The following is a 54169-nucleotide window of genomic DNA, read 5'->3' as shown; positions in this document are numbered from 1 at the left end:
AGACGGCATGGGTACCGGCCAGCCCGAAGTCGCTGGACGGTTTCAAGCCGGTGTTCCCGAACGACTCCGTCGTCGTCGCCCGCCAGCGCCCGCTGCTGCTGGCCAAGGCGGAGGTGCCGGCCAGCGYCTCCAAGCGCTGAGCTTCTAGACGCGGTTGAGCGAGATGCCCGACGTCGCGCGCAGGCGCTCCAGTACCTTGGTCGCGATCTGGTTCAGCGGCAGCACCTCGTCCGCCGCGCCGGCCGCGATGGCCTCGCGCGGCATGCCGAAGACGACGCAGCTCGCCTCGTCCTGGCAGTAGTTGTAGGCGCCGGCGTCCTTCATGACCTTCATGGCCTTGGCGCCGTCGGCGCCCATGCCGGTCAGCATGATGCCGATGGCGTTCGGGCCGACGGTCTTGGCCGCCGACAGGAACAGCGCCTCGACTGAAGGCTTGTGGCGGTTGATGGGCTCGCCGTCCTGCACGCGCGCGATGTAGTTGGCGCCGCTGCGTTCCACGCTGAGATGCATGCCGCCCGGCGCGATATAGCCGTGGCCGGGCAGGATGCGCTCGCCGTCCTGGGCTTCCTTGACGCGGATCTTGCACAGGCCGTCCAGGCGCGCCGCATAGCTCTTGGTGAAACCGGGCGGCATGTGCTGGGTGATGACGACGGCCGGGCTGTCGGCCGGCAGGTTGATCAGCACGTCCTTGGTGGCCTCGGTGCCGCCGGTGGAGGCGCCGATGAAGATGATCTTCTCGGTCGAGGCCTTGCCCAGGCTGGCCATCGTCACGGCCTTGACCGGCGCTGGCGCCGCCGTGCCGGGTGCTGGCGGCGGCGGGGCGCGGCGGATGTGCGCCTTGGAGGCGATGCGGATCTTGTCGGTGATGTCCTGGGCCAGCAGCTTGATGCCGTCGGCGACGCCGATCTTGGGCTTGGCGACGAAGTCGATGGCGCCCAGCTCCAGCGCCTTCAACGTGACCTCGGCGCCGCGCTCGGTCAGCGTGGACACCATCACCACCGGCATGGGCCGCAGCCGCATCAGGCGCGACAGGAAATCCAGCCCGTCCATGCGCGGCATCTCGACGTCCAGCGTGATGACGTCGGGGTTGAGGTTGCGGATCATCTCGCGCGCGACCAGGGGGTCGGCGGCCGCGCCTATGCATTCCATGTCGGACTGCCGGTTGATGATCTCGGTGAGGATGGAGCGCACCAGCGCCGAGTCGTCCACCACCACGACTTTGGTCTTGGCCATCGTTGGCCTCCTAGAACAGATCGATGGAGCCGCCGCTGCTGGCGACCGGCTGCACCTTTTGGATTGCTGCCCTGTCCTGCTGGACCAGCGCGTCGGTATTCGTCGGTGCCAGGCGCTTGACCATGGCCTTGCCGCTGGCGGGCAGGAAACAGACCTTGCGGGGGTACACGTCCATCACGTCCTTGGACACGATGGGGATGCGCTCCAGCTTCAGGAAGTCGATGACGAAATTGGTGTTGCGCTCGCCGACATTGAGCGAATTCATGCCCGAGATGACGGCGCCGCCGCCGAAGATCTTGGCTTCCATGCGGGCCTTGCTGGCGCCGCGCTTCATCATCTCGTTGATCAGCAGTTCCATCGCGTAGGAACCGTAGCGGCCCGAGTCGCCATTGCCCTCGGGCAGCATGAAGTGGTTCATGCCGCCGACCTTGGCGACGCGGTCCCACAGGCAGGCAGCGATGCAGGAGCCCAGCGTCGTCATGACGAGCAGGTCTTCCTGGTCGACGAAGTACTCGCCCGGCAGGATCTTGACGGCCGCGTTCTTGAAGTGGGCGTCGTAGAAGAAGAACGAGGCCTCGCCCTGCTTGCGAGGCTGGGCCTTGAGGTGGTTGACCTTGGCCACCCCGGCCGGGTTGCCGAAGCCGATGGTGGGTGYGGAGGCGAGGGGAGTGCTCATGCTCAGACCCGTTCGTAGATGGTTTTTCCGCGCAGTTTGAACAGGTCGCGGGCCTCGGTGAAGTTCTCCGAGTGCCCGACGAACAGCAGCCCTCCCGGCCGCATGACGCGGTGGATGCGCTCCAGCACCTTGCGCTGGGTGGGCGCATCGAAATAGATCATGACGTTGCGGCAGAACACCATGTGGAAGGGGTCGCCCAACTGCCACTGCGCGTCCATCAGGTTCAGCGCGCGGAACTCGACCCAGCGCTGCAACTCGGGTTTGACGCGGATCTTGCCGGAGTTGGCGCCGGTGCCGCGCATGAAGAAGTTCTTCAGCCGCGTCGCGTCCAGGCCGCGCGCATCGGCGTTGTAGACGCCACGCTTGGCCGCGGCCAGCACATTGGTGTCGATGTCGCTGGAGACGAGCTGCACCGAGGCGCTGGCGCCCAGGGCCTCGCTGCAGGTCATCAGGATGGAATAGGGCTCTTCGCCGGTGGAGGCGGCGCAGCACCAGATGCGCACCGGCTTGCCGACGTAGGGCTTGAGGTCGTCCTTCAAGGCGTGGAAATGGTGTTCCTCGCGGAAGAACGACGTCAGATTGGTCGTCAGGCAGTTGACGAACTCCTGCCATTCGACGGCGCCCGATGCGCCGCTGGAGGATTCCAGCCACTGCAGATAGCTCGCAAAGCTCTTGTGCCCGGTCTCGCGCAGGCGCCGCGACAGCCGGCTGTAGACCATCGCATGCTTGCCGTCATGCAGGCTGATGCCGGCATGCTTGTAGATCAGCTCGCGCACACGGTCGAAGTCGGCCTTGCTGAAACTGAACTCGTGATCGAGGGCGTCGTTGCCGGTGGCGAGGTCGGGTGCGGGCATGTCTAAAAATCAGATTTGTTGGTGCTCGCAGCAGTTCTGGCGTGGCGCGCCGATTCTGCACCGCAGGGCGTTTGTACGGTCCTGGTCCGGTCCAGCATAGTGCAAACAGGCCTCAGGAACGTGCCTGTTTCACGACCTGGACACACAGGGGCCGCTGCTAGACTGCCCCGAAACCACAATCCAGTCTTCCGTCCCAACCTTTGGAACACCGCTTGCCCGCCCCCCACCTGATCGACGCCGAAGTGCTCGTTCTGGACCAGGCCCTGCAGTTGCTGCAGCAGGCCGGGGCGTTGCTTCCGGACGAAGAACCGATGAGCGCCGCCTGGTTGCAGGCCGTGCTCGATGCGCTGTGTGATCTCTCCAGCCGCGACGCGCTGACGGGCCTCGTCAACCGCCGCAGCTTCGAGATGGCCCTGGCCCGCGAGGTCGACCGCGTCGCCCGCTCCGGTGAGGGCGCGCTGCTGCTGATGCTGGACATCGACCATTTCAAGGCGGTCAACGACACCCACGGCCATGGTGCCGGTGACCAGGTCATCCGCGCCGTGGCCCGCGCCGTCGAGCAAACGGTGCGGCCCATGGACCTCGTCGCCCGCGTGGGTGGCGAGGAGTTCGCCATCATCCTGCCCAACTGCGCCTCGCATGTGGGCCTGGCCGTGGCCGAGCGGGTGCGCGAGCGCGTGTCCGAACTCGCCATCGAGGTCGGCCCGGGCCAGATGCTCAGTGTCACCGTCAGCCTGGGCGGCGCCTTCGCGCCGCAATGGGTGCGCTCGTCGCCACTGCTGTGGACGGAGCGGTCCGACCGCCAGCTCTACCGCGCCAAGGCCGAAGGCCGCAACCGCGCCTGCCTCGAACCCCAGATCGACTCCCTGGTCAGCGCCGAAGAAAAGGGCATGTTGTTCGCCTCCCTGAATCTCGAAACGCAACAGGACACGATATGAGCCCTGCACGGCCGCCCGAAAGGGCTCGCACCGCAGTGCGCAGCACGAAGGTTTTCATATGACTACGACCTCCGATCCTGCTGCCCCCACGCCGCCGCCGGCACGCCCGGCGCGCTCCGGCGCCCGTACCCTCGCCGTGACCAGCGGCAAGGGCGGCGTCGGCAAGACCTTCGTCACCGCCAACCTCGCCGCGGCCCTGGCCGCGCGCGGCCAGAAGGTGCTGGTGCTGGACGCCGACCTGGGCCTCGCCAACCTCGATGTGGTGCTGAACCTGCACCCCAAGCTGACGCTGCACGACGTCTTCACCGAGAAGGCCACGCTGGAGCAGGCCATCCTGCCCGCGCCGGGCGGCTTCTCCGTGCTGCTGGCCGGTTCGGGCATGGTCGAGTATTCGCGGCTGACGCCCGAGGTGCGCGACAAGCTGCTGCACATCATCGACCTCGTCAAGCCGCGTTTCGACTGGGTGCTGCTGGACACGGGTGCCGGCATCTCCGACGTCGTGCTGTTCGCGATCTCGCTGGCCACCGACGTCCTCGTCGTCGCCACGCCCGAGCCCACGTCGCTCACCGATGCCTACGCCACCATCAAGGTGCTGGCCACGCAGCAGGACCGCCGCCATGTGGGCCTGCTCGTCAACCAGGCCAACCGCGTCGGCGAGGGCAAGTTGATCTGCGGCCAGTTGCAGCAGGTGCTGCAGCGCTTCGTCGGCCCGACGCCGGGCCAGAGCTTCCGGCTCGAGCTCTACGGTGAGGTCAAGGCCGATGTCGCCGTCAAGCAGGCCGTGCTCAAGCGCCAGCTGATGCTGGAGCACTACCCCGGCTGCGACGCAGCCCAGGCCATCAAGGCGCTCGCCTCCAAACTCCTTGGCTGAATCGACTCCCACCACTGCCTTCGAATGGGCAGGCGGCGAGGCGCGGGTGCGCGAACTCGTCGACCGCTTCTACGACCTGATGGACCTGGAGCCCGCCTACGCGCGGCTGCGCGCGGCGCATGGCGACACGCTGGACAGCGCGCGCGACAAGCTGTTCTGGTTCTTGTGCGGCTGGCTCGGCGGGCCCGACCACTACATCAGCCGCTTCGGCCACCCGCGCTTGAAGGCGCGGCATATGCCGTTTCGCATCGGCATCGCCGAGCGCGACGAGTGGCTGGCCTGCATGGGCCAGGCCATGCAGGAAACCGGGGTGGACCCGGCCCTGCAGGCCCGTCTGGCCGAGTCCTTCGCAGGCACGGCCGACTGGATGCGCAACGTCTAGGGCAGCCGCCCTCAGTCGATGCGGAAGGCGAACTCCTGCTGGAAGGTCGCGTCGCCCTGGCACTGGTAGCCGGCGAGGGCCGATTCCACCGAGCGCTGCAGCGAGCGCTTGGTCTTGCCATCCAGCGCGCCCTGGGCCACGCGGAAGTCCGTACCGACGACGCGGCCACCGCGCACCGTGGCAATCACCTGCAGCACGGCTTCGCCGGCCCAGTTGACGACAGGCACCTCGGGCTTGGGCATCATGGAGCAGACGGCGCCGGGCGCCTTGATGCTGGTGTCGGGCTTGGTCGTCGGTGGGACGACCGTCGGAACCGTGCCAGCCGTCGGCCCATCGGTGATGGGACCCGGTTCGCGGACCACGGTGCCGCGGATGACGGGATCTTGCGGTGCGACCACGGGCTCCGTGGGTTCCGGAATCGGAATGTGCACATCGCGGAAGATCGGGCGAGGCGGAAGCGCCGGCTCCTGGGGCGGCGGAATTTCCCGGACCTCGGGCGGCAGCGGCTTGATCGGTGTGCTCTCGTGCCGTGGCGGGGGTGTCTTCATCAGCCCTGCACTCAGCGCATAGATCGCGGCCAGATGCAGCGCGACGACGAAACCGATACCCACATAGCTCTTGGGCTGGGGCGCACGATCGGAAAAGGTAAGGGACATGGGCTCTCCTCGTTGGGGCTGGGAAACCGGATGTCGCGCTGATGGCGGCTCGAGCCCAGACTACTCCGGGCTAACCGGACTGGTCAATGGCGTTGCACCGCGTGTCTGCCGCGCGACGCGACAGCCCGGTGTCATTCGCCGTCAGCGGCGCGTCAGGCCGTTCCGCTGGGCAACGCGCGCGCTCGGCCAGCGGCAGCACGCGTGCTAACGTGCCCGTCCTGCGCGCCGCGCGCTTCGCCATCTTGAAGGGACGCTCTCCATGCACCGGAAACTGTTCTTCTGCGTCGCCCTCGCCGCCAGCGCACTGGCCCATGCCCAGCCGGCGGCGGATGCCTGGACCAACGTGTCTCCGGCGCCGGATGACCGCTACACCAACCCGAAGAGCAAGCTCTACGCCGGTCCCAACGGCTGGTTCAACTACGGCGAGTTGCGCGCCAGCGCCGGTGCCAAGCAGTACGCCTTTAAGGCCGGCTTGCTGTATCTCGCCACGTCCGAGGCCTTCGTGCTGGCGCCCAGCGACAAGCTGCAAGTGGCCTCGCTGAACTTCGGCAGTGCCACGCCGGCGCCGGGCGTCTACCAGGTCGCCGCCCAGCCCAATCTCGCGGCCCGCAAGGTGAAGGTGAACTTCGCCGACGTGTCCAACAAGAAGATCGTCGAATGGAACTCCGGCGGTGCAGCCAAGGGCAGCGTCACCGTCAGCCAGGTCAACGGCTTTCTGTACTTCAAGGCGCGCGATCTGCAACTCACGCCCTCGGGCCTGCACAACGCCGGTGACCTGAAGCGCCCGCTGGTGCTGGGGATCGAAGGCGCCAGCAAGATCGAATAGGCGCGCGCGGCGTCGCTTCGTCAGGGCGTTCCAGCCAGCAGCACGACGAGGGCGCCCGCGCCGCCGTCGCTGGCGCGCGCCTGCACGAAGGCCAGCACCTCGTTCTTCTGCACCAGCCAGCGCCGCACGCGGCCCTTGAGCACCGGCTCGCGGCCCGGCGAGCCGTGGCCCTTGCCGTGCACCACGCGCACGCAGCGCAGGCCGCGCCGCGCGCTGTCATGGATGAAGAGGCCCAGGGCCTCTCGGGCCGCGTCGCGGCGCAGCCCATGCAGGTCAAGTTGGGCCTGCAGCGACCAGTGGCCGCGGCGCAGTTTGCGCACCACCTCCAGGCTGATGCCTTCGCGGCGAAAGCTCAGCGTCTCGTCGGTGTCCAGCAGCGTGTCGACGTCGATCTCGTCGGACAGGGCCTGCAGCAGCACGGCGCGCTCGTCGGCTTCGCGCTGGCGCGGCTCGGGCGCCGGCTGTTCGAGTTCGTGGATGAAGCGGTCCATGCTGCGCAGCGGCGTCACCGGGCCGACGGTCAGCTCGAAGACCCGCCTTTCCTGCTCGGCCWGGCGCACGGCGGCGGCGACGCGCTCGCGCTCGATCTCGGCCGCCAGCCTGGCCGCGGCCAGTTCGCGCGCCAGCGGCTTCAGGTCGGCGAGGCTGCGCACGGTCCTGGCGCTCACAGCAGCCCCCGCTCGGCGAAGGACACCACCTCGCCCGCGCCGACGACGAAATGGTCGACGACGCGCACGTCCACCAGGGCCAGGGCCTGGCTCAGGTGCTGGGTCAGCAGTTCATCGGCCCGCGACGGCTCGGCCACGCCGCTGGGGTGGTTGTGGGCCAGGATGGCGGCGCCTGCGCCCAGGGCCAAGGCCCGCTTGACGACCTCGCGCGGGTGCACGGTCGTCTGCGTCAGGCTGCCCTGGAACAGCGTCTCCATCGCAATGAGGCGCAGCTGAGCGTCCAGGAACAGCACCGCGAAGACCTCGTGACCCAGGCCGCCCAGGTGCAGACGCAGATAGGTCTTGACCGTGTCGACGTCGTTCATGGCCGGCTTTTCGGCCAGTTGCTGGTTCAGCGAGCGCCGCGCGATCTCCAGCACGGCGGCGATCTCGGCGCGCTTGGCGGGCCCGAGGCCCTTGACCTTGGCCAGGTCCTGAACACTCGCCGCCAGCAGCCCCGCCCAGCCGCCAAAGCGGTCCAGCAGGCTCTGCGCCAACTGCAGCACGGGCAGGCCCGGGAGGCCGGTGCGCAGCAGCAGGGCCAGCAGTTCGGCGTCCGCCAGTGCCTGCGGACCGCGGGAGAGCAGCTTCTCGCGCGGACGGGCTTCCGGGGGCAGATGGGTCAACGACATAAAATCGCGCCCAGTCTAGCCAAGCGTTTCTCTTCCTCGCATGAACCCTATCCAGGCCGGGTCCTTCCTGACCCTGCACTACCGGCTCTCGGGCCCGGACGGCGCCGACATCGTCAACACCTTTGACGACAAGCCCGCCACCCTGTCCCTGGGCGCCGGCCAGCTGTCGCCGGCCATCGAGGCGCGCCTCATCGGCCTGCCCGAGGGCGCGCACGAGCGCTTCACGCTGGCGCCGGGCGAGGCCTTTGGCGAGCGCAACCCCGAGCTGCTGCAGCGCGTGAAGCTCAGCCTGCTGCGCCAGCTGGGCGACCCGGACGAGGTCTACAACGTCGGCGACGTGGTGCAGTTCCCCGGACCGGACGGGCAGGGCGGCTACGCCGGCGTCGTGCGCGAGCTGGGCGACGAGGCCCTGCTGTTTGATTTCAACCATCCCCTCGCTGGCCAGCCGGTCAGCTTTGAGGTGCAAGTGATCGGGGTGCTGTGATGAACGCCGTCATCCTTCCCCAGGAAGTCGTGCTGGCCGAGCCACGCGGTTTTTGCGCGGGCGTGGACCGGGCCATCGAGATCGTCGAGCGGGCCCTCGTGAAGTTCGGTTCGCCCATCTATGTGCGCCACGAGATCGTCCACAACACCTATGTCGTCAACGACCTGAAGTCGCGCGGCGCCATCTTCATCGAGGACCTGGCCGAGGTGCCGCCCGGCGCGACGCTGGTGTTCAGCGCCCATGGCGTCAGCCAGGAGGTGCGCCGCGAGGCCGCCGCACGCGGCTTCACGGTGTTCGACGCCACCTGCCCGCTGGTGACCAAGGTCCACGTCGAGGTGGCCAAGCTGCACCGCGAGGGCTATGAATTCATCATGATCGGCCACAAGGGCCATCCCGAGGTCGAGGGCACGATGGGCCAGCTGTCCGAGGGCATCTTCCTTGTGGAGGACGTCGAGGACGTGGCCAAGGTGCGGGTCAAGGACCAGGCCAGGCTGGCCGTCGTCACGCAGACGACGCTGAGCGTGGACGACGCCGCCGACATCCTGGCCGAGGTGAAGCGCGTCTTCCCGCAGGTGCGCGAGCCCAAGCAGCAGGACATCTGCTACGCCACCCAGAACCGCCAGGACGCCGTCAAGGTGCTGGCGCCGCAGGTCGACGTCGTCATCGTCGTCGGCAGCCCCACCAGCTCCAACAGCAACCGCCTGCGCGAGCTGGCCGAGCGCCTGGGCACGCCGGGCTATATGGTCGATGCCGCCGAAGACCTGCGGGCCGAGTGGCTGGAAGGCCGCGCCCGCGTGGGCCTGACGGCCGGCGCCTCGGCGCCCGATGTGCTGGTGCAGGCCGTCATCGACCGCCTGCGCGCCCTCGGCGCCACGACGGTGCGCAGCCTGCCGGGCGTCGAAGAGCATGTGCGCTTCCCGCTGCCCATGGGCCTGGGCGACAAGTCCATGGCCGAGGTGAGTTCGTCCCGATCCTGATGCCGGTGCTTCCAGCTCCCGGCGGCGCCTGACATCGGCGCCGCTTGTCTATTCGATTCCCAAGGTTTTATCCCATGCTCGACATCACCCAGCTGCGCAAGGACCTCGATGCCGTCATCGAGCGCCTGAACGCGCGCAAGAACCCCCAGACCTTCCTCGACGTGGAGCGCTTCAAGTCGCTCGAAGGCGAGCGCCGCGCGGTGCAGGTGCGCACCGAGGAGCTGCAGGCGCGCCGCAACGCGCTGTCCAAGCAGATCGGCATGGCCAAGGGCAAGGGCGAAGACGCCTCGGCGCTGATGAGCGAAGTCGGTGGCATTGCCGACGAACTGAAGGCCGGCGCCGAACGCCTGGACGCCATCCAGGTCGAGCTGAACACGCTGCTGATGAGCGTGCCCAACCTGCCGGACGCCAGCGTGCCGGCGGGTGTGGATGAAAACGGCAATGTCGAAGTGCGCCGCTGGGGCACGCCCAAGTCCTTCGACTTCCCGGTCAAGGACCATGTCGACCTCGGCGCGCCGCTGGGCCTGGACTTCGAGATGGGCGCCAAGCTCTCGGGCTCGCGCTTCGCCTTCCTGAAGGGCCCGGCCGCACGCCTGCACCGTGCGCTTGCCCAGTTCATGCTCGACGTGCAGACCACCGAGCACGGCTACACCGAGTGCTACACGCCCTATATCGTCAACCGCGAGATCCTCGAGGGCACGGGCCAGCTGCCCAAGTTCAAGGAAGACATGTTCTGGGTGCTGCGCGGCGGCGACGAGGAGCAGGTCGAGCAGTACCTGATCTCCACCTCGGAAATCTCGCTGACCAACACCGTGCGCGAGAGCGTGCTCAAGCCCGAGGACCTGCCCGTCAAGCTGACGGCGCACAGCCCCTGCTTCCGTTCGGAAGCCGGCTCTGCTGGCCGTGACACGCGTGGCCTGATCCGCCAGCACCAGTTCGACAAGGTCGAGATGGTGCGCATCGAGCTGCCCGAGAACAGCATGGCCGCGCTGGAAGAGATGACCGGCCACGCCGAAGCTGTGCTTCAAAAGCTCGGCCTGCCTTACCGCACGGTGCTGCTGTGCAGCGGCGACATGGGCTTTGGCTCGACCAAGACCTATGACCTCGAAGTCTGGCTGCCGGCGCAGGACACCTTCCGCGAGATCAGCTCCTGCTCGAACATGGGCGCCTTCCAGGCCCGCCGCATGCAGGCGCGCTTCAAGAACGCCCAGGGCAAGAACGAGTTCGTGCACACGCTGAACGGCTCCGGCCTGGCCGTCGGCCGGACCTTGGTTGCCGTGCTCGAGAACTACCAGAACGCGGACGGCAGCATCACGGTGCCCGAGGCGCTGCGCCCCTATCTGGGTGGTGTCGACACCTTGCGCGGCTGAACCGAAAAATCCTGGCTATAATGCTGGGCTCAGCTCGCACCAGATTCGGAGAGGTGGCAGAGTGGTTGAATGTACCTGACTCGAAATCAGGCGGACGGTAACGTCTCGGGGGTTCGAATCCCCCCCTCTCCTCCAGACCAAGCCCGCCGGCAACCCCGGCGGGCTTTTTCTTTGTGCGCTCAGCGCGGCAGCTGTTGCAGCTCGACGCCGACCTTCACGGCTTGCGCGCCCTTGTTCGCCCACATCCAGCAATGCGCCGGCTCGGCGTCGAAGGTCTGCAGGCCCTGGGCGCGTTCGGCGCGCTCCAACCGGGCCACGTAGACGACCTCCTTGCCCTGGTGGACGTGGATGTTGAAGGGCAGGGCGGCCGTGGCCTCGAAAGACCACTGGACACGGCTGACCTTGGGCAGCTTGCCGCAGACCTCCAGCACCTCCTTGGGCGCCAGCGTCGTCGCGTGGGCGAAGCGGCCTTCGCTCGTCCAGTCGATGTCGACAACCTGCGCAGCAGCGAGGGCGGGGCCGCTCGCGGCGAGGCAGAGCAGGGTGATGGCAGTCTTCATTTCGCCACCTCGATGTGCGTGACGATGAACTGGCTGCCCTCGTGTGCGGCCTTGAAGCGCACCTTGTCGCCGACCTTGAGGCCGTCGAGCAGGCGCTTGTCGCGGGCCTGGAAGACCATGGTCATGGCCGGCATGTCCAGGGACTTGATCTCAGCATGGCGCAGCGTCAGCTTGGCCGCGGCAAGATCGATCTTGCGGATCTCGGCATCGGTCATCGCATCGGCAGCAGCCGACGCTGCGGCAGCAGGCGCTTCGGCGGCCAGGGGCAGGGCGGGTGCCGCCAGCAGCGCGGCGCAGAGAAGCAGTTTTTTCATGGATGGGATTCCTCGATTCAACGCGCGCGGACGATGAACTTGCCGCGCATGCCAGCCTGGAAATGGCCAGCGATGAGGCAGGCGAAGTCGAACTCGCCCGCACGGTTGAAGGTCCAGACGATTTCACCGGTCTGGCCCGGCTTCACATGGGCCATATAGGGCTCGTCATGCTCCATGTCCGGGAACCTCAGCATCAATGCCGCGTGTTCCTCCAGTTCCCGCTGTGTGCCGATGACAAGCTCGTGCAGTACGGCACCGCGGTTGAGCATGACGAGACGGACGGTCTCGCCCTGGCGGACTTCGACGCGCGACGGCATGAAGCGCATGTCGTCGCTCATCCTGATCTCGATGGTGCGTTTGGCGGCGCGGCGCTCGCCGGCGATGCCCCAGGGTTTCTGTTCCTTCCTGGCCGCGCCAGGCGCGCTTGCGGCATGGTCTCCGTGGGCATGGGCAGCGACAGCCGCGAAGGCCAGCGCAAACGTGATGATGAGGGTCTTCATCGTGATCTCAGTGGCCATGATGGCCGTTGGGTTTGCGGACCTGTACTTCGACGTCTGTGGGTTTGGACGCTGCGGTGTCCGGAGCCTTGGGCGCCGGCGGCGCGTCGCCCACTTCTCGCGCCAGCGTGCCGTGCGGGTGCTGGAACCAGCCAGGGTCGGCGTAGTCGCCGCGCTTGAGGCCGCGCCTGACCTTGAGCATGCTGAACATGCCACCCATCGCGACCGGGCCGAAGGGGCCCTCGCCCGCCATCATGGGCGCCGTGTTGTCGGGCAGGGGCATGCTCATCTCGGTCATGTCGTGCATGCCACGCTCGCCCATGACCATGTAGTCCGGCACCAGCTTGCGAATCTTGGCCGTCAGGCCGCTGTGGTCGACGCCGATCATGGTCGGCACCGCATGGCCCATCGCATTCATCGTGTGGTGGGCCTTGTGGCAGTGGAAGGCCCAGTCGCCTTCCTCGTCGGCGACGAACTCGACCTGGCGCATCTGGCCCACCGCCACATCCGTCGTCACCTCCGGCCAGCGCGCTGTCCTGGGCACCGGGCCGCCGTCCGTGCCCGTGACCATGAACTCATGGCCGTGGATGTGGATGGGGTGGTTGGTCATCGTCAGGTTGCCGATGCGGATGCGCACCCGGTCGCCCTGGCGCGCCACCAGCGGCGCGATGCCGGGGAAGACGCGGCTGTTCCAGCTCCACAGATTGAAGTCCAGCATGGTCATGACCTTGGGCGTCGCGCTGCCGGGCTCGATGTCGTAGGCGTTGAGCAGGAAGGCGTAGTCGCGATCGACCTCGTCGATCTGCGGGTGCTTCGCTTTCGGGTGCGTGATCCACAGGCCCATCATGCCCATGGCCATCTGCACCATCTCGTCGGCATGGGGGTGGTACATGAAGGTGCCGGGGCGGCGTGCGACGAATTCGTAGACCCAGGTCTTGCCCGGCGGGATGGGTGGCTGCGTCAGGCCGGTCACGCCGTCCATGCCATTGGGCAGGCGCTGGCCATGCCAATGCATGCTGGTGACCTCGGGCAGGCGGTTGGTCACGTAGATGCGCACCCGGTCGCCCTCGACGACCTCGATGGTGGGCCCCGGGCTCTGGCCGTTGTAGCCCCACAGATGGGCCTTGAAGCCGGGCGCCATCTCGCGCACGACGGGCTCGGCGACGAGGTGGAATTCCTTGACGCCGGCGTTCATGCGCCAGGGCGCCGTCCAGCCGTTCAGCGTGACGACGGGGTTGTAGGGCCGGCCATTGGGCGGCACGAGGGGGGCTTGCGTGTCGGGCGAGGTCTGGATGACGGGCTCGGGCAGGGTCGCGAGGGCCGCCTTGGAGACCGCGGCCAGTGACGCCAGCGTCGAGCCCGCGAGCAGGGAACGTCGGTTGAACATGGAGATGTCCTCGGGGTTCAGTGGGGCGCCGCGCCAGCCGTGGCGGGGGCTGCGCCGGCCTCGGGCAGGGCGGGGGTGGTGCGGCCCAGCAGGGCCTGGTCCAGATCGGCCTGTGCCAGCCAGAAGTCGCGCAGCGCGTCCTGCGTGGCGCTGACGGCGGCGACCTGGGCGCGGGCGTCGGCCAGCAGTTCGAAGACGCCGATCAGCATGCCGTTGTAGCGCAGCAGCTGCTCATCGGAGATGCGCCGGGCCAGGGGCAGCATCTCGTCGCGGTGGTGGCGCGCGATGTCGAAGGCGCTGCGGTAGAGGCCATAGGCCTCGCGCACCTCGGAGCGCGCGCGGATGGCCGTGTCGGCGGCCTCGTGCGCAGCCAGGTTGGCGAGGGCGTCGGCGCGCGGCAGCGGGCCTGGGCCGAACAGCGGCAGCTCCAGCGCGATCTCCCAGCCGCGCTGCGTCGGCGCCTGGTTGGACGAGTTGTGCACCGTGCCCAGTTCCAGCATGCTGACCCAGCGCGTCGTGCGCGCCAGGTCCAGCTGGCGACCGGCCTGCTCCAGCGTCAGGCGGGCGGCCTGCACATCCAGGCGCTGCGCCAGGGCCAGGGCTTCGACATCGGGTTGCTCGCGCGCGGCGGCGGGCAGTTCGGGCAAGCGCTCGGGCAGGCGCAGCGTTGCGGCGTCCTGGCCCCAGAGTCCCAGCAGGCGCAGCAGGCGCTCGCGCGTCGCCAGCCGCTGGGCCTCGGCGCGCGCCAGGGCCAGGCGCGCTTCAGCCGCAAAGCCCTGCTCGCGCGCCCGTGCCAGCGCATTGAAGTTGCCGACGGCCTGCATGCGACGGGCCAGCTCGGCGCCGGCCTCGGCGGCCTCGACGACCTGCTGGCGATAGGCCAGCGTCTCCTCGGCCGCGACGGCGCGCACCCAGGCGCGGCGTGCATCGGCGGCCAGGGCCAGCACGTCGCCGGCGGCCTGGCGCTGCTCGGCCTGCAGGCGGCGCTGCTCGGCCTGGCGCAGCAGCGGCAGGGTCAGCAGGCGGGCCAGGTCGACATGCCAGCCGCGCTCCAGTTCGATCTCGTCGCCGCGCGTGAGGCGGCTGAAGCGAAAACCCGGGTTGGGCAGGCGCCCGGCTTCGGCGACCTCGGCGGCCGTCACGCCCAGGCGCGCCAGCCGGGCTTGCAGGCCCCGGCTGTTCTTCAGCGCGAGCTGCACGGCGGCGTCGGCCGACAGCGGCTCGCGCAGGGCGTCGGCAAGCTGCTGGGCCGTCAACGCCTCCAGCGCCAGGGGCTGGCCGGTATGGGCCTGGGTCAGGCGGTTGACCTCGGCAAGGTTGGCGCCCGGATCCACGCTGGCGCAGCCGCCCAGCGCGAGGGCGGCGCCCAGCACGACAAGGCTTCTCATCGCGTCGCCTCCGGCGGCAAGGCCTCGCGCGCATAGCTGCGCCAGCCACCGACGCGGGCGACGCGCTCGTTGGCGGCGCGCCAGTCGGCGGGCGGCGGGTCGTCTGCGGGCCTGGGTTGGGCGACGCTGCGGTGAATGATGGGCGGCACGGAGGCGCGCGCGTCGCTGGGGTCGGGACGGGGCTGGGCGGTGGCGCTCAGCGCCAGCGTGGCGCCGGACAGCAGCGCCAACAGGGCAGGGGTGCAAGACATGCAAGCCTCTCGGGCAGGACGACAACCAGGCCCGCCGGCCCTCAAGGCATCGAGAGCGGCGGGAACTGCGGGGCAGAGAGGCTCAGGCCCGGGGAGGCGGGTCGGGCAGGGGCGGCACGATGCTGGCCCAGGCTTCGGCCGGCGCCTGCGCGACGCGGGCCGCCGGCGTCGCAGCTGCGGTGTCCAGCGTCAGCACCGGGGGCGGTGCGGCGGCGAGGCAACAGGGGGCGCAGAGCTTGCAAGGCTTGGCGTGGTCGTGCGACTCGCCGTGGCCTGCATGGTGCTCGTGGCCCATGTGCTGCTGCTGCTGAGTCACCGGCGGAGGCTCGCAGCCCAACTGGCCGGCCGCGAGCAGGCTGCGCAAGGGCAGCAGCACGAGCAGCAGGCAGAGGACGAGGAAGCGGCCGGGGCGACGCATGGGCGGCACTTTAACCGGCCTGCTGCAGCCAGGCCCGCGGCGACAGGCCGGCGTGACGCTGCGCGAACAGGCGGCTCAGCGCCGAGGCGTTGGCATAGCCCAGCTCCGCCGCCAGCGCCTTCAAGGGCTTGCCGGCACGCAGTTCGGCGCGGGCGATGGCCAGCCGCCAATCGGCCAGGTAGTCCGCCGGCGTCTGCCCCAGCGCATCGCGAAAGGCCTCGGCGAAGCGGCTGCGCGACATGCCCGCCGCCTGCGCCATGCTCGCCAGGCTCCAGGCCTCGCCGGGGCGTGCATGCAGGGCGGTGAGCGCGCGGGCCAGGCGTGGGTCGGCCAGGCCGCGCATCAGGCCCAGCGGCAGCGGTGCGCCGCGCTGGTCCAGCATCCAGCGCAGCAGTTGCAGCAGCAGCACCTCGAAGAGCCGGTCCGCCAGCAGGCGCTGGCCGCAGCGCACGCGCTCGGCCTCGCCGAACAGCAGTGTCAGCGTCGCGGTGATGCCCTCCACGCCGGCCAGCGGCAGCACCACCAGCGGCGGCAGCGCCTGCACGAGGGGATGGCCGGCCTCGAAGTCCAGCGTCGCGCAGACGAAGTCCGAGCCTTCGGCCGGCGCGTTGTGGAAGTCGTGCGCCAGCGGCCGCGGGTAGAAGACCAGGCTGGGCTCGCGGACCCACAGATGCTCGACGAGACCGGTCGCGGCGGCATGCCTGACCTCCATCTCGCCGTTGCGCATCACATGCAGGAAGCCGCGGCCGGGGCGGGCGTCGAAATGCGTCACGCCGCACAGCGGGCCGGCATGGAAGAGGCTGGCCCGCACGCGAAAGCGCTCGAACAGCGGGCTGAGCCGGTCCAGCGGTGGGGCCTCGGTCATCGGGACGATTGGGTTGATATATCGGACTGGATGATACCTATCGTCTTTTGAAAGGCGAGACAGTGGAGGCCTTCATCCACTGCAACTGAAAGCTGACCTTCATGAACTCCCGCCTTCCCCTCGTCTCCGCCACCGACACCCCTGCGGCCAGCCGCGCGACGCTCGACGCCGTCCATGGCGCTTTCGGCGCGACGCCGAACATGTTCCGCGCCGTCGCCAACTCGCCGGCCGCGCTGCAGGCCCTGTGGGGCTTTTTCGGCGCGCTGGGCGGTGGCAGCATTCCCGCCAAGCTCGGCGAGCAGATCGCCGTTGCCGTGGCTGATCGCAATGCCTGCGAATACTGCCTGGCCGCCCACACGGCCCTGGGCCGCAAGGCCGGTGCGACGCCCGCCGAGATGAGCGCGGCGCAGGCCGGTGAATCGGCAGACCCGGCGACGGCCGCGGCGTTGCGCTTTGCGCTCCAACTCGTCGAGCGGCGCGGCCAGGTGGATGACGCCGACGTCGCGGCGCTGCGAGCGGCAGGCTTCAACGACGGCCAGATCGTCGAGATCCTGGCGCACGTCGCGCTGAATCTGTTCACCAACTATGTGAACGTCGCGTTCGCCGTGCCGGTGGATTTCCCCGGCGTGAAGCTGCGCTCGGCAATGTGACCGGGAGGCGATGATGGCGCCGATGAAAACCGCTCTCGCCCTGCGCCATCTCGCCTTCGAAGATCTCGGCCTCATCGAGCCCGTGCTGAAGGCGCGGGGATTCGAGGTCCGCTATCACGAGGTCGGCGTCGACGACGTCGGCGCCATCGACCTCGATGCGGTCGACCTGCTCGTCGTGCTCGGCGGGCCGATCAGCGTCGAGGACGAGGAGCGCTTTCCGTGGCTGATCGACGAGGTCGCCCTGATCCGCCAACGGCTGGACGCCGAACGGCCGCTGCTCGGTATCTGCCTCGGCGCGCAGCTGATGGCGCGGGCGCTGGGTGCACGGGTGAAACCGATGGGCGTCAAGGAGATCGGCTTTGCGCCGCTGATATTGACGGCGGCAGGGCAGGGCACGGCACTGGCCGAGCTGGGCGGCCAGCCCCTGCTGCATTGGCATGGCGACCAGTTCGAATTGCCGGCCGGCATGACGTCACTGGCCGCGACGGCCACCTGCCCTCACCAGGCGTTCGCGCCGCATGACAAGGCGCTGGGGCTGCAGTTCCACCCGGAGGTGGCACCCGAGCGCTTCGAGCAATGGCTGATCGGCCACATCGACGAGCTGGAGCGCGCCGGCATTGATCCGGTTGAGCTGCGCGCCGCGATGGCATGTGAGGCCGAAGGCCTGAAAGTCGTGCTGACGCGGCTGATGACGCGCTGGTTGGACCAGACCCTGACCCCTGGCTGAGTCAGAGCCGCTCAAACACCGCTGCCGCCTCCCAAGCCGTAGTCGCAGTCGCCCAGCAGGATGGCCTGCGCGGTCTCGCGGAACGTGCCGCCCCCAGCACCACCACATCGCGCTGGCTCATGACTTCCCCTGCTTGGCAGCACGCTGCGTGATGTGGGACAAGGCCTCGGTCTGGGCCTGCCGCGCCATGTCGGCGAGCTCCTTCATGTCGGCCAGCGTCTTCTCGAAGGCCTGGCGCATGACCTCTCCCTGCTTGGCCGGGTCGGGAAGCCCGCCGCTGAGCATGCCCTGGGCGGCGGCCTGCATGCCTTGCATCGCCTCGGTCATCATGGCCGTCTGCTTGGCCGCCAGGGCCTGCATCGACGCCAGGACGGCCTGGTTGGCTTCGGTCAGTGCCTCGATGTCCTTGCGGCGCGCCTCGACGATGGCGGACATGTCGACGCCGGGCATCTTGAATTGCTCCATCATCTTGGTCACGTCACCAAAGGGATTGGTCTGATTCGCCATGATCTGTCTCCAGGTTGATAGGTTCAGCTCGTGGGCCCGGTCAGGAAGCCTGACCCAACTGCTCAAGGATGGCCGGGTTCTGTGATCACCCACATCGCTGCGCGATATGAGTGACCCCCAACCCGGCTCCGCCRCTGACGCGGCGCAAGCCCTCTTCGCTGGCTTGCCTTGAGCCGCCGGGTCAGGAAGCCTGACCCAACTGCTCAAGGATGGCCGGGTTCTCCAGCGTCGAGGTGTCCTGGGTGATCGTCTCGCCCTTGGCGAGGGAACGCAACAGGCGGCGCATGATCTTGCCGCTGCGGGTCTTCGGCAGGTTGTCACCGAAGCGGATTTCCTTGGGCTTGGCGATCGGCCCGATCTCCTTGGCGACCCAATTGCGCAGTTCGGTGGCGATCTTCAGCGCTTCGGCGCCGGTTGGCCGCGCCCCTTTCAGCACGACGAAGGCGCAGATGGATTCGCCCGTGGTGTCGTCGGGCCGGCCCACCACGGCGGCCTCGGCCACCAGATGGGTGCATGACACCAGCGCCGACTCGATCTCCATCGTGCCCATGCGGTGACCGCTGACATTGAGCACGTCGTCGATGCGACCGCCGATGGTGAAGTAGCCGGTCTGAGCGTCGCGCGTGGCGCCATCGCCAGCCAGGTAGTAGCCGCGCAACTCGGCTGGGAAATAGCTGGAGTGGTAGCGCGCTTCGTCGCCCCAGATCGTACGGATCATGGCCGGCCAGGGTTTCTTGATGACGAGCAGCCCGCTCTCGCCGTTGGGCAGGTCGCCGCCGGTTTCATCGACGATCGCGGCCATGATGCCCGGGAAGGGCAGGGTGCAGGACCCCGGCACCAGCGCGGTGGCACCGGGCAGCGGCGTGATCATCTGGGCACCGGTCTCCGTCTGCCACCAGGTGTCGACGATCGGGCAACGCCCGCCGCCGATGTGCTGGTGGTACCAGGCCCAGGCCGCCGGGTTGATGGGCTCGCCCACCGAGCCGAGGATGCGCAGGCTCTTCAGGTCGAAGCGATCCGGATGCACGGCGGCGTTGCTTTCCGCGGCCTTGATCAGCGAGCGGATGGCGGTGGGCGCGGTGTAGAAGACCGAGACCTTGTGGTCCTGGATCATCTTCCAGAAGCGGCCGGCGTCGGGGTAGGTCGGCACGCCCTCGAACATCACCTGGGTCGCGCCGACGGCCAGCGGGCCGTAGGCGATATAGGTGTGGCCGGTGACCCAGCCGATGTCGGCCGTGCACCAGAAGACATCGGCGTCGTGCAGGTCGAAGGTCCACTTCGTCGTGACCGCCGCCTGCACCAGATAGCCGCCGGAGCAATGCTGCACGCCCTTGGGCTTGCCGGTGGACCCCGACGTGTAGAGCAGGAAGAGCGGGTGCTCGGCGGCTACCCATTCGGGCTCGCAGCTGTCGGCCTGGGCGGCGGTGAGCTCGTGCATCCAGTGGTCGCGTGTCGTCCACTCGATCGCGCCGCCGGTGCGCCGGTAGACGATCACGTGGCGCACGGCTTCGCAGCCGTCCAGCGCCAGCGCCTCATCGACGATGGCCTTCAGCGGCAGTGCCTTGCCACCGCGCAGTTGCTGGTCGGCGGTGATGACGGCGACCGCGCGGGTGTCGGCGATGCGATCGCGCAGCGAAGCGGCCGAGAAGCCACCGAACACCACCGTGTGGACCGCGCCGAGCCGCGCACAGGCCTGCATGGCCACCACGCCTTCGACCGACATCGCCATGTAGATGACGACCCGGTCGCCCTTCTTCACGCCCAGCGACTTCAGGGCGTTGGCCATGCGACAGGTCTGCGCCAGCAGCTCGGCGTAGGTGGTGCGCGTGACCAGGCCGTTGTCGGCTTCAAAGATGATTGCCGTCTTGTCCCCCAGGCCGACTGAGACCTGGGCGTCCAGGCAGTTGTGCGAGACGTTCAGCGTGCCGTCCTCGAACCACTTGAAGTGCGGCGCCTCGGCACTGTTCAGCACCTTCGTGAAAGGCTGCTTCCACCGGACGAACTCGCGCGCGAGCCGGGCCCAGTAGCCCTCGTAGTCGGCGTTGGCTTCGGCCGCCAGCAGGTCGTAGGACGCGCGGCCGGCCACATGCGCCATGGAGGCCAGGGCCAACGGAGGCGCGTACAGCGTCAGGTCTTCGGCGTTGCTGGTCTCGCTCATGGGGTTTCCTTGGTCATCAATGCCCGGACGCTCCCGAGGCGCCGATGCCGGTTTCGGAGCGAACCTGCTGAGCCTCGAAACCTGCGCGGTCCTGGGCCGCCCGCGGGCTGCGGTCGAGGATGGAGAACAGCCAGATGCCGACGAAACCGATCGTCATCGAGAACAGCGCCGGCGACGCGTAGGGGAACAGGGCCGATCCCTTGGGGTTGCCGAGCGTCACCTCCCACACGGCTGGCGACACCAGCGTCAACAGCACGGAGGACACCAGGCCCAGGAAGCCGCCGATCACCGCGCCCCGGGTCGTGCAGTCCTTCCACAGCACCGACATCAGCAGCACCGGGAAATTGGCTGACGCGGCGATCGCGAACGCGAGACTCACCATGAAGGCGATGTTCTGCTTCTCGAACACGATGCCCAACAGCACCGCGACGATGCCGAGGGCGACCGTCGTGATCTTCGAGACGCGCAGCTCCGACGCGCTGTCGGCATTGCCGTGCTTCCACACCGTGGCGTACAGGTCGTGCGACACGGCGGATGCGCCCGACAGCGTCAGCCCGGCCACCACCGCCAGGATGGTCGCGAAGGCCACCGCCGAGATGAAGCCGAGGAAGACATTGCCGCCCACCGCGTTGGCCAGGTGGATGGCCGCCATGTTGCCGCCACCGAGCAGGCCACCCTTGGCGTCGAGGAATTCCGGGTTCGTCAGCACGAAGCTGATCGCGCCGAACCCGATGATGAAGGTGAGGATGTAGAAGTAGCCGATCCAGGTCGTGGCCCACAGCACCGACTTGCGCGCCTCCTTCGCATTGGGCACGGTGAAGAAGCGCATCAGGATGTGCGGCAGGCCGGCCGTGCCGAACATCAGGGCCATGCCGAAGCTGATGGCCGAGATCGGATCCTTGATGAAGCCGCCCGGGCCCATGATCGAGAAGCCCTGCGCAGCCGCATCGCCCGGCGATTTGCCGGCGGCTGCCGCGATGCCGGTCTTGATCTCGACCGACTTGGCAAACATCGCCTCGGGACTGAAGCCGAAGCCGTAGAGCACCATGAAGGCCATGAAGCTGGCGCCTGCCAGCAGCAGGCCGGCCTTGATGATCTGGACCCAGGTGGTGGCCGTCATGCCGCCGAACAGCACATAGACCATCATCAGCGCGCCGACGATGACGACGGCGATCCAGTACTCCAGCCCGAACAGCAGCTTGATCAACTGCCCCGCGCCGACCATCTGCGCGATCAGGTAGAAGGCCACGACCACCAGCGTGCCGGAGGCCGCAAAGACGCGCACCGGCGTCTGAGCAAAGCGGAACGCGGCCACGTCGGCGAAGGTGAATTTGCCGAGGTTGCGCAGCCGCTCGGCCAGCAGGAAGGTCACGACCGGCCAGCCGACAAGGAAGCCGATCGAATAGATCAGGCCATCAAAGCCGCCCACCATCACCGCGGCGGAGATGCCGAGGAAGGACGCGGCCGACATGTAGTCGCCCGCGATGGCCAGGCCGTTCTGGAAGCCGGTGATGCCGCCGCCGGCGGTGTAGAAGTCGGCTGCCGACTTGGTCTTGGCCGCCGCCCATTTGGTGATGAACAGCGTGCCGACGACAAAGATCGCGAACATGCTGATCGCGGTCCAGTTGGTGGGCTGCTTCTCGGCCTGGCCGAGGTCGGCACCCGCCGCCAGGACCGCGCTACTCCCGACGACCAGCGCCAGCGTTGCCAGCAGGCGCGGCGCGTTCATGCCAGGGCTCCCTTGGCGATCTGCGCGGTCAACGCATCGAACTCGCTGTTGGCGCGCCTCACGTAGATCGCGGTGATGGCCACCGTGAAGAGGATGATGCCCAGGCCGATCGGCATGCCGATGGTCGTGACGCCTGCACCCAGCCGGGTCGCGAGGAAGGGTTTGTCGAAGGCCACCAGCAGGATGAAGCCGTAGTACACGACCATCATCGCCAGCGTGAGCCACCAGCCAAAACGCGAGCGACTGGACTTCAGCAGTTGGTACCGTGGATCACGCGCAATGCGCGTCGTCAGGTCAGCTGGCATGACGAATGCAATCGTGTTGGCTCATGCCGGAGAGCCTGCGACATTCGTCCGTCGCTGTCCGTGCGCTTGCGAACAGTGTGTGCTGCCRTCAAACAAAAGGCCCCGGACTTGCCGGGGCCTTGAGGGGCACGAGTCGCTGGTTAGACCAGGCCCTGCTTTGAAGCCAGCACCGCCGCTTCGGCGCGGCTGGAGACGTTGAGCTTCTTGTAGATGGACTTGATGTGGTCGTTGACGGTGAACCACTTGATGCCCATCAGGTTCGCGATCTCCTTGATCGTGAAGCCCTTGCTCAGATAGGTCAGCACTTCGCTCTCGCGGGGCGTCAGGCGCTCCCACTCGGGCGGTGGGTCCAGGGCCACGCCGCGGCTGTTGGCGAAGGGAGCGTGCGCGGTCGACAGCGTGCCGAAGCCCGAGTTCAGCGGCATGGTGCCGCTGTCGCTGGCGCCGGGGCGGAAATGCGACAGCAGGCGGCGCGCGATGGCCGGCGACAGTGGCGGCTGGCCGCGCACGATGCGCTGCAACTCCTCCACCAGCACCTCGAAGCGGTCTTCCTTCAGCAGATAGCCGTCAGCGCCGCACTGCAGGGCCGGGAAGAGGTGGTCGTCGTCCGAGTACAGCGTCGTGACGATCTTGATCGCCGACGAACCCGCCAGCTCGGTGAGGAACTCCATGCCGTTGCCGTCGGGCAGCTCCAGGTCGACGAGGATGAGCTTGAAGCCGATCTCCGGATTGCCGCCCGACAGCTTGGCCACCTGGCGGCGGGCGTTCTCGAGGTCACCCACTTCCGTGAGCTCCATCGCGTCGCTGAAGCTCTCTCGCACCACGCGGCAAAGAAAGCTGCGTGCAACGGGGTTGTCTTCGATGATGAGAACTTTGACGGTCATGGCGCGTGGGGACGGCTGTCGAATTCGACCGATGGGAATGTAGCGCACCGCCCCCTAGAAGCTTGGGTAGATCGTCCTTGCCCAAGCCCCCGGTTCAGGCTTCACGAATTGGTAAGAACTAACTTGCCGACGACTTCGCGGGCCGCCATGCGCGCGAAGGCAGCGGGCAATTCCTCCATGGGCAGCACGCGATCCAGCACCGGTTTGATCTTGCCGGCGGCATACCAGGCGGCCAGCTCGCCGAGCATGCGGGCGTTGTTTCCAGGCTCGCGCTTGGCGAATTCGCCCCAGAACACGCCGACCAGGGACGCCCCCTTCAGCAGGGCCAGGTTCAGCGGCAGCGCCGGGATCTGGCCTTGCGCGAAGCCGATGACGAGATAGCGGCCACGCCAGGCGATGGAACGGAAGGCGGCTTCGGCCAGATCGCCGCCGACCGGGTCGTAGATGATGTCGGGGCCCTTGCCCCCGGTCAGGGCCTTCAGCTCATCGCGCAGGTTCTGTGTCGCGTAGTTGATCGCGGCGTCGGCGCCCAGGCCCTTGCAGGCTTCACATTTGGCATCGCTGCCGGCGGCGGCGATGACGCGCGCGCCGGCGGCCTTGGCGATCTGGATGGCCGCCGTGCCCACGCCGCCGGCCGCGCCGAGGATGAGCACGGTCTCACCGGCTTTCAGCGCCGCGCGGTCCATCAGCGCGTGGTGGCTGGTGGCATAGGTGCAGATGAAGGCGGCCGCGTCCTCGAAGCTGAAGCCATCGGGTAGCGGCATGGCCAGCATGGCCGGGATGCAGACCTCGGTGGCGAAACCGCCCAGGCCGCCGAAGGCCGCGACGCGCTGGCCGACGGCGAAGCCCTTGACCCCTTCGCCCACCTCGGTGACGACGCCCGAGAACTCCGTGCCCGGCACAAAGGGCAGGGGCGGCTTCATCTGGTATTTGTTCTGCACGATGAGCAGGTCGGGAAAATTCAGGCTGGCGGCCTTGATCTGAACCCGGATCTGGCCCGCTGGCAGCGCAGTGGCTGGCAGTTCGCGCCATTGCAGCGCCTCGACGCCCACCGGGTTCTCGCAGAGCCATGCCTTCATCGTCGTCTCCTGATTTCGTGAATTCACGATGATAGGAATCAAGGTGGTTACACCCGGTCTCGCAGGTGACGCCCTCCCTACAATTGGCCCCCATGCGCATCCTGATTTCCAACGACGACGGTTACCTCGCGCCCGGCCTGGCGGCCCTGGTGAAAGCCTGTGAAGGCCTGGGCGAGATCGAGGTCATCGCCCCCGAGCAGAACGCCAGCGGCACTTCCAACTCGCTGACGCTGAACCGCCCCCTCAACGTCTACCGCGCCGCCAACGGCTTCCGCTACGTCAGCGGCACGCCGTCCGACGGTGTCCACCTCGCCCTGACCGGCCTGCTGGGCTATCGGCCCGACCTGGTGCTGTCGGGCATCAACAACGGCGCCAACATGGGCGACGACACGCTGTACTCCGGCACCGTCGCCGCGGCCACCGAGGGTTATCTGTTCGGCATCCCGTCCATCGCCTTCTCGCAGTCCGAGAAGGGCTGGGTCGAGCTGGAGGCGGCGGCGCGCACGGCGCGCAGCGTCGTCGAGCAGGTGATCAAGGGCGGCCTGGGCCAGGGCTTTCTGCTGAACGTCAACATCCCCAACCGGGCCGACGCCGACCAACTGCCGCGCAAGATCACCCGGCTGGGCCGGCGCCATTCCAGCGAAGGCATCATCGAGCAGGTCAACCCGCGCGGCGAAACCATCTACTGGATTGGCCCGGCCGGTGACGCCCGCGATGCCGGCGAGGGCACGGATTTCCACGCCACCGCCAACGGCCAGGTGTCGATCACGCCGCTGCAGGTCGACCTCACCGAACATTCGGCTCTCGGCGCCTGGGCGCAGCGCCTGGGCCTGTGACGGCATGTCCACTCCCAAGCGCTTCCCTGCCAGCCTGAAGTCGGCCACGTCACCGCAGCGTGAGCTGCTGATGCCGCAGCGCCATCTGCACCAGGCCACGCGGGACGCAGCCCGGCTGGCGCGCCCCAGCGGTACGGGGCTGGACAGCGGCGCCGTGCGCCAGCGCATGGTCGACAGGCTGCGGGCCGAGGGCAAGTTCGACGAGCATGTGCTCGCTGCGATGGCCACCGTGCCGCGCCACGAGTTCGTCGACAGCGCGCTGGCCGCCCAGGCCTATGAGGACACGGCCCTGCCCATCGGCCATGGCCAGACCATCTCCAAGCCTTCGGTCGTTGCCCACATGCTGGGCCTGCTGATGGCCGGCGCCGGAGCGCGCCAACGCGGGTCGCTGGGCCGGGTGCTGGAAATCGGCACGGGCTGCGGCTACCAGGCCGCCGTCATCGCGTTGCTGGCGCGGCAGCTGACGTCCATCGAGCGCCTGCAGGGCCTGCATGACAAGGCCAAGCTCAATCTGCAGCGCGTCGGCCTGCCGCGCGTGCCGCGCCTCATCTGGGGCGACGGCCGCCTCGGCCACGCGGCCAGCGGCCCCTTCGACTGCATCATCGCGGCGGCCGGCGGCGAGGACATTCCCGCCGCCTGGACCGAGCAACTGGCACCCGGCGGGCGCCTCATCGCCCCGACGGCGGCCAGCGGCCGGGGCCAGGTGCTGGTCGTGCTGGATCACCTCGTCGAAGCGGGCGTCAGCCGCTGGGCGCGCAGCGAGCATGAGGCCGTGCTCTTCGTCCCCCTAAAATCCGGCGTCCTCTGACTGGGCCGTCGGCGCACCGCGCCACACAATCGGGTCGGCCTTCCAACGTGCTCTAGCCACACGATGCCCTCAAGCCTGCGCCTTTTATTCACTGCCATCACCACCTCGCTGCTGCTGAGCGCCTGCGGCGTCACGCCGCGTCACCCCGCGCCGGTCGAGGACCGCAATCCCCAGCCGGCCACGGCCGCCGTGGCGCCGGCCGCACCCGCATCGGCAGCGTCCGCACCCGAGGTCAAGCCGCCGCTGCCGGGCGCCGAGAACGCGGGCAAGGCTGGCTACTACACCGTCAAGCCGGGTGATGCGCTGATCCGCATCGCGCTGGACAACGGCCAGAGCTGGCGCGATGTGGCCAAGTGGAACAACCTTGAGAACCCCAACCGCATCGAGGTCGGGCAGGTGCTGCGCGTCGTGCCGCCGGGCGTCGACGCCAATGCCGTGACGTCCAAGCCCATTGCGGGTGCGGGCAAGGTCGAATCTCGCCCGCTGGACGCCAAGCCGCCCGTCGCCGCCGCGAGCGCGCCACCGGCCACGCCGACGACTTCGCCCACGCCGGCCGCATCGGAAGACGACAGCATGGCCTGGGGCTGGCCGGTCAGCCAATCCATCAGCGCCGGTTTCGACGAGCAGCGCAACAAGGGCCTGGACTTTGCAGGCAAACCGGGTGACCCGGTGCTGGCTGTCGCCGATGGTCGCGTTGTTTACGCTGGTTCGGGGTTGCGCGGCTACGGCAACTTGGTCATCATCAAGCACAACAGCACCTACCTGACGGCGTATGCCCACAACCGGGCGATGCTGGTCGAGCAGGACCAAGTCGTACGCAAAGGTCAGAGGATTGCCGAGATGGGTTCCACCGAGAGTGATACCGTCAAGTTGCACTTTGAAGTGCGCAAGCTCGGCAAGCCTGTCGATCCGGCCAAGTTGCTGCCGGCGCGCTGAGAAGCGCCGGCTAGCGAACGCCGATGCACCGGGCCAGCGACCACGTCATGAAACGCGCTGCGCCCAAACTCAACGGTCACGGCAGCAATGGCGGCGAGCCCGCCATCATGTTGTCGGCGATGAACGGCGGCGGCGATGCCGAGCCGGCCGCCGAGAGTGGTGCCGAAGAGGGCCAGGCGCCGCGCAACGGGGGTGAAGAGGTTGAACTCGGCAACGCGCTGCAGGCCTATCTGCGCGACATCCGCCGCACGCCGCTGCTGACGCCTCAGCAGGAGTTCGACACGGCCCAGGCGGCGCGGGCGGGTGATTTCGATGCCCGCCAGGCCATGATCGAGCACAACCTGCGCCTGGTCGTCAGCATCGCCAAGAACTACCTCGGCCGCGGCCTGCCGATGAGCGATCTCATCGAAGAAGGCAACCTCGGCCTGATGCATGCCATCAGCAAGTTCGAGCCCGAACGGGGCTTCCGCTTCTCGACCTATTCGAGCTGGTGGATACGCCAGAGCATCGAGCGCGCGCTGATGCACCAAGCCCGCCTCGTGCGCTTGCCGGTGCACATCGTGCGCGAGCTCAACCAGGTGCTGAAGGCTCGCCGTGCGCTCGAGGCGCTGCAGAGTGCCAACGGCTCCGAAGGCCGCGTGCGTGCCGAGGACGTCGCCCAGGCGCTGGGCCGCCCGGTCGACGAGGTGGCCGAGCTGCTGGCCTATGCCGAACTGCCGAGCTCGCTGGATTCGCCGGTGGACCGCAATGGCGAGGGCGGCGAGTCCATGCTCGACCTCGTCGCCGACGATCAGGCCATCGACCCGATGGGCCTGCGCCTGTCGCATGAGGTCGAGGAACTGCTGCAGCACGGCTTGGCCAGCCTCAACGACCGCGAGCGCGAAGTGCTGTCGGGCCGCTACGGCCTGTCGGACCGCGAGCCCGAGACGCTCGACGTGCTGGCGATCCGTCTGAAGCTCACGCGCGAGCGCATCCGCCAGATCCAGATCGAGGCGCTGGCCAAGTTGAAGCGCAACATGATGCGTCACGGGGTAGATCGGGACTCGATCTTCTGACCATTGGTGYGAGCCTCGGATAATCCGGGGATGACTCAAACAACAACGGATTGGCTCAAGGTCGAGAGCATCGAACTTGAGGCGCAGGGCGTGGCGCACAACGCCGAGGGCAAGGTGGTCTTCATCGACGGCGCCTTGCCGGGCGAGATCGTGAAGGCGCAGATCTCGCGCCGCAAGAACAACTGGGAGCAGGGCCAGCTCACCGAGATCAAGAAGGAAAGCCCGCTGCGCGTGACGCCGGGCTGCCCCCATTTCGGCCTGCATGCGGGCGCCTGCGGTGGTTGCAAGATGCAACATCTGCAGGCCGGTGCCCAGGTCGCCGTCAAGCAGCGCGTGGTGGAAGACCAGCTCTGGCATCTCGGCAAGGTCAAGCCCGAAGTGCTGCTGCGGCCCATCGAAGGCCCGACCTGGGGCTACCGTTACCGCGCCCGCTTCTCGGTGCGCTATGTACAGAAGAAGGGCGTCGTGCTGATCGGCTTCCACGAGCGCAAGAGCCGCTATGTGGCCGACATGCAGGTCTGCAAGGTCGTGCCCAAGGTGGTCAGCGACCTGCTGATGCCGATGCGCGAGCTGATCATGGCCATGGCCGAGCGCGACCGCCTGCCGCAGATCGAGCTGGCCATGGGCGACGAGGTCATCGCGCTGGTGCTGCGCCACCTGAACCCGCTGCCGGACGGCGACATCGCGCTGCTGCGCGAGTTCGCCGCCAAACACTGCGTGCAGTGGTGGCTGCAGCCCAAGGGGCCGGACACGGTCAAGCTGCTCGACGAAGGCGGCCCGCAGCTGGCCTACCGTCTGCCCGAGTTCGGCGTGACCATGCCTTTCAAGCCGACGGATTTCACCCAGGTCAATCCGCACATCAACGCGACGCTGGTCGGCCGCGCGCTGCGCCTGCTGGCCGTGCAGCCGGACGAGCGCGTCATCGACTGGTTCTGCGGCCTGGGCAATTTCACGCTGCCGCTGGCGACGAAAGCGCGTGAGGTGCTGGGCATCGAGGGCAGCGAGACCCTGGTGCAGCGCTCGCGCGAGAACGCGGCCGCGAATGGCCTGGCGCACAAGACGAGTTTCGTCGCGCGCAATCTGTTCGAGATGACGCCCGAGCTGCTGGCCCTGGACGGCGTTGCCGACCGCTGGCTCATCGACCCACCGCGCGAAGGCGCCTTTGCGCTGGCCAAGGCGGTGGCCGACATCGCCCAGGACCCGTCGCTGGCACCCGGCTGGACGCCGCCCAAGCGCATGGTCTACGTCAGCTGCAACCCGGCAACGCTGGCGCGGGATGCCGGCCTGCTCGTCAATGTGGCGGGCTATCGCTGCACGGCGGCCAGCGCCGTCAACATGTTCCCGCACACGGCGCACGTCGAAAGCATCGCGGTCTTTGACCGCTGAAGCACTGTCAGGTCGGCCTGTGGCGGCTCCGGCTCGCCACGGTTGAGTTGCGCCTGTCTCCGCGTAAGTCCGGGGTGTCGATTCCGGGTTGCTGGACAAAATAGATAAACATTGCTGTTTAGTGGTGTTTATCTATCCACAAGAATTCCGGAGACAAGAGGCTGGCCATGTTCATCCAATTCAAGTTCGCTCGACTCCTGGGTCTGGCCTGGCTGGCGCTAGGCCTGTCGGGGGCCGCCCAGGCGCAAGGGGATGGCGCCGCGATGCCGGCGGCGCTCAAGCGCGGCATCAACATCGTTGGCTACGACCCGATCTGGACCGAACCGGCCAAGGCGCGATTCCAGCCGCGGCATATGCAGGTCATCCGCGACGGCGGCTTCGACCACGTGCGCTTCAACCTGCACGCCTTCGCTCATATGGACGCGGAGAACCGCTTGTCAGCGGCGTGGTTCAAGCAGCTGGACGAGTTGGTGGACGCCGGCCTCAAGGCGGGCCTGCAGGTCATCCTGGATGAGCACAACTTCAACGAGTGCGCCAAGGCGACCGACATCGACCCTTGCCGAGCCCGGCTCAAGGCCTTCTGGCGTCAGGTCGCGGCGCGCTACAAGGGCTCGCCGGATGCGGTGATCTTCGAGATCCTGAACGAGCCCAACGGCGCGGCCGACGCGGTCTGGAACGACATGCTGGCCGAGAACCTGGCCATCATCCGCGAGTCCAACCCGACCCGGCGCGTCATCGTCGGCCCCAAGGGCTGGAACTCGATGGAGCATCTGGACAGCTTGCGCCTGCCCGAGTCCGACCGGCGCCTCATCGTCACCTTCCACTACTACACGCCGATGGAGTTCACGCACCAAGGTGCGAGCTGGACACCGCAGTTCCAGAAGCTGTCTGGCGTGACCTGGGGCACCACGGCTGACCGGGAGAAGCTGCAGAAGGACCTGGACTTCGTCAAGACCTGGGCAGACAAGACCGGCCGGCCCATCCTGATGGGCGAGTTCGGTGCGCTGGAGAGCGCTGGCATGGCGCAGCGTGTGGGCTGGACGGCTGCCGTGACCCGCGCGGCCGAGGCGCGCGGCTTTGCGTGGTCTTACTGGCAGTTCGACTCCGATTTCGTGCTGTGGGACATGAAGGCCGACGGCTGGGTCAAGCCCATCCATGGCGCCCTGGTGCCGGAGAAGGCTGGCGTGGCGGCACCTGCGGCCCGGGCGACGGACCCGGCGCTGGACTACCTGATCAATACCCCGCGCGTCACGGCCTGGTCGGTCTATGGCGACGGCCAGTCCACTGAGCAGGTGCCTTGCGCCGCGACCGGCAAGGTCTGCCTGCGTGTGGCTTTGGCCTCAAGCAAGCCCAACCCCTGGGACATTGGTGCCGTCGTGCCATTGCAAGGCAGCATCGCCAAGGGCGACAAGCTGCAAGTCATCGCCTGGGCTCGGCTGGACACCGAGGACGCCAAGGCCAAGGTCGTCGTACCCATGCTGCTGCAGGTCGGCGCGCCGCCCTACACGGCCGTGATCTCGGGCTCCGTGACGCTGACCAGCAAGCTGGAGCCCATCGCCATCGGCGGCGTGGCGGCCGACAGCTTTGCCGGCGGCACGGTCAACCTCGCGCTGCAGCTGGGCCAGATTGGCCAGCCCATCGTGCTCAGCGCGCCCTTTGTGCTGAAGAATTACAAGCCCTAGTAGACCGTGACGCCCCAAGAGAAAAGGCGGCCGAGGCCGCCTTTTCATTGGGCTGGAAAACGCTCAGTCGCGCTCGCCGCCGAAGATGCCCAGCAGGGACAGCAGGCTCTGGAACACGTTGTAGATGTCCAGGTAGATGGCCAGCGTGGCGCTGATGTAGTTGGTCTCGCCGCCATCGATGACGCGCTTGATGTCGTACAGCATGAAGGCCGAGAAAACGCCCAGCATCAGCACCAGGATGGTCAGCATCAGCGCCGACGACTGCAGGAAGATGTTGGCGATGCAGGCCACGAACAGCACGACGGCGCCGACCGCCAGGAACTTGCCCATGGACGACAGGTCGCGCTTGATGACGGTGGCCAGCGTGGCCATCGTGAAGAAGACCGCTGCCGTGCCGCCGAAGGCCGTCATGACCAGGCTGGCGCCGTTGCGGTAACCCAGCACCTGGGCGATCAGTCGCGACAGCATCAAGCCCATGAAGAAGGTGAAGCCCAGCAGGGCCACGACGCCCGCGCTGCTGTTCTTGGTCTTCTCGATGACGAACATCAGGCCGAAGGCGCCGATGAAGAAGACCGCGGTGCTGATGCCGAAGCCCATCTTGGCCATGAAGCCGGTGGACACGCCGATCCAGGCGCCCAGCACCGTCGGCACCAGCGACAGGGCCAACAGCCAGTAGGTGTTGCGCAGCACGCGCTGGCGGTCGACGGCCAGGCCGCCGGCGTAGCCATAGGAATTTTGCAGACTCTCGTTCATGACGATGCTCCGGGGACAAGTTAACCGCGGGAATTCTAGGCTCCCGCCAGGCCGCTACATTGGGGCCTATCCCTTGGAAAGCAAGACCATGAAACAGCAATCTCAACTCGAACTCGCCGACGTCAAACGCATCGCCGCCGCCGCGGAAGCCCATGCCCTCAGCAAGGGCTGGGCGGTATCCATCGCCATCGTCGACGCCGGCGGCCATCTGCTGTGGCTGCAGCGCCTGGATGGCGCCTCGCCCAGCTCCGCCATGTTTGCACCCGCCAAGGCGCACACCTCGGCATTGGGCCGGCGTGAATCCAAGATCTACGAGGACATGATCAACGGCGGCCGTCAGTCCTTCCTCAGCGTGCCGGGCATGCACGGCCTGCTGGAGGGCGGCGTGCCCATCCTCGTCGACGGCCAGTGCGTGGGCGCGGTCGGCGTCAGTGGCGTCAAGTCCAGCGAAGACGCCGAAATCGCCAAGGCGGGCATCGCAGCGCTTTGAGGCGGTACTTTGCGGCGTCACGAAGCCGTCGCGAGGTGGTCACGAAGCCTCCGTACTAACCCCAGTCGGCTATACTCGATGGGTTTACCTGAACCCATCTGCTGCCCGGCGAAAACCTCCTCGGTTTCCTCAAATTGATCCGCTCTCGGGCGGGTTGATGCTGGGCACGCGCCCCACTTGCGGAGACTTTCTCGTGCTGGCTGACCTGCTCCATCCCCCTCAAGCAATCCTGGCTCTGGCGGATGGGACGGTGTTCCGAGGTCAGTCCATCGGCGCCGTGGGCCAGACCGTCGGCGAAGTGGTGTTCAACACCGCGCTGTCGGGCTACCAGGAAATCCTGACCGACCCCAGCTACTGCAAGCAGATCGTCACGCTGACGTATCCGCACATCGGCAGTTATGGTGTCAGCGACGAGGACGTCGAGGCCTCCAAGGTCTTCGCCGCCGGCCTCGTCATCAAGGACCTGCCGCTGCGCGCGTCCAATTTCCGCTCGGGCCGTACCCTTGACCAGTACCTGCGTGACGAGGGCACCGTGGCCATCGCCGGCCTCGACACGCGCCGCCTGACCCGCGTGCTGCGCACCAAAGGCGCCCAGAACGGCTGCATCCTGGCGCTGGCCGCCGGCGAAGCGCTGACGCAAGCCCATATCGACGCGGCAGTCGCCGCGGCCAAGGCTGCACCGTCGATGTCCGGCCTGGACCTGGCCAAGGTCGTCAGCCGCACCGAGAACGAAACCTGGACGCAGACCGAGTGGAAGCTCGGCAGCGGCTACGGCACGCAAACCAGCCCGAAGTTCCACGTCGTCGCCTACGACTTCGGCGTCAAGCTCAACATCCTGCGCATGCTGGCCGAGCGCGGCTGCAAGGTCACCGTCGTGCCGGCCCAGACGCCCGCCAGCGCCGTGTTCGACCTGGAGCCGGACGGCGTCTTCCTGTCCAACGGCCCCGGCGACCCGGAACCCTGCGACTACGCCATCAAGGCCACGGCCCAGTTGATCGAGTCCGGCATTCCCGTCTTCGGCATCTGCCTGGGCCACCAGATCCTGGCGCTGGCCAGCGGTGCCAAGACCTTCAAGATGAAGTTCGGCCACCACGGCGCCAACCACCCGGTCAAGGACCTGGACAGCGGCCGCGTCGGCATCACCAGCCAGAACCACGGCTTCGCGGTCGACCCCGACACGCTGCCGGCCAATCTGCGCGCCACGCACGTGAGCCTGTTCGATGGCACGCTGCAGGGCATCGCCCGCACCGACAAGCCGGCCTTCAGCTTCCAGGGCCACCCGGAAGCCAGCCCCGGCCCGCATGACATTGCCTATCTGTTCGACCGTTTCCTGTCCCTGATGAACAAGTCCTGAAGGAGGGCCTGCACATGTTCGGCATCACCGATCTCGGCACCTTCCTCGCGGYGGCGATCTTCATCATCCTGCTGCCGGGCCCCAACTCGCTCTACGTGCTGTCCGTCGCGGCGCAGCGTGGCGTGCGCACCGGCTACACGGCGGCCTGCGGCGTGTTCGTCGGCGACACGCTGCTGATGAYGGCCGCTGCCGCCGGCGGCGCGTCGCTGCTGATGGCCAGCCCGCAGATCTTCTTCGTCGTGAAGATGGTCGGCGCGGTCTACCTCGGCTGGATCGGCATCCAGCTGCTGCGCGGCGCGCTGAGCACCTGGCGCGGTGATGCGAAGGCCGATGAGGCGCCGCGCGTCGTCGACGCCAGCCAGCCCTTCCGCAAGGCCCTGGTCGTCAGCCTGCTCAACCCCAAGGCCATCGCCTTCCTGCTGTCCTTCTTCATCCAGTTCGTCGACCCGGCCTATCCGCACCCGGCGCTGACCTTCCTGATCCTGGGTTCCATCATCCAGGTGTTGAGCTTCATCTATCTCTCGACGCTGATCTTCGCCGGCGCCCGCCTTGCAGCGGCCTTCCGTGCCCGCCGTCGTCTCTCTGGCGTCGCCAATGCCGGCGTCGGTGCACTTTTCGTTGGGTTCGGGGCCAAGCTGGCCACGGCCACGCTCTAAGAAGACTCGCAAGCCATGCCAAAACGTACAGACCTCAAGACCATCCTCATCATCGGCGCGGGCCCGATCATCATTGGCCAGGCCTGCGAGTTCGATTACTCCGGCGCCCAGGCCTGCAAGGCCCTGCGCGAGGAGGGCTACAAGGTCGTGCTGGTCAACAGCAACCCCGCGACCATCATGACGGACCCGGACACGGCGGACGTCACCTACATCGAGCCCATCACCTGGCAGGTGGTCGAGAAGATCATCGCCAAGGAGCGCCCGGATGCGGTGCTGCCGACCATGGGCGGCCAGACGGCGCTGAACTGCGCCCTGGACCTGCACAAACATGGCGTGCTGGCCAAGTACAACGTCGAGATGATTGGTGCCAACGAGCATGCCATCGAGAAGGCCGAGGACCGCCTCAAGTTCAAGGACGCGATGACCAAGATCGGCCTGGGCTCGGCCCGGTCCGGCATCGCGCATTCGCTGGAAGAGGCCTGGAGCGTGCAGAAGCGCATCCACGCCGAGATCGGCGGCGCGGGCTTCCCGATGGTCATCCGCCCCAGCTTCACGCTTGGCGGTTCGGGTGGCGGCATCGCCTACAACCCGGAAGAGTTCGAGACCATCTGCAAGCGCGGCCTGGACCTGTCGCCCACCAACGAGCTGCTCATCGAAGAGAGCCTGATCGGCTGGAAGGAGTACGAGATGGAAGTCGTCCGCGACAAGGCGGACAACTGCATCATCGTCTGCTCCATCGAGAACCTCGACCCGATGGGCATCCACACCGGTGACTCCATCACCGTGGCGCCGTCGCAGACGCTGTCGGACAAGGAATACCAGCTGCTGCGCAACGCCAGCATCGCCATCCTGCGCGAAATTGGCGTCGACACCGGCGGCTCCAACGTGCAGTTCTCCATCAATCCGAAGGACGGCCGCATGGTCGTCATCGAGATGAACCCGCGCGTGTCGCGCTCCTCGGCGCTGGCCTCCAAGGCCACCGGCTTCCCCATCGCCAAGATCGCAGCCAAGCTGGCCGTGGGCTACACGCTGGACGAGCTGAAGAACGACATCACCGGCGGCATCACGCCGGCGTCCTTCGAGCCCAGCATCGACTACGTCGTCACCAAGATCCCGCGCTTCGCCTTCGAAAAGTTCCCGATGGCCGATTCGCGCCTGACGACGCAGATGAAGTCGGTGGGCGAGGTGATGGCCATGGGCCGCACCTTCCAGGAATCCTTCCAGAAGGCCCTGCGCGGCCTGGAGACCGGCATCGACGGCCTGACCGAGCGTTCGACCGACCGCGAAGACATCGTGCAGGAGATCGGCGAAGCCGGCCCCGAGCGCATCCTCTACCTGGCCGATGCTTTCCGCATCGGCATGTCGCTGGACGAGATCTACGAGGAGACCGCGGTGGACCCGTGGTTCCTCGCCCAGATCGAGCAGCTGGTGCAGATCGAAGGCGAGCTGAAGGGCCGCGCCATCGAGTCCATCACCGAAGCCGAGCTGCGCCTGCTGAAGAGCAAGGGCTTCTCGGACAAGCGCCTGGCCAAGCTGCTGGGCACCCACCAGCACGCCGTGCGTGAGCGCCGCCATGCGCTGAAGGTGCGCCCCGTCTACAAGCGCGTGGACACCTGCGCGGCCGAGTTCGCCACGCAGACGGCCTATATGTACTCCACGTACGAAGGTGCGGACGCCGAGTGCGAGGCCAACCCGACCGACAAGAAGAAGATCATGGTGCTGGGCGGTGGCCCGAACCGCATCGGCCAGGGCATCGAGTTCGACTATTGCTGCGTGCACGCCGCCCTCGCGATGCGCGAGGACGGCTACGAGACGATCATGGTTAACTGCAATCCCGAGACCGTGTCGACCGACTACGACACCTCGGACCGCCTCTATTTCGAATCGGTCACGCTGGAAGACGTGCTCGAGATCGTCGACAAGGAAAAGCCGGTTGGCGTCATCGTGCAGTACGGCGGCCAGACGCCGCTGAAGCTGGCGCTGGACCTGGAGCGCGCCGGCGTGCCCATCATCGGCACCACGCCTGATTCCATCGACATCGCCGAGGACCGCGAGCGCTTCCAGAAGCTGCTGCACGAGCTGGGCCTGCGCCAGCCGCCCAATCGCACCGCGCGCACCGAAGAGCAAGCCGTCGCGCTGGCCAACGAGATCGGCTACCCGCTGGTCGTGCGCCCGAGCTATGTGCTGGGCGGCCGCGCGATGGAGATCGTGCACGGCGACAAGGACCTGGAGCGCTATATGCGCGAAGCCGTGCGCGTGTCGGAGAAGTCGCCGGTGCTGCTGGACCGCTTCCTGGAGGATGCCGTCGAGGTCGACGTCGACTGCATCGCCGACGCCTCCGGCGACGTGATGATCGGCGGCATCATGGAGCACATCGAGGCGGCCGGCATCCACAGCGGCGACTCGGCCTGCTCGCTGCCGCCCTATACGCTGGCGGCCGACCTGCAGGACGAATTGCGCCGCCAGACGGCCGCGATGGCCAAGGCGCTGAAGGTCGTCGGCCTGATGAATGTGCAGTTCGCCATCCAGGGCGACGTGACGGCGGGCCTCGCGGCCTGCACCGTCTATGTGCTGGAAGTGAATCCGCGCGCCTCGCGCACGGTGCCCTATGTGTCCAAGGCCACCGGGCAGCAACTCGCCAAGATCGCCGCGCGCTGCATGGCCGGCCAGAAGCTGGTCGACCAGCGCGACCGCAAGGGCCGCGTGCCGGCCGAAGTGATCCCGCCTTACTTCAGCGTCAAGGAAGCCGTCTTCCCGTTCAACAAGTTCCCGGGTGTGGACCCCATCCTCAGCCCCGAAATGCGTTCGACGGGCGAGGTGATGGGCTCAGCCCGGACCTTCGGCGAGGCAATGCTGAAGAGCCAGATCGGCGCGGGCTCGCGACTGCCGCGCCAAGGCAATGTCTTGATCACGATCAAGAACAGCGACAAGACCCGCGCGGTCGCCATCGCCAAGGACCTGCATGCGCTGGGCTTCGGCATCGTGGCGACCAAGGGCACGGCCGCCGCCATCACGGAAGCCGGCGTGCCGGTCAAGCTGATCAACAAGATCAAGGACGGCCGCCCGCACATCGTCGATGCGCTCAAGGGCGGCGACATCCAGCTCGTCTTCACGACGGTGGACGAGACGCGCACCGCCATCGCCGACAGCCGCTACATCCGCCAGGCGGCACTGGCCAGCCGCGTGACCTATTACACGACGATGGCGGGCTGCGAAGCCGCGGTCGAGGGCATGAAACACCGTGACGGCCTGACCGTGCAATCCCTGCAGGAACTGCACGCCGAGCTGGCTTAAACTACAGCTCATCGATTCCGCCGCAGCAGCCCGACCGGGCCGCAGCGGCGGAACTCTTTTTGCCCATCGAGTTTTGAAATGACGACCATTCCCCTGACCAAGCGCGGCGCCGAGGCGCTCAAGGCCGAGCTGCATCGCCTCAAGACCGTCGAGCGCCACGCCGTCGTCCAGGCGATCGCCGAGGCGCGCGCCCAGGGTGACCTGAGCGAAAACGCCGAATACGACGCGGCCAAGGACAAGCAGGGCTTCATCGAAGGCCGCATCCTCGAGATCGAAGGCAAGCTCGCGGCGGCGCAGATCATCGATCCCTCGTCGCTGGACGCCGGCGGCCGCGTCGTCTTCGGCGCGACGGTGGACCTGGAAGAGGAAGCCAGCGGCACCGAAGTGACCTACCAGATCACCGGCGATGACGAGGCCGACATCAAGCTGGGCCGCATCTCGGTGGGCTCGCCTATTGCGCGCGCGCTGATCGGCAAGGAAGCCGGCGACGTGGCCGAAGTGCAGGCTCCCGGCGGCATCAAGCGCTACGAAATCGTCGAAGTCCGCTACGTCTGATGTGGGTGCGGCTTCAAGCGCTGCTGGCCGCCCTTTGGGGCGGCTTTTTGCTTTGTGTGGCCTTCGCTGCAGCGCCCAGCGCCTTCGCGGTGCTGGAGCGGGCTCAGGCCGGCCTGGTCGTCGGTCGGCTGTTCAGCCTCGAGGCCCAGGTCAGCCTGGCAGCGGCATTGATCCTGATGCTGCTGGAGCGCCGCCTGGCGCGTGATGCGGTCGAGGCGGGTGCAGCGAGCAACGTCTTTTCGGTGGCGCTGTTGCTGCCGGCCGTGGCGCTGTTCTGCACCATCGCCGGCTATTACGGCCTGCAGCCCCTGATGGCGGATGCGCGTGCCGGTACCGGTGTCGCGTCCTTCGCAGCGCTGCATGGCGCCTCGCTGGCCTTCTTCGCGGTCAAGGGCCTGGCCGTGCTGGCCCTGGCCTGGAGACTCAGTCCGAGACGTTCTTCTTGACGCTGGTCATGCGGCGCTTGGCGCGCTTGAGCTCACCGCCCTGGGCGACGCGTTGATTGCCCAGCACCTTGAGCTTGGTGACCTGGGGTCGGCCGTTGCCGCTCTTGGAGAACTTGACGATCTTGACCACGCGCGGGCCGGGCCGGGCATCGGTGCGCTCGGCGGCTGCCTTCTCGGGGATGGGTCGCCACAGCACCAGCAGCTTGCCGATGTGCTGGATGGGTGCCGCGTTCAGCTCGTCGCAGAGCTTGGCGAACATTTCCTCGCGGGCCGCGCGGTCATCGCCGAGCACCCGCACCTTGATCAGGCCGTGGGCCTTCAGCGCGGCGTCGGTTTCCTTGACGACGGCCGGTGTGAGGCCGTCGCCGCCGATCATCACGACGGGGTCGAGATGGTGGGCGTCGGAGCGCTTGTCCTTGCGCTGGGCAGGGGTCAGGATGATTTGAGGCATCCCCGTATTATCCCGTAGGCATGAAAACTCAAACCAAAAGCAAAAAGCTCAACAAGGCGTGGTTGAACAACCATGTCTCGGATCCCTATGTGCAGCAGGCGCAGAAGGACGGTTATCGCTCCCGCGCGGCCTACAAGCTCAAGGAGATCGACGAGGAGCTGAAGCTGATCCGCCCCGGCCAGGTGGTCGTCGATCTGGGTTGCACGCCAGGTGCCTGGAGCCAGTACCTGCGCCGGCGTTTCGCGCCCACGGAGGCGGGGCGGGGAGGGGCGGCGGTGGGCCAGCTCAACGGCACCATCATCGCGCTGGACGTGCTGGAGTTCGAGCCCATCGAGGGCGTGCAGTTCATCCAGGGCGATTTCCAGGAAGACGCCGTCCTGGCCGAACTGGAAGCCGCGCTGGCCGGCCGGCCGGTGGACGTCGTCGTGTCGGACATGGCGCCCAATATGTCGGGTATTGCGTCCACCGATGCTGCCCGCATCTCCGGCCTGGTCGAGCTGGCCGTGGATTTCGCCAGCAGCCACCTCAAGCCCGACGGCGCGCTGGTGGCCAAGGTCTTCCACGGCAGTGGTTACGACGAGCTCGTGACCCTCTTCAAGGCGCATTTCAAGATCTTCAAGGTCGTGAAGCCCAAGGCCTCCCGCATCCGCTCTTCCGAGACATTCTTGGTGGGCATGGGGCTGAAAAACCGCTGATTACAGGGGCTACCCCCTTGCCGCCCCTAAAATCGCCCCCACTGTCCTGAAACCCGCGCTGGGCCATCAGGGCCAAGGAGTCGTAGTGAACAATCAATGGTTTTCGAAGTTTGCCGTCTGGATCGTGATCGCCCTGGTGCTGTTCACGGTCGTGAAGCAGTTCGGCGGCACGACCGCCCCCGGCAAGCAAGTGACCTATTCCGAATTCCTTGACCTGGTGCAGGCCCGCCGCATCAAGTCGGTCGTCCTGCCGGATGGTTTCGCCGGCGATGTGGTCGCCGAAGACACCGACGGCAACAAGCTGCGCACCCTGGCCACCGCCAAGGACCAGGGCCTGGTGGGCGACCTGCGCAACAACGGCGTCAAGTTCGACGTCAAGCCGCGCGAGGAGCAGAGCTTCCTGGTCAGCATGCTGATCAACTGGACACCGATGCTGCTGCTGATCGGCGTCTGGGTCTACTTCATGCGCCAGATGCAGGGCGGCGGGAAGGGCGGCGCGTTCAGCTTCGGCAAGAGCAAGGCCCGCATGCTGGATGAAGCCAGCAACTCCATCACCTTCGCTGACGTCGCCGGTTGCGACGAGGCCAAGGAAGAGGTGAAGGAGCTGGTCGACTTCCTGAAGGACCCGCAGAAATTCCAGAAGCTCGGCGGCCGCATTCCCCGCGGTGTGCTGCTCGTCGGCCCTCCCGGCACCGGCAAGACGCTGCTGGCCAAGTCCATTGCCGGCGAGGCCAAGGTTCCCTTCTTCACGATTTCGGGCTCCGATTTCGTCGAGATGTTCGTCGGCGTCGGCGCGGCCCGCGTGCGCGACATGTTCGAGCAGGCCAAGAAGAGCGCGCCCTGCATCATCTTCATCGACGAAATCGACGCCGTCGGCCGCCATCGTGGCGCGGGCCTCGGTGGTGGCAATGACGAGCGCGAGCAGACGCTGAACCAGATGCTGGTCGAGATGGACGGCTTCGAGACCAATCTCGGCGTCATCGTCGTGGCGGCCACCAACCGACCCGACATCCTCGACCCGGCCCTGCTGCGCCCCGGCCGCTTCGACCGCCAGGTTTATGTGACGCTGCCGGACATCCGTGGCCGTGAGCAGATCCTGAACGTGCACATGCGCAAGGTGCCCATCGGCCAGGACGTCAACGCGTCCATCCTCGCCCGCGGCACGCCCGGCATGAGCGGCGCCGACCTGGCCAACCTCGTCAACGAGGCTGCCTTGTTCGCGGCGCGCCGCAACGGCCGCCTGGTGGAAATGATCGACTTCGAGCGCGCCAAGGACAAGCTCTACATGGGCCCCGAGCGCAAGAGCATGGTCATGACCGAGGACGAGAAGCGCGCGACCGCGTATCACGAGTCCGGCCATGCCGTCGTCGCCGAACTGCTGCCCGGCACCGACCCGGTCCACAAGGTCACCGTCATGCCGCGCGGCCGTGCGCTGGGCGTGACCTGGCAGCTGCCCGAGCGTGACCAGCACAGCCTGTACTTCAAGCAGATGCTCAACAGCATCAGCATCATGTTCGGTGGCCGCATTGCCGAGGACCTGTTCGTCCACGACATCTCCACCGGCGCGTCCAATGACTACGAGCGTGCCACCCGCATGGCCCGCGACATGGTCACGCGCTACGGCATGAGCGAGGCCCTCGGCCCGATGGTGTATGCCGAGAACGAAGGCGAAGTCTTCCTCGGCCGCAGCATGACCAAGACGACCAACATCAGCGAGACCACGCAGCAGAAGGTCGACAGCGAAATCCGTCGCATCCTCGACCAGCAATACGCCGTGGCCCAGAAGATCCTCGAGGACAACAAGGACAAGGTCGAGGTCATGACCGAGGCGCTGATGAAGTGGGAAACCATCGACCGCGACCAGATCCTGGACATCATGGCCGGTCGCCCGCCGCGCGCGCCTGACGACAAGCCGACCGCAAGCGGCCCGACCGGCGGCGGCACGCCCCCGGTCAGCACCGACGGCGCCCCCGCCGCGGCCTGATCCACACCCCAACGACGGGCCCGGCTTACACCGGGCCCGTTTTCAATTCCGAGCCCACATGCATTGGCAGACCCGCCGCTTCCGCATCGATCTGAGTCGCCCCCGTGTGATGGGCATCGTCAATGTGACGCCGGATTCGTTTTCAGATGGCGGCCGGCATGACGACACGCGCACGGCGATCGCGCACTGCGAGCGCCTCGTCGCCGAGGGCGTCGACATCCTCGACATCGGTGGCGAATCGACCCGCCCCGGCGCATCGCGCGTCGATGCCGACAGCGAATGGGCGCGTATTGCCGAGGTGCTGTCCGCGGCCGTGACGCTGGGCGTGCCGGTCTCTGTCGACACCTGCAAGCCCGAGGTCATGCGGCGTGCGCTGGATGGCGGCGTGGACATCGTCAACGACGTGCTGGCCTTGCAGGCGCCCGGCGCGCTGGCGGCCGTGGCGGGCAGCGGTGCGGGCGTCTGCCTGATGCATATGCGCGGCGAGCCGGCGTCGATGATGGACCTGGCCGTCTATGGCGACGTCGTGGCCGAAGTGGGCGGCTTCCTGGCCCAGCGCGCCCAGGCCGCACTGGGCTCGGGCATCCCGGCCGACTGCATTGCGCTGGACCCCGGCTACGGCTTTGCGAAGACCGCCGAACACAACCTCCAGCTGCTGGCCGGCCAGCGGCGCCTGACCGAACTGGGCTACCCGCTGCTGGTGGGCTGGTCACGCAAGCGCACGCTGGGCGACATCACCGGCCGGCCGGTGGACCAGCGCCTGGCTGCCAGCCTGGCCGCGGCGCTGCGGGCCGTCAGCGCGGGCGCGAACGTGATTCGTGTGCACGATGTCCCGGCCACGGTGGACGCCCTCAAGGTCTGGGCCGCAGTCGATGCGGCGACAATCCCGGCCATTGAATAGAAGGATGAGCTCGATGGCCCGCAAGTATTTTGGAACCGACGGCATTCGAGGCACGGTGGGCCAGGGCCCGATCACGCCGGACTTCATGCTGCGCCTGGGTCATGCGGTGGGTCGCGTGCTGCGCAACACGTCCAAGCGCCCGACGGTGCTGATCGGCAAGGACACGCGCATCTCCGGCTACATGCTCGAATCCGCCCTGGAGGCCGGCTTCGCCTCCGCGGGCGTCAACGTGCTGCTGACCGGCCCGCTGCCGACGCCGGGCGTCGCCTACCTGACGCGGGCCCTGCGCCTGGACCTGGGCGTCGTCATCAGCGCCTCGCACAATCCCTTCGCCGACAACGGCATCAAGTTCTTCTCCGCCAAAGGCGAGAAATTGCCCGATGCCTGGGAGCTGGCCGTCGAAGCCGCGCTGGAAGAGGCACCGCAGTGGGTGGACTCGGCCAGCCTCGGCCGCGCCAAGCGCCTGGAAGACGCCCGCGGCCGCTACATCGAGTTCTGCAAGAACAGCTTCGGCTCCGACCTGACGCTCAAGGGGCTGAAGATCGTCGTCGACGCGGCCCATGGCGCGGCCTATCACGTCGCCCCCGACGTCTTCCACGAACTGGGCGCCGAGGTCATCTCCATCGGCTGCAAGCCTGACGGCTTCAACATCAATGCCGGCTTCGGCGCGACGGCGCCCGGTGCCCTGGTCGAGGCCGTCAAGGCCAATGGCGCGGACTACGGCGTGGCGCTGGACGGCGATGCCGACCGCCTGCAGCTGGTGGATGCCAACGGCCGCCTCTACAACGGCGACGAACTGCTCTATGTGATGGTGGCCGACCGTCTGGCCCAGGGCCTGCGCGTGCCGGGTGCCGTCGGCACGCTGATGACCAATATGGCCGTCGAGCTGGCACTGCGCGCGCGCGACGTCGATTTCGTGCGTGCCAAGGTCGGCGACCGCTATGTGCTGGAAGAGCTGGCCGCGCGCGGCTGGCAGCTGGGCGGCGAGGGCTCGGGCCATCTGCTGGCGCTGGACAAGCACACGACCGGCGATGGCATCGTCAGCGCGCTGCTGGTGCTGCAGGCCGTCTGCCGCAGCGGGCGCAGCCTGTCGGAGCAATTGCAGGGCGTGGAGCTGTTCCCGCAGACGCTGATCAATGTGCGCCTGCAGGCCGGCCAGGACTGGAAGAGCAGCACCCGCCTCGCCGACGAGCAATCGGCGGTCACGGCCGAGCTCGGCAACAAGGGCCGCATCCTGATCCGTGCTTCCGGCACCGAGCCACTGCTGCGCGTCATGGTCGAGGCCTCTGATGCCGCGGTGGCCCAACGCTGCGCCCAGCGCCTGGTGGACGCGATCTCGGCCTGAAGTGAAACTGCCCCTCGCCCAACCTCGCATCGCTGAACGCGAGCGAGTCTGGTCGGTCCCCCGCGGGGACGGCGATGCTCTCGGCATCGAGCCGCGAGCACATCGCCAAAGCGGGCCGGCTCGGGAGCGGCCCAGCGCTCGGCCCGAAATGCTATGAGAAAGGCCGCCATCTGAACTGCACCCCAGAAGTTGGACACCCGTCCAACCACTGGGGTGTTTTTCATGGCGAAACATGAAGAGAGTCTGAAGCTCGAAGTCGTACAGCGATATCTGTCGGGGTCGGCGGGCGCAAAGGCGCTTGCCAAGCAATACGGGACGGAGCATTCCGTCATCAGGTCCTGGATAGCTCGCTACGTGGCGCATGGCGAGAAGGGGTTGCGCAAGAAGTTCAGTAGCTACAGCGCAGAGTTCAAGCTATCGGTGCTGCAACGCGTGAAGCAGCAAATGCTGTCGCATCGACAGGCGGCCGTGACATTCGATTTGCGCGGTGGAGGCAGCGTGGTGAGGAAGTGGCAGCGCCAGTACGATGAGGGTGGACTGCAGGCGCTCCAACCCCAGCCACGAGGGCGCCAGAAGMTGATGCCCAAGCCCCCTGAATCCCCGCCACCGCCGCAAGACGACGCACGCACCTTGGAAGAGCTGCGCGAGGAAAACGAAGCCCTGCGCGCGGAGGTGGCCTACCTAAAAAAATTGGAGGCCTTGGTTCGAGCCAATCGGCAAGCTGCGCAGAAAGAGCGCAAGCCGTACTCGAGCTGAGGCCAGACTACCCATTGCGCAGGTTGCTGACAGCCGCCGGCTTGTCGCGCAGCACGTTCTACTACCAAGCCAAGGTTGCGCAGGGCGGGGACAAGCGCGCGGGCTTGAAGTCAAGCATCAGGGCGGTGTACGAACGCCACAAGGGTCGCTACGGCTACCGGCGCGTCACCGCGCATCTTCGCCAAGAGGGCCAAGCGGTGAACCACAAGACGGTGCAACGACTGATGAACGAGCTGGGCCTGAAGTCCTTGGTGCGCCCGAAGAGATATCGCTCCTATCGAGGCGAGTACGCCTCATCGCCCAACGTGCTCGACCGTCAGTTCGACGCGGCGCGGCCGAACGAGAAATGGGTGACGGACGTGACCGAGTTCAATGTCCGCGGAGCCAAGCTCTACCTGTCGCCGGTGATGGATCTCTACAACGGTGAAATCGTGGCCTACGAGATGCAGGAGCGCCCGGTGTATGCGCTCGTGGGGAACATGCTCAAGAAGGCGTTGAGCAAGCTCGCRGGCCGCGGCGACACGCCGTTGATCCATTCCGACCAGGGCTGGCAATATCAGATGGCCGCCTACCGTCAGGCGCTCATCACCGGCGGCCTGAAGCAAAGCATGTCACGCAAGGGGAACTGCCTGGACAACGCGGCGATGGAGAGCTTCTTCGGCACGTTGAAATCCGAGTTCTTCTACTTGAACCGATTCGCTGACGTGGCAGAACTGCGTAGCGGCTTGCGTCGCTACATCCACTACTACAACCACCACCGCATCAAACTCAAGCTGAAAGGCCTGAGCCCGGTGCAGTACCGAACTCAGGCCTTGGGCCACTAGATCAACTGTCCAACTTCTTGGGGTCAGTTCAATCCGGCGGGCTTTTTGCTGGGGCCGCGAGGCTCAGGCCGTCACGGTCTTGGCGGTGTCCGCGTACTCTTCGATCTGGTCGAAGTTCAGGTACTTGTAGACGCTGGCCGTGTCCTTGTTGATGATGCCCATGGCCTCGTGGTACTCCTGCACCGTCGGGATCTTGCCCAGCTTGGACGCGATGGCCGCCAGCTCGGCAGAAGCCAGGAACACATTGGTGTTCTTGCCCAGGCGATTCGGGAAGTTGCGGGTGGAGGTGGACACGACGGTCGCGCCTTCGCGCACCTGGGCCTGGTTGCCCATGCACAGGCTGCAGCCCGGCATTTCGGTGCGTGCACCGGCCGTGCCGAAGGCGGCGTAGTGGCCTTCCTTGATCAGCTCGCTCTGGTCCATCTTGGTGGGCGGTGCAACCCACAGCTTGACGGGCAAGTCGCGCTGGCCGCCCAGCAGCTTGGCCGCGGCGCGGAAGTGGCCGATGTTGGTCATGCAGGAGCCGATGAAGGCCTCGTCGATCTTGGTGCCGGCGACTTCGGACAGGAACTTCGCGTCATCCGGGTCATTCGGGCAGCAGAGGATGGGTTCCTTGATGTCGGCCAGGTCGATCTCGATGACATGGGCGTACTCGGCGTCCTTGTCGGCTTCCAGCAGCTCGGGGTTGGCCAGCCAGGCTTCGACCTTCTCGATGCGGCGCTGCAGCGTCTTCGCGTCGGCATAGCCGTCGGCGATCATGTTCTTCATCAGCACGACGTTGCTGGTGAGGTACTCCTTGATCGGCGCCGGGTTCAGCTTGATCGTGCAGCCGGCGGCCGAGCGCTCGGCAGAGGCGTCGGAGAGTTCAAAGGCTTGCTCGACCTTCAGGTCCGGCAGGCCTTCGATTTCCAGGATGCGGCCCGAGAAGGCGTTCTTCTTGCCAGCCTTGGCGACGGTCAACAGGCCGGCCTTGATGCCGTACAGCGGGATGGCGTGCACGAGGTCGCGCAGCGTCACGCCGGGCTGCATCTCGCCCTTGAAGCGCACCAGCACCGACTCGGGCATGTCCAGCGGCATCACGCCGGTGGCGGCACCAAAGGCGACGAGGCCGGAGCCGGCCGGGAAGCTGATGCCGATGGGGAAGCGGGTGTGCGAGTCGCCGCCGGTGCCGACGGTGTCGGGCAGCAGCAGGCGGTTCAGCCAGCTGTGGATGACGCCGTCACCCGGGCGCAGCGACACGCCGCCGCGGTTGCTGATGAAGGCCGGCAGTTCGCGGTGGGTCTTGACGTCCACGGGCTTCGGATAAGCAGCCGTGTGGCAGAAGGACTGCATGATCAGGTCGGCCGAGAAGCCCAGGCAGGCCAGGTCCTTCAGCTCGTCGCGGGTCATCGGGCCGGTGGTGTCCTGCGAGCCGACCGTCGTCATCTTGGGCTCGCAATAAGTGCCCGGGCGAACGCCCTGGCCTTCCGGCAGGCCGACGGCGCGGCCGACCATCTTCTGCGCCAGCGTGAAGCCGGCCTTGGTCTCGGCAGGCGGCGAGGGCAGGCGGAACAGGGTGGAGGCGGGCAGGCCCAGGAACTCGCGCGCCTTGGCGGTCAGCGAGCGGCCGATGATGAGGTTGATGCGGCCACCGGCGCGCACTTCGTCGAACAGCACATCGCTCTTGAGCTTGAACTCGACCAGGGTCTCGCCGTTCTTCACCAGCTTGCCGTCATAGGGCAGCACGTCGATGACGTCGCCCATTTCCAGCTTGGACACGTCCACCTCGATGGGCAGCGAGCCCGAGTCTTCCTGCGTGTTGAAGAAGATGGGCGCGATCTTGCCGCCCAGCGTGACGCCGCCGAAGCGCTTGTTGGGCACGAAGGGGATGTCCTGGCCGGTGGCCCAGATGACGGAGTTGGTGGCGGACTTGCGCGAGGAGCCCGTGCCGACGACGTCGCCCACGTAGGCGACCAGGTGGCCCTTCTTCTTCAGGTCCTCGATGAACTGCATCGGGCCGCGCTTGCCGTCTTCCTCGGGCTTGAAGGCCGCGTCAGAACGCGTGTTCTTCAGCATGGCCAGGTAGTGCAGCGGGATGTCCGGGCGGCTCCAGGCGTCGGGGGCGGGCGACAGGTCGTCGGTGTTGGTTTCGCCGGGCACCTTGAAGACGGTGACGGTGATCTTCTTCTCGACCTCGGGGCGGCTGGTGAACCACTCGGCGTTGGCCCACGACTGCATGACTTCATTGGCCTTGGCATTGCCGGCCTTGGCCTTGGTGGCGACGTCGTTGAAGAAGTCGAACATCAGCAGCGTCTTCTTCAGGCCTTCGGCGGCCACGCCGGCGACTTCGGCGTCGTCCAGCAGCTCGATCAGCGGATGGACGTTGTAGCCGCCAACCATGGTGCCCAGCAGCTCGGTGGCCTTGGCCTTGGAGATCAGGCCGACCTTGATGTCGCCGTGGGCGACGGCGGCCAGGAAGCTGGCCTTGACCTTGGCGGCATCGTCCACGCCCGGGGGCACGCGGTGGGTCAGCAGGTCGAGCAGGAAGGCGTCTTCACCGGCGGGCGGGGCCTTGATCAGCTCGATCAGCTCGGCGACCTGCTTGGCATCCAGGGCGAGGGGCGGGATGCCGAGGGCGGCACGTTCGGCGGCGTGTTGGCGGTAGGCTTGAAGCATGGTGTTCTCCATTGAAGCAGCAGGTCAGGCAGAGGCCGGGACAACGATCCTCAGCCCTTTGAAATAGTCTCGGTAGAAGCCGGCATCCCGCGTGATCAGGCCGTCGCACTGCATCATCGCGTGGGAACCGATCAGGAAGTCAGCCACCGTGCGGGAGCGGCTGCCGCCGCGCTGGCGGTAGCGCCGCTGCATCTCGCCAGCGCGCAATGCCGATTTGGCTTCCATCGCGTCGAAGCGGATGCCCAGTTCCTCAAGAAACTGGAGCACATCAGTGCCGCCCTTGAACGCGGTGCAAACCTCCGCCAGCGCGACCTCGCACAGCACCACGGGGCCGACATGCAGCGCCTGGCGCACGGCCTCGGCCGCAGTGGAGCAGGCCTCGTCGTCGCCGGCGATCAGGTCGATCAGCACGGAGGAATCGGTGGCGATCAAGGCGTGGGCTCTCCCGCCGGCACTTCGGATTCAGGCTCGGGCGGCAGATACGGGTCGCCAGGCGCATGGCCGCGGATCGCGCGCATGGCCTCGTCGGTGTTGGCAAAGCCGTCCAGCTTGAAACGACCGCGCAAGCGCGAAATCGCGTCGTCGACGTTCTTGCGCAGGATGATGCGGCCGCCGTCCAGCTCGACCTTGAGCGTCGTGCCCTTGGTCAGGCCGAGGGCATCTCGGACGGCTTTGGGCAGGGTGATCTGCCCGCGTTCGGCAACGGTGGCTTCCATGGCGCCTCCAGCGGCTGAGCGCCGCGGAGGCGGTGGGCTCAGGTATGCATTGGAAAGTATGTATTCATTCTACATACCGGAGCCCGGGGTTTCAACTGAGATGACTCACTTGGCCTTGGCCGGCTTGGTGGGCTTTGCAGCCACCGGCGGCGCGGCGGGCGTTTCGGGCGCCGTCGGTGTGATGCCCAGGCCGCTGCGCGCCGCCTCGGCGGCTTCGGCCTCGGGGTCGTTGATCTTGGCGGCCTTGGCGGCTTCGATCAGCTTGATCTGCTCGGGGTGGACGCAGTCGTCGATGAGGCGCTGGCCGATCTTGGTGTCCAGCAGCATGGACTTGTTGGCGATCTGGATCATCAGCGTGCGGCCCGTGACGTCCTCCAGGCGCAGCGCGCCGGTGGACGACAGCACGGGCTTCATCGTGAAGACCTGCTTGCGCCAGGCCACGTTGATATAGCCGGCCACCTTGGGATGCTTCTCGATCAGCACGGTCTCCTTGAACTCGCAGGCGTAGTCGCCGAGGTAGGCGCGTTCGGCGGCGGCGAGCTGGGCTTCATCGGCATCGACCAGCACGGGCTCGGGCGGAGGTGGCGGGGTCTTCTTGGCCGGTGCGGGCTTGGCTGCGGCCTTGGTGGCCGGCTTGGCTGCAGGCTTGGCCGGTGCGGTCTGAGCGAAAGCGGGGAGGGTGGCGCAAAGGATCAGGGCAGCAGCGCTGCTGCGAAGCGTGGGCATCGGCATCTGGAGTCGAAGTCGGAGGAGAGGGTGGAAAAAGGGTGGCGCATCATGGCTGCAAAGCCATGGCGGATGGGTGAAAAGATGTAGGCATTGTCGGCGTGACGAAGTGCACGCCGGCCCGTGCTCACTCGGCGATTACCCCGATGGCTACGGGGAAAAACGCCGATCGTGCCTCCACGGGCAAGGCGCGGCCGGTGCGCTCGGCGCGCTCCAGCACGGTCCAGAAATAGCGGTAGCTGGCGCGGTCGTGCAGGCGGTCGTGGAAGGAGATCGGTGCCCACTGCGCGGCCTGCGCGGCGAGCAGCAATTCGGCGGCCTCGGCCACTTCGTCGGCGGCCGGCGCGAAGGCCTCGACGATGGGGCGGATCTGGTCCGGGTGGATGCTCCACATGCGCGTGTAGCCGAACTCGCGCGCGGCGCGGCGCGCGGCGGCGGCCAAGCGCTCGGCATCGCGAAACTCCGTGACGACACAGTGCGAGGGCGTCTTGCCGAAGGCATGCGCCGCGGCGGCGATCTCGAGCTTGGCGCGCACGACCAGCGGGTGCTCGAACTGGCCCGGCAGCTCCATCGCCGTCTTCGGGATCGCGCCGCCATGCGCCGAGACGAAGTCCATCAGGCCGAAGGACAGTGACTCGATGCGCGGGTGGGCGGCGATGCGGAAGGCCTCGCGCAGCGCGCCGTGGGTTTCGATGAGGACCTGCAGTGGCAGCTTCGGCTTGCCATGGCGCTCGCAGGCGGCGTCGATGGCGGCGACGGCGCGGTCCACATCGTCGGCGCTTTCGGGCTTGGGAATCATCAGATAGGCCAGCCGGTCGCCGGCCTTGGCGATCAGCGTGTCCACGTCGGCCTCGAAAGCGGTGTGCCCCCAGGGGTGGACCCGCGTGCCGACGCGGCCGAAGCGGTTGGCCGCGCTGGTCGCCAGGTCGGCGATCAGCAGCGCATGTTCGGCCTCGCCACCGACCGGGGCGCCGTCCTCGGCGTCCAGCGTGATGTCGAAGACGGGGCCGAGTTCGGCCTGCAGAGCCAGGCTCTTGCGCATGCGGGCCTCGACGCCGCAGTAATGGTCGACGACGGGCAGCGCGGGCCGCGTGGCTTCATGGCCGAACAGGGCCTGGCGAGGGTGGAGGAGGGCGCTCATCGCGCCACTGTACCCAGGCCGGGAATGGCGGCAGATGTGACGCCGGTCGCGGAATCGCGACGTTTGCGGGGCGCAAAGGGTGCTTGCACACTGTCATATCTGAGTCAGGCGTGACAGCATCCGACCATAACGATCTCAGGAGACAAAGCCATGCTCAAGCTCGAGTCGCTCAGAGTTTCCCGCCGCCTGGCCCTGCAGACCTTCGGCGCCGTCGTCGGCGTGCTGCTGGTGGCCGCCATCCTGCTGTTCTCGGAGCGGGAGCTGATCCTGAACGAGCGCCAGCAGGCGGTGCGCCAGGCGGTCGAGACGGCGCACGGCATCGTGGCGCAATTCCACGGTCAGGTCGCCACCGGCAAGCTGTCCGACGATGACGCCAAGAAGGCGGCCCTCGCCGCCCTGCGCGGTCTGCGCTACAGCGGCAATGAGTATTTCTGGGTCAATGACATGAGCCCCATCATGGTCATGCATCCGATGAAGCCGGAGCTGGAAGGCAAGACGCTGAACAACAACAAGGACCCGACCGGCAAGCCGCTCTTCGTTGCGATGGTCGACATCGTCAAGGCCAGTGGTGCGGGTTACCTGCCCTATATGTGGCCCAAGCCGGGCAGCGAGCAGCCGGTGCCCAAGGTGTCTTACGTCAAGGGCTTCACGCCCTGGGGCTGGATCATCGGTTCGGGTGTCTATGTGGACACCGTCGACGCGGCCATCTGGCAGCGCGTCTGGAAGGTCGGCTTGGGGGTGGGGGTGCTGGCCGGCGTGCTGCTGGTGCTGGGCCTGGCCATCACGCGCAGCATCACGCGCCAGCTGGGCGGCGAGCCCGCCCGCGTCAACGAGATCACGCGCCAGCTCGCCGAAGGCGACCTCAGCGTCGACATCGACTTGAGGGGCAGCAGCCACGAGAGCGTCATGCAGGGTGTGAAGGCCATGCGCRACAGCATGGCCAGCATCGTGCAGCAGGTGCGTGACGGCTCGGAGTCGGTGGCCAATGCCAGCTCGGAGATCGCCTCCGGCAACCAGGACCTGAGCGCCCGCACCGAGAGCCAGGCCAGCGCGCTGCAGCAGACGGCGGCGTCCATGGACGAGCTGGGTGCGACGGTGCGCAACAACGTCGACAACGCCCAGCAGGCCAACCAGCTGGCGCAGAACGCCTCGCACGTGGCGGCCGAGGGCGGCCAGGTCGTCAAGCAGGTCGTCGACACGATGAAGGGCATCAACGACAGCTCGCGCCGCATCGGCGACATCATCTCGGTCATCGACGGCATCGCTTTCCAGACCAACATCCTGGCGCTGAACGCGGCCGTCGAGGCGGCGCGCGCGGGCGAGCAGGGGCGCGGCTTCGCGGTGGTGGCGGGCGAGGTGCGGCTGCTGGCCGGCCGCAGCGCGGAAGCCGCTCGCGAGATCAAGACGCTGATCTCGCAGAGCCTGGAGCGTGTGGACCGTGGCAACACCCTGGTCGACCAGGCCGGCGCGACCATGGACCGCGTCGTCAGCAGCATCCAGCGCGTCACCGACATCATGGGCGAGATCAGCTCGTCCAGCGCCGAGCAGAGCGCCGGCGTCAGCCAGGTCGGCACGGCCGTCACGCAGATGGACCAGGCCACGCAGCAGAACGCGGCGATGGTGGAGGAGATGGCCGCCGCGGCCGATGGCCTGAAGGTGCAGGCCCAGCAACTGGTGGAGACGGTGTCGACCTTCCGCCTTCCTGCCACGCGCTGAGGCGCGGCGGACGTCCCGACGTGCCGCTGTTGGCAAGCGGGGCTGCCAGCAGCGCCCATGCGCCAGCCGGGACGTCCGGTGTTTGCAGCCCATGGGTCCGGGCTTCGTCGTCCGGATTGATCCAGCGCAACCCGCTTGCCCGCGCGCTGCATAGCATGGTTGTTCGCCGACCAAGGACAGCCCAAGATGCAAACTCGGACGCAAGCGCAGTGGCCCCTGCTGCGCCAACTGCTGCTACACCGCCAGACCGAACTGCGAGCCGAAGTGCGTGCGGTGCAGCTGGCGCGTCAGGACGCGCAGACGGAAAGCCCGGAGGTCCGAGACCTCAAGGACGGCGCGGATCTCATGCAGCGCCAGCAGACCGAGGACTTCCAGGCCGCCCGGGACTTGCAGGAGTTGCAGGACGTTGATGACGCGCTGGGCCGGCTGGAGGCTGGAAGCTATGGCGACTGCGCCGGTTGCGGCGAGGCCATCGCAGCGGCGCGTCTCACGGCCCTGCCGTCCGTGCGGCTGTGCGCTTCCTGCCAGGCTGCCCAGGAGCGTCTGCCATGAGCGCGAACGACGCGGCGCGATATCGCCTGCCGGTGCTCGCGTCACTCGCCGTGGCCGCGCTGGCCACCGGTTGCGCCCTGGAGGTGCAGAACGCCAGGCCTGCTCAAGAGCTGGCGCGCCGCGCCTTGCCGGAAGGCGAGGTCTACGTCGGCTGGCGTGTGTTCCAGCAGAAGTGCGCGACTTGCCATGGCGCAGCGGCGACAGGTACGGCGACCGGCCCCGACCTGCTGCCCAGGCTGCGCGAGATGGGCTCGCATCAGTTCGTGGGCCTGGTGCTCAGGCGCTACGACTGGATACTCGCTGCGGCAGAGTCCGACCCGCAGGGCTCTGCACGCAGTGCCCTGGTCGAAAAGGTCCTGCAGGGCAGGGAAGAGGCGCTGGTGATGCCGGCCTGGCAGGGCGACCCCACGGTGACGGCCCACATCATCGATCTCTACGCCTATCTGTCGGCCCGTGCCGATGGCAGGCAGGGGACGGGCCGTCCTTTGCGACAGCGAGCGCCCGACTGAGGGTTTGCCGTCGGCCTTCGCGCAGCCAGGAGAGCGCCATGCTTCAAGCAAAAGTCACCCTGATGAGCGGAGGCGCCTCGGGAATCGGTCGTGCCAGCGGTGGCTATCTTGCACGCTGAAGCGGCGGCGCCCACCAGCGGAAATCCCCCTGCCGCAACACCCCTGTTCCCACGCGGGCTGAGCGACGCGCAGGCCCGCCAGCGCCTGTCGACGCATGGCCCGAACGAGGTGGGTGATACCGACAGGCGCGGCATGTTGCGCACGCTTCGCGGCGTATTCACCGAGCCCATGTTCCTGCTGCTGCTGGCTGCCGCGGCCCTCTACCTCTTGCTGGGCGACCTGGGCGAAGGGCTGCTGCTGGCCTTCTTCGCCGTCGTCACCGTCGGCCTGGTCGTTTTCCAGGAGCGACGCAGCGAGCATGCGCTGGCGGCCCTCCGCGTGCTGTCAGCACCGCAGGTGCGCGTCCTGCGAGGCGGGCTCATGGCACGCATCCCGGCGCGCGAACTGGTGCCCGGCGACTTCTTCCTGGTCGGGGAGGGCGAGCGCGTCGCCGCCGATGGCATCGTCCGCGAGGCGGTCGGATTGCAGGTCGACGAGTCGCTGCTCACGGGGGAGTCGGTGC

Annotated in this window: 58 protein-coding genes and 1 tRNA gene (2 of these 59 only partly in view); 32 read left to right on the top strand and 27 right to left on the bottom strand. The window is 67.4% G+C overall.

What is annotated here, in order from left to right; translation table 11 throughout:
* Positions 1–140, top strand: partial view of a hypothetical protein gene (locus AC1D2H_RS09955; RefSeq protein ID WP_478010814.1) — the 3' portion only. 166 nt of this gene lie to the left of the window's left edge; the window shows 140 of its 306 coding nt (coding positions 167–306); its start codon lies off the left edge, out of view; the stop codon is at positions 138–140.
* Between the two features lie 4 nt (positions 141–144).
* On the opposite strand, the gene AC1D2H_RS09950 is transcribed toward AC1D2H_RS09955, so the two are convergent.
* The 3 genes from AC1D2H_RS09950 to AC1D2H_RS09940 are packed head-to-tail and all read right to left on the bottom strand — an operon-like array spanning position 145 to position 2763.
* Positions 145–1233 (bottom strand): protein-glutamate methylesterase/protein-glutamine glutaminase, encoded by a 1089-nt coding sequence (locus AC1D2H_RS09950; RefSeq protein ID WP_477936151.1) that lies wholly within the window; start codon positions 1231–1233, stop codon positions 145–147.
* A gap of 10 nt (positions 1234–1243) precedes the next feature.
* Entirely contained in the window at positions 1244–1909 is a 666-nt protein-coding gene (gene cheD / locus AC1D2H_RS09945) for a chemoreceptor glutamine deamidase CheD (protein WP_478010813.1), read from the bottom strand.
* A 2-nt stretch (positions 1910–1911) separates the two neighbouring features.
* On the bottom strand, positions 1912–2763 hold the full coding sequence (locus AC1D2H_RS09940; RefSeq protein WP_478010812.1) for a CheR family methyltransferase: 852 nt from the start codon (positions 2761–2763) through the stop codon (positions 1912–1914).
* 212 nt (positions 2764–2975) lie between these two features.
* Here AC1D2H_RS09940 and AC1D2H_RS09935 point away from each other — a divergent pair, with 212 nt between their 5' ends.
* The 3 genes from AC1D2H_RS09935 to AC1D2H_RS09925 are packed head-to-tail and all read left to right on the top strand — an operon-like array spanning position 2976 to position 4954.
* Positions 2976–3701: a GGDEF domain-containing protein gene (locus tag AC1D2H_RS09935; RefSeq protein ID WP_477936145.1), complete on the top strand. Its 726-nt coding sequence runs from the start codon at positions 2976–2978 to the stop codon at positions 3699–3701.
* A 58-nt stretch (positions 3702–3759) separates the two neighbouring features.
* The gene (locus AC1D2H_RS09930; protein ID WP_477936143.1) at positions 3760–4572 is read left to right on the top strand and encodes a MinD/ParA family protein; all 813 of its coding nucleotides are present in this window, start codon (positions 3760–3762) and stop codon (positions 4570–4572) included.
* Positions 4565–4954, top strand: a complete 390-nt coding sequence (locus tag AC1D2H_RS09925; RefSeq protein WP_478010811.1) for a group II truncated hemoglobin — start codon at positions 4565–4567, stop codon at positions 4952–4954. Before AC1D2H_RS09930 ends, AC1D2H_RS09925 begins: the two co-directional genes overlap by 8 nt.
* An 11-nt stretch (positions 4955–4965) precedes the next feature.
* Here the strand turns inward: AC1D2H_RS09925 and AC1D2H_RS09920 are convergent, their stop codons facing one another.
* Positions 4966–5610 (bottom strand): hypothetical protein, encoded by a 645-nt coding sequence (locus AC1D2H_RS09920; RefSeq protein WP_478010810.1) that lies wholly within the window; start codon positions 5608–5610, stop codon positions 4966–4968.
* Positions 5611–5869: 259 nt separating this feature from the next.
* Here AC1D2H_RS09920 and AC1D2H_RS09915 point away from each other — a divergent pair, with 259 nt between their 5' ends.
* Positions 5870–6436 carry a hypothetical protein gene (locus tag AC1D2H_RS09915; protein WP_478010809.1) on the top strand — a complete coding sequence of 189 codons (567 nt, stop codon included), beginning with the start codon at positions 5870–5872 and terminating at the stop codon, positions 6434–6436.
* Positions 6437–6456: 20 nt separating this feature from the next.
* On the opposite strand, the gene AC1D2H_RS09910 is transcribed toward AC1D2H_RS09915, so the two are convergent.
* Positions 6457–7104, bottom strand: coding sequence for a Smr/MutS family protein (locus AC1D2H_RS09910; RefSeq protein ID WP_478010808.1), 648 nt, complete (start codon positions 7102–7104; stop codon positions 6457–6459).
* Entirely contained in the window at positions 7101–7775 is a 675-nt protein-coding gene (gene radC / locus AC1D2H_RS09905) for a RadC family protein (protein ID WP_478010807.1), read from the bottom strand. The genes AC1D2H_RS09910 and radC overlap by 4 nt, the downstream gene beginning before the upstream one ends.
* A gap of 40 nt (positions 7776–7815) precedes the next feature.
* Between radC and AC1D2H_RS09900 the strand changes: the two genes are divergently transcribed.
* From AC1D2H_RS09900 to AC1D2H_RS09885, 4 genes are all read left to right on the top strand, one after another.
* Positions 7816–8259: an FKBP-type peptidyl-prolyl cis-trans isomerase gene (locus AC1D2H_RS09900; RefSeq protein WP_477936131.1), complete on the top strand. Its 444-nt coding sequence runs from the start codon at positions 7816–7818 to the stop codon at positions 8257–8259.
* Positions 8259–9236 carry a 4-hydroxy-3-methylbut-2-enyl diphosphate reductase gene (gene ispH / locus AC1D2H_RS09895; RefSeq protein ID WP_478010806.1) on the top strand — a complete coding sequence of 326 codons (978 nt, stop codon included), beginning with the start codon at positions 8259–8261 and terminating at the stop codon, positions 9234–9236. Before AC1D2H_RS09900 ends, ispH begins: the two co-directional genes overlap by 1 nt.
* Before the next feature lie 74 nt (positions 9237–9310).
* Positions 9311–10606, top strand: a complete 1296-nt coding sequence (gene serS / locus AC1D2H_RS09890; protein ID WP_478010805.1) for a serine--tRNA ligase — start codon at positions 9311–9313, stop codon at positions 10604–10606.
* A gap of 47 nt (positions 10607–10653) precedes the next feature.
* A tRNA-Ser gene (locus AC1D2H_RS09885) sits at positions 10654–10741 on the top strand.
* 44 nt (positions 10742–10785) lie between these two features.
* Here the strand turns inward: AC1D2H_RS09885 and AC1D2H_RS09880 are convergent.
* The 8 genes from AC1D2H_RS09880 to AC1D2H_RS09845 all read right to left on the bottom strand — a co-directional run bounded on the left by AC1D2H_RS09880 (position 10786) and on the right by AC1D2H_RS09845 (position 16286).
* Positions 10786–11166 carry a hypothetical protein gene (locus AC1D2H_RS09880; protein WP_478010804.1) on the bottom strand — a complete coding sequence of 127 codons (381 nt, stop codon included), beginning with the start codon at positions 11164–11166 and terminating at the stop codon, positions 10786–10788.
* A complete protein-coding gene (locus AC1D2H_RS09875) occupies positions 11163–11480 on the bottom strand; it encodes a copper-binding protein (RefSeq protein WP_478010803.1) in 318 nt (105 codons plus the stop codon). Before AC1D2H_RS09875 ends, AC1D2H_RS09880 begins: the two co-directional genes overlap by 4 nt.
* 17 nt (positions 11481–11497) lie before the next feature.
* Positions 11498–11980: a cupredoxin domain-containing protein gene (locus AC1D2H_RS09870; RefSeq protein WP_478010802.1), complete on the bottom strand. Its 483-nt coding sequence runs from the start codon at positions 11978–11980 to the stop codon at positions 11498–11500.
* 7 nt (positions 11981–11987) lie between these two features.
* Positions 11988–13364 carry a multicopper oxidase family protein gene (locus AC1D2H_RS09865; RefSeq protein WP_478010801.1) on the bottom strand — a complete coding sequence of 459 codons (1377 nt, stop codon included), beginning with the start codon at positions 13362–13364 and terminating at the stop codon, positions 11988–11990.
* A 17-nt stretch (positions 13365–13381) separates the two neighbouring features.
* A complete protein-coding gene (locus AC1D2H_RS09860; RefSeq protein ID WP_478010800.1) occupies positions 13382–14752 on the bottom strand; it encodes a TolC family protein in 1371 nt (456 codons plus the stop codon).
* The gene (locus AC1D2H_RS09855; RefSeq protein WP_477936718.1) at positions 14749–15003 is read right to left on the bottom strand and encodes a hypothetical protein; all 255 of its coding nucleotides are present in this window, start codon (positions 15001–15003) and stop codon (positions 14749–14751) included. Before AC1D2H_RS09855 ends, AC1D2H_RS09860 begins: the two co-directional genes overlap by 4 nt.
* An 82-nt stretch (positions 15004–15085) precedes the next feature.
* Positions 15086–15421 carry a hypothetical protein gene (locus AC1D2H_RS09850; protein WP_477936716.1) on the bottom strand — a complete coding sequence of 112 codons (336 nt, stop codon included), beginning with the start codon at positions 15419–15421 and terminating at the stop codon, positions 15086–15088.
* Between the two features lie 10 nt (positions 15422–15431).
* On the bottom strand, positions 15432–16286 hold the full coding sequence (locus AC1D2H_RS09845) for a cupin domain-containing protein (protein ID WP_478010799.1): 855 nt from the start codon (positions 16284–16286) through the stop codon (positions 15432–15434).
* Between the two features lie 101 nt (positions 16287–16387).
* On the opposite strand from AC1D2H_RS09845, the gene AC1D2H_RS09840 reads away from it, so the two are divergent.
* Together AC1D2H_RS09840 and AC1D2H_RS09835 are read left to right on the top strand one after the other, a co-directional pair.
* Complete coding sequence (locus tag AC1D2H_RS09840; RefSeq protein ID WP_477936712.1) at positions 16388–16936, top strand: carboxymuconolactone decarboxylase family protein; 549 nt, start codon at positions 16388–16390, stop codon at positions 16934–16936.
* A 22-nt stretch (positions 16937–16958) separates the two neighbouring features.
* Complete coding sequence (locus AC1D2H_RS09835; RefSeq protein WP_478010798.1) at positions 16959–17663, top strand: glutamine amidotransferase; 705 nt, start codon at positions 16959–16961, stop codon at positions 17661–17663.
* A 117-nt stretch (positions 17664–17780) separates the two neighbouring features.
* On the opposite strand, the gene phaP is transcribed toward AC1D2H_RS09835, so the two are convergent.
* From phaP to AC1D2H_RS09805, 6 genes are all read right to left on the bottom strand, one after another.
* The gene (gene phaP, locus AC1D2H_RS09830) at positions 17781–18170 is read right to left on the bottom strand and encodes a TIGR01841 family phasin (protein ID WP_477936708.1); all 390 of its coding nucleotides are present in this window, start codon (positions 18168–18170) and stop codon (positions 17781–17783) included.
* 181 nt (positions 18171–18351) lie between these two features.
* Positions 18352–20328, bottom strand: coding sequence for an acetate--CoA ligase (gene acs, locus AC1D2H_RS09825; RefSeq protein ID WP_477936706.1), 1977 nt, complete (start codon positions 20326–20328; stop codon positions 18352–18354).
* 16 nt (positions 20329–20344) lie between these two features.
* Positions 20345–22057 carry a cation acetate symporter gene (locus AC1D2H_RS09820; protein WP_478010797.1) on the bottom strand — a complete coding sequence of 571 codons (1713 nt, stop codon included), beginning with the start codon at positions 22055–22057 and terminating at the stop codon, positions 20345–20347.
* A complete protein-coding gene (locus AC1D2H_RS09815; protein WP_477936702.1) occupies positions 22054–22362 on the bottom strand; it encodes a DUF485 domain-containing protein in 309 nt (102 codons plus the stop codon). Before AC1D2H_RS09815 ends, AC1D2H_RS09820 begins: the two co-directional genes overlap by 4 nt.
* Positions 22363–22502: 140 nt before the next feature.
* Positions 22503–23246, bottom strand: a complete 744-nt coding sequence (locus tag AC1D2H_RS09810; RefSeq protein WP_477936700.1) for a LuxR C-terminal-related transcriptional regulator — start codon at positions 23244–23246, stop codon at positions 22503–22505.
* 101 nt (positions 23247–23347) lie between these two features.
* Positions 23348–24325, bottom strand: coding sequence for an NADPH:quinone oxidoreductase family protein (locus AC1D2H_RS09805; RefSeq protein ID WP_477936698.1), 978 nt, complete (start codon positions 24323–24325; stop codon positions 23348–23350).
* A 92-nt stretch (positions 24326–24417) separates the two neighbouring features.
* Here AC1D2H_RS09805 and surE point away from each other — a divergent pair, with 92 nt between their 5' ends.
* The 6 genes from surE to AC1D2H_RS09775 all read left to right on the top strand — a co-directional run bounded on the left by surE (position 24418) and on the right by AC1D2H_RS09775 (position 31028).
* Positions 24418–25161, top strand: a complete 744-nt coding sequence (gene surE, locus AC1D2H_RS09800) for a 5'/3'-nucleotidase SurE (protein WP_477936696.1) — start codon at positions 24418–24420, stop codon at positions 25159–25161.
* Positions 25162–25165: 4 nt separating this feature from the next.
* Positions 25166–25969: a protein-L-isoaspartate(D-aspartate) O-methyltransferase gene (locus AC1D2H_RS09795; RefSeq protein ID WP_477936694.1), complete on the top strand. Its 804-nt coding sequence runs from the start codon at positions 25166–25168 to the stop codon at positions 25967–25969.
* Positions 25970–26032: 63 nt separating this feature from the next.
* The gene (locus AC1D2H_RS09790) at positions 26033–26905 is read left to right on the top strand and encodes a peptidoglycan DD-metalloendopeptidase family protein (protein WP_478010796.1); all 873 of its coding nucleotides are present in this window, start codon (positions 26033–26035) and stop codon (positions 26903–26905) included.
* Positions 26906–26952: 47 nt separating this feature from the next.
* Positions 26953–27960: an RNA polymerase sigma factor RpoS gene (gene rpoS / locus AC1D2H_RS09785; protein ID WP_477936690.1), complete on the top strand. Its 1008-nt coding sequence runs from the start codon at positions 26953–26955 to the stop codon at positions 27958–27960.
* 30 nt (positions 27961–27990) lie between these two features.
* Entirely contained in the window at positions 27991–29346 is a 1356-nt protein-coding gene (rlmD, locus tag AC1D2H_RS09780; protein WP_477936688.1) for a 23S rRNA (uracil(1939)-C(5))-methyltransferase RlmD, read from the top strand.
* Positions 29347–29513: 167 nt separating this feature from the next.
* Positions 29514–31028 carry a glycoside hydrolase family 5 protein gene (locus tag AC1D2H_RS09775; protein WP_478010795.1) on the top strand — a complete coding sequence of 505 codons (1515 nt, stop codon included), beginning with the start codon at positions 29514–29516 and terminating at the stop codon, positions 31026–31028.
* Between the two features lie 63 nt (positions 31029–31091).
* On the opposite strand, the gene AC1D2H_RS09770 is transcribed toward AC1D2H_RS09775, so the two are convergent.
* The gene (locus AC1D2H_RS09770; protein WP_477936684.1) at positions 31092–31781 is read right to left on the bottom strand and encodes a Bax inhibitor-1/YccA family protein; all 690 of its coding nucleotides are present in this window, start codon (positions 31779–31781) and stop codon (positions 31092–31094) included.
* A gap of 88 nt (positions 31782–31869) precedes the next feature.
* Here AC1D2H_RS09770 and AC1D2H_RS09765 point away from each other — a divergent pair, with 88 nt between their 5' ends.
* The 6 genes from AC1D2H_RS09765 to AC1D2H_RS09740 all read left to right on the top strand — a co-directional run bounded on the left by AC1D2H_RS09765 (position 31870) and on the right by AC1D2H_RS09740 (position 38576).
* Complete coding sequence (locus tag AC1D2H_RS09765) at positions 31870–32271, top strand: GlcG/HbpS family heme-binding protein (protein ID WP_310268192.1); 402 nt, start codon at positions 31870–31872, stop codon at positions 32269–32271.
* 157 nt (positions 32272–32428) lie between these two features.
* Positions 32429–33625, top strand: coding sequence for a glutamine-hydrolyzing carbamoyl-phosphate synthase small subunit (carA, locus tag AC1D2H_RS09760; protein ID WP_478010794.1), 1197 nt, complete (start codon positions 32429–32431; stop codon positions 33623–33625).
* A gap of 14 nt (positions 33626–33639) precedes the next feature.
* Positions 33640–34281, top strand: a complete 642-nt coding sequence (gene leuE, locus AC1D2H_RS09755; RefSeq protein WP_478010793.1) for a leucine efflux protein LeuE — start codon at positions 33640–33642, stop codon at positions 34279–34281.
* Between the two features lie 15 nt (positions 34282–34296).
* Positions 34297–37575 carry a carbamoyl-phosphate synthase large subunit gene (gene carB, locus AC1D2H_RS09750; RefSeq protein ID WP_478010792.1) on the top strand — a complete coding sequence of 1093 codons (3279 nt, stop codon included), beginning with the start codon at positions 34297–34299 and terminating at the stop codon, positions 37573–37575.
* 78 nt (positions 37576–37653) lie between these two features.
* A complete protein-coding gene (gene greA, locus AC1D2H_RS09745) occupies positions 37654–38130 on the top strand; it encodes a transcription elongation factor GreA (RefSeq protein WP_477936674.1) in 477 nt (158 codons plus the stop codon).
* A complete protein-coding gene (locus tag AC1D2H_RS09740; RefSeq protein ID WP_478010791.1) occupies positions 38130–38576 on the top strand; it encodes a DUF4149 domain-containing protein in 447 nt (148 codons plus the stop codon). The genes greA and AC1D2H_RS09740 overlap by 1 nt, the downstream gene beginning before the upstream one ends.
* Here AC1D2H_RS09740 and AC1D2H_RS09735 read toward each other — a convergent pair.
* A complete protein-coding gene (locus tag AC1D2H_RS09735; RefSeq protein WP_478010790.1) occupies positions 38554–39027 on the bottom strand; it encodes a YhbY family RNA-binding protein in 474 nt (157 codons plus the stop codon). The genes AC1D2H_RS09740 and AC1D2H_RS09735 overlap by 23 nt on opposite strands.
* A gap of 20 nt (positions 39028–39047) precedes the next feature.
* Here AC1D2H_RS09735 and AC1D2H_RS09730 point away from each other — a divergent pair, with 20 nt between their 5' ends.
* The 5 genes from AC1D2H_RS09730 to AC1D2H_RS09710 all read left to right on the top strand — a co-directional run bounded on the left by AC1D2H_RS09730 (position 39048) and on the right by AC1D2H_RS09710 (position 45532).
* Complete coding sequence (locus AC1D2H_RS09730; protein WP_478010789.1) at positions 39048–39722, top strand: RlmE family RNA methyltransferase; 675 nt, start codon at positions 39048–39050, stop codon at positions 39720–39722.
* Between the two features lie 85 nt (positions 39723–39807).
* A complete protein-coding gene (ftsH, locus tag AC1D2H_RS09725) occupies positions 39808–41706 on the top strand; it encodes an ATP-dependent zinc metalloprotease FtsH (protein WP_477936666.1) in 1899 nt (632 codons plus the stop codon).
* Positions 41707–41764: 58 nt separating this feature from the next.
* Positions 41765–42607: a dihydropteroate synthase gene (folP, locus tag AC1D2H_RS09720; protein ID WP_478010788.1), complete on the top strand. Its 843-nt coding sequence runs from the start codon at positions 41765–41767 to the stop codon at positions 42605–42607.
* A gap of 13 nt (positions 42608–42620) precedes the next feature.
* Complete coding sequence (gene glmM / locus AC1D2H_RS09715; protein WP_477936662.1) at positions 42621–43952, top strand: phosphoglucosamine mutase; 1332 nt, start codon at positions 42621–42623, stop codon at positions 43950–43952.
* 222 nt (positions 43953–44174) lie between these two features.
* A protein-coding gene (locus tag AC1D2H_RS09710) for an IS3 family transposase (protein WP_478010840.1) occupies positions 44175–45532 on the top strand; the annotation gives its coding sequence in 2 pieces (ribosomal slippage) (positions 44175–44643 and positions 44643–45532; 1359 coding nt in all).
* Between the two features lie 63 nt (positions 45533–45595).
* On the opposite strand, the gene acnB is transcribed toward AC1D2H_RS09710, so the two are convergent.
* From acnB to AC1D2H_RS09685, 5 genes are all read right to left on the bottom strand, one after another.
* Entirely contained in the window at positions 45596–48187 is a 2592-nt protein-coding gene (gene acnB, locus AC1D2H_RS09705) for a bifunctional aconitate hydratase 2/2-methylisocitrate dehydratase (protein ID WP_478010787.1), read from the bottom strand.
* A gap of 24 nt (positions 48188–48211) precedes the next feature.
* A complete protein-coding gene (locus tag AC1D2H_RS09700) occupies positions 48212–48619 on the bottom strand; it encodes a type II toxin-antitoxin system VapC family toxin (RefSeq protein WP_477932280.1) in 408 nt (135 codons plus the stop codon).
* Positions 48616–48903: an AbrB/MazE/SpoVT family DNA-binding domain-containing protein gene (locus tag AC1D2H_RS09695; RefSeq protein ID WP_477932282.1), complete on the bottom strand. Its 288-nt coding sequence runs from the start codon at positions 48901–48903 to the stop codon at positions 48616–48618. Before AC1D2H_RS09695 ends, AC1D2H_RS09700 begins: the two co-directional genes overlap by 4 nt.
* Before the next feature lie 105 nt (positions 48904–49008).
* The gene (locus tag AC1D2H_RS09690; protein ID WP_477932284.1) at positions 49009–49629 is read right to left on the bottom strand and encodes a hypothetical protein; all 621 of its coding nucleotides are present in this window, start codon (positions 49627–49629) and stop codon (positions 49009–49011) included.
* Between the two features lie 127 nt (positions 49630–49756).
* Positions 49757–50770 carry an HpcH/HpaI aldolase/citrate lyase family protein gene (locus AC1D2H_RS09685; protein ID WP_478010786.1) on the bottom strand — a complete coding sequence of 338 codons (1014 nt, stop codon included), beginning with the start codon at positions 50768–50770 and terminating at the stop codon, positions 49757–49759.
* 150 nt (positions 50771–50920) lie between these two features.
* Here AC1D2H_RS09685 and AC1D2H_RS09680 point away from each other — a divergent pair, with 150 nt between their 5' ends.
* The 4 genes from AC1D2H_RS09680 to AC1D2H_RS09665 form a co-directional block, all read left to right on the top strand.
* A complete protein-coding gene (locus tag AC1D2H_RS09680) occupies positions 50921–52486 on the top strand; it encodes a methyl-accepting chemotaxis protein (protein WP_478010785.1) in 1566 nt (521 codons plus the stop codon).
* Positions 52487–52672: 186 nt separating this feature from the next.
* Positions 52673–53038 (top strand): TraR/DksA family transcriptional regulator, encoded by a 366-nt coding sequence (locus tag AC1D2H_RS09675; protein WP_478010784.1) that lies wholly within the window; start codon positions 52673–52675, stop codon positions 53036–53038.
* On the top strand, positions 53035–53547 hold the full coding sequence (locus AC1D2H_RS09670; RefSeq protein ID WP_477932292.1) for a c-type cytochrome: 513 nt from the start codon (positions 53035–53037) through the stop codon (positions 53545–53547). Before AC1D2H_RS09675 ends, AC1D2H_RS09670 begins: the two co-directional genes overlap by 4 nt.
* Positions 53548–53637: 90 nt before the next feature.
* A protein-coding gene (locus AC1D2H_RS09665) for a cation-translocating P-type ATPase (RefSeq protein WP_478010783.1) crosses the window boundary here: on the top strand, positions 53638–54169 show its 5' end (the start). The gene runs 2069 nt beyond the window's last position; only the first 532 of its 2601 coding nucleotides appear in the window; its start codon is at positions 53638–53640; its stop codon lies beyond the right edge, outside the window.

Source organism: Roseateles sp. P1_C1_2, assembly GCF_056406535.1.
Note: the sequence above shows the minus strand (reverse complement) of the source record. Positions and strands in the feature narration are given on the sequence as shown.

Coding starts and splice junctions, on each gene's coding strand:
- AC1D2H_RS09670 (WP_477932292.1), top strand. CDS start 53,035: ATGAGCGCGAACGACGCGGCGCGATATCGCCTGCCGGTGCTCGCGTCA.
- AC1D2H_RS09915 (WP_478010809.1), top strand. CDS start 5,870: ATGCACCGGAAACTGTTCTTCTGCGTCGCCCTCGCCGCCAGCGCACTG.
- AC1D2H_RS09775 (WP_478010795.1), top strand. CDS start 29,514: ATGTTCATCCAATTCAAGTTCGCTCGACTCCTGGGTCTGGCCTGGCTG.
- phaP (WP_477936708.1), bottom strand. CDS start 18,170: ATGGCGAATCAGACCAATCCCTTTGGTGACGTGACCAAGATGATGGAG.
- AC1D2H_RS09860 (WP_478010800.1), bottom strand. CDS start 14,752: ATGAGAAGCCTTGTCGTGCTGGGCGCCGCCCTCGCGCTGGGCGGCTGC.
- AC1D2H_RS09690 (WP_477932284.1), bottom strand. CDS start 49,629: ATGCCCACGCTTCGCAGCAGCGCTGCTGCCCTGATCCTTTGCGCCACC.
- AC1D2H_RS09765 (WP_310268192.1), top strand. CDS start 31,870: ATGAAACAGCAATCTCAACTCGAACTCGCCGACGTCAAACGCATCGCC.
- AC1D2H_RS09790 (WP_478010796.1), top strand. CDS start 26,033: ATGCCCTCAAGCCTGCGCCTTTTATTCACTGCCATCACCACCTCGCTG.
- AC1D2H_RS09730 (WP_478010789.1), top strand. CDS start 39,048: ATGAAAACTCAAACCAAAAGCAAAAAGCTCAACAAGGCGTGGTTGAAC.
- AC1D2H_RS09795 (WP_477936694.1), top strand. CDS start 25,166: ATGTCCACTCCCAAGCGCTTCCCTGCCAGCCTGAAGTCGGCCACGTCA.
- glmM (WP_477936662.1), top strand. CDS start 42,621: ATGGCCCGCAAGTATTTTGGAACCGACGGCATTCGAGGCACGGTGGGC.
- AC1D2H_RS09870 (WP_478010802.1), bottom strand. CDS start 11,980: ATGAAGACCCTCATCATCACGTTTGCGCTGGCCTTCGCGGCTGTCGCT.
- acnB (WP_478010787.1), bottom strand. CDS start 48,187: ATGCTTCAAGCCTACCGCCAACACGCCGCCGAACGTGCCGCCCTCGGC.
- AC1D2H_RS09845 (WP_478010799.1), bottom strand. CDS start 16,286: ATGACCGAGGCCCCACCGCTGGACCGGCTCAGCCCGCTGTTCGAGCGC.
- AC1D2H_RS09880 (WP_478010804.1), bottom strand. CDS start 11,166: ATGAAGACTGCCATCACCCTGCTCTGCCTCGCCGCGAGCGGCCCCGCC.
- carA (WP_478010794.1), top strand. CDS start 32,429: ATGCTGGGCACGCGCCCCACTTGCGGAGACTTTCTCGTGCTGGCTGAC.
- AC1D2H_RS09685 (WP_478010786.1), bottom strand. CDS start 50,770: ATGAGCGCCCTCCTCCACCCTCGCCAGGCCCTGTTCGGCCATGAAGCC.
- AC1D2H_RS09735 (WP_478010790.1), bottom strand. CDS start 39,027: ATGCCTCAAATCATCCTGACCCCTGCCCAGCGCAAGGACAAGCGCTCC.
- AC1D2H_RS09950 (WP_477936151.1), bottom strand. CDS start 1,233: ATGGCCAAGACCAAAGTCGTGGTGGTGGACGACTCGGCGCTGGTGCGC.
- AC1D2H_RS09840 (WP_477936712.1), top strand. CDS start 16,388: ATGAACTCCCGCCTTCCCCTCGTCTCCGCCACCGACACCCCTGCGGCC.
- AC1D2H_RS09850 (WP_477936716.1), bottom strand. CDS start 15,421: ATGCGTCGCCCCGGCCGCTTCCTCGTCCTCTGCCTGCTGCTCGTGCTG.
- AC1D2H_RS09820 (WP_478010797.1), bottom strand. CDS start 22,057: ATGAACGCGCCGCGCCTGCTGGCAACGCTGGCGCTGGTCGTCGGGAGT.
- serS (WP_478010805.1), top strand. CDS start 9,311: ATGCTCGACATCACCCAGCTGCGCAAGGACCTCGATGCCGTCATCGAG.
- AC1D2H_RS09900 (WP_477936131.1), top strand. CDS start 7,816: ATGAACCCTATCCAGGCCGGGTCCTTCCTGACCCTGCACTACCGGCTC.
- folP (WP_478010788.1), top strand. CDS start 41,765: ATGCATTGGCAGACCCGCCGCTTCCGCATCGATCTGAGTCGCCCCCGT.
- carB (WP_478010792.1), top strand. CDS start 34,297: ATGCCAAAACGTACAGACCTCAAGACCATCCTCATCATCGGCGCGGGC.
- AC1D2H_RS09740 (WP_478010791.1), top strand. CDS start 38,130: ATGTGGGTGCGGCTTCAAGCGCTGCTGGCCGCCCTTTGGGGCGGCTTT.
- AC1D2H_RS09695 (WP_477932282.1), bottom strand. CDS start 48,903: ATGGAAGCCACCGTTGCCGAACGCGGGCAGATCACCCTGCCCAAAGCC.
- ispH (WP_478010806.1), top strand. CDS start 8,259: ATGAACGCCGTCATCCTTCCCCAGGAAGTCGTGCTGGCCGAGCCACGC.
- greA (WP_477936674.1), top strand. CDS start 37,654: ATGACGACCATTCCCCTGACCAAGCGCGGCGCCGAGGCGCTCAAGGCC.
- surE (WP_477936696.1), top strand. CDS start 24,418: ATGCGCATCCTGATTTCCAACGACGACGGTTACCTCGCGCCCGGCCTG.
- AC1D2H_RS09815 (WP_477936702.1), bottom strand. CDS start 22,362: ATGCCAGCTGACCTGACGACGCGCATTGCGCGTGATCCACGGTACCAA.
- AC1D2H_RS09835 (WP_478010798.1), top strand. CDS start 16,959: ATGAAAACCGCTCTCGCCCTGCGCCATCTCGCCTTCGAAGATCTCGGC.
- AC1D2H_RS09855 (WP_477936718.1), bottom strand. CDS start 15,003: ATGTCTTGCACCCCTGCCCTGTTGGCGCTGCTGTCCGGCGCCACGCTG.
- AC1D2H_RS09805 (WP_477936698.1), bottom strand. CDS start 24,325: ATGAAGGCATGGCTCTGCGAGAACCCGGTGGGCGTCGAGGCGCTGCAA.
- AC1D2H_RS09810 (WP_477936700.1), bottom strand. CDS start 23,246: ATGACCGTCAAAGTTCTCATCATCGAAGACAACCCCGTTGCACGCAGC.
- rpoS (WP_477936690.1), top strand. CDS start 26,953: ATGAAACGCGCTGCGCCCAAACTCAACGGTCACGGCAGCAATGGCGGC.
- radC (WP_478010807.1), bottom strand. CDS start 7,775: ATGTCGTTGACCCATCTGCCCCCGGAAGCCCGTCCGCGCGAGAAGCTG.
- AC1D2H_RS09675 (WP_478010784.1), top strand. CDS start 52,673: ATGCAAACTCGGACGCAAGCGCAGTGGCCCCTGCTGCGCCAACTGCTG.
- AC1D2H_RS09770 (WP_477936684.1), bottom strand. CDS start 31,781: ATGAACGAGAGTCTGCAAAATTCCTATGGCTACGCCGGCGGCCTGGCC.
- AC1D2H_RS09940 (WP_478010812.1), bottom strand. CDS start 2,763: ATGCCCGCACCCGACCTCGCCACCGGCAACGACGCCCTCGATCACGAG.
- AC1D2H_RS09920 (WP_478010810.1), bottom strand. CDS start 5,610: ATGTCCCTTACCTTTTCCGATCGTGCGCCCCAGCCCAAGAGCTATGTG.
- acs (WP_477936706.1), bottom strand. CDS start 20,328: ATGAGCGAGACCAGCAACGCCGAAGACCTGACGCTGTACGCGCCTCCG.
- rlmD (WP_477936688.1), top strand. CDS start 27,991: ATGACTCAAACAACAACGGATTGGCTCAAGGTCGAGAGCATCGAACTT.
- AC1D2H_RS09865 (WP_478010801.1), bottom strand. CDS start 13,364: ATGTTCAACCGACGTTCCCTGCTCGCGGGCTCGACGCTGGCGTCACTG.
- AC1D2H_RS09930 (WP_477936143.1), top strand. CDS start 3,760: ATGACTACGACCTCCGATCCTGCTGCCCCCACGCCGCCGCCGGCACGC.
- AC1D2H_RS09875 (WP_478010803.1), bottom strand. CDS start 11,480: ATGAAAAAACTGCTTCTCTGCGCCGCGCTGCTGGCGGCACCCGCCCTG.